This is a genomic window from Eubacterium multiforme, assembly GCF_030813415.1.
Classification (GTDB): domain Bacteria; phylum Bacillota; class Clostridia; order Clostridiales; family Clostridiaceae; genus Clostridium; species Clostridium multiforme.
Genome location: NZ_JAUSUF010000002.1, coordinates 1 through 57,671, shown reverse-complemented (window position 1 = coordinate 57,671; position 57,671 = coordinate 1). Strand labels below are relative to the sequence as shown.

The 57,671-nt window shown below is 28.7% G+C and carries 59 protein-coding genes, 1 pseudogene and 1 riboswitch (1 of these 61 running past the window's edge); of the genes and pseudogenes, 4 read left to right on the top strand and 56 right to left on the bottom strand.

Annotated features, from left to right (window positions below):
• The 3 genes in view from topA to J2S18_RS04250 are tightly spaced (at most 46 nt apart) and all read right to left on the bottom strand, a layout consistent with a single transcriptional unit that may run on beyond the window.
• On the bottom strand, positions 1–103 hold the beginning of the coding sequence (topA, locus tag J2S18_RS04260) for a type I DNA topoisomerase (RefSeq protein WP_307483677.1). Its footprint begins 1,991 nt before the window's first position; only the first 103 of its 2,094 coding nucleotides appear in the window; the start codon lies at positions 101–103; its stop codon lies off the left edge, out of view.
• A 46-nt stretch (positions 104–149) separates the two neighbouring features.
• Complete coding sequence (gene dprA / locus J2S18_RS04255; protein WP_307483674.1) at positions 150–1,211, bottom strand: DNA-processing protein DprA; 1,062 nt, start codon at positions 1,209–1,211, stop codon at positions 150–152.
• A gap of 16 nt (positions 1,212–1,227) precedes the next feature.
• On the bottom strand, positions 1,228–2,757 hold the full coding sequence (locus tag J2S18_RS04250) for a YifB family Mg chelatase-like AAA ATPase (RefSeq protein ID WP_307483671.1): 1,530 nt from the start codon (positions 2,755–2,757) through the stop codon (positions 1,228–1,230).
• A 103-nt stretch (positions 2,758–2,860) separates the two neighbouring features.
• On the opposite strand from J2S18_RS04250, the gene J2S18_RS04245 reads away from it, so the two are divergent.
• Entirely contained in the window at positions 2,861–3,235 is a 375-nt protein-coding gene (locus tag J2S18_RS04245) for a YraN family protein (RefSeq protein WP_307484625.1), read from the top strand.
• A gap of 116 nt (positions 3,236–3,351) precedes the next feature.
• Here the strand turns inward: J2S18_RS04245 and rnhB are convergent, their stop codons facing one another.
• From rnhB to pta, 19 genes and pseudogenes are all read right to left on the bottom strand, one after another.
• A complete protein-coding gene (rnhB, locus tag J2S18_RS04240) occupies positions 3,352–4,164 on the bottom strand; it encodes a ribonuclease HII (RefSeq protein ID WP_307483668.1) in 813 nt (270 codons plus the stop codon).
• A gap of 23 nt (positions 4,165–4,187) precedes the next feature.
• Positions 4,188–5,030 (bottom strand): ribosome biogenesis GTPase YlqF, encoded by an 843-nt coding sequence (gene ylqF, locus J2S18_RS04235; protein WP_307483665.1) that lies wholly within the window; start codon positions 5,028–5,030, stop codon positions 4,188–4,190.
• A 78-nt stretch (positions 5,031–5,108) separates the two neighbouring features.
• Positions 5,109–5,456 (bottom strand): 50S ribosomal protein L19, encoded by a 348-nt coding sequence (rplS, locus tag J2S18_RS04230; protein ID WP_307483662.1) that lies wholly within the window; start codon positions 5,454–5,456, stop codon positions 5,109–5,111.
• Between the two features lie 116 nt (positions 5,457–5,572).
• Positions 5,573–6,289 (bottom strand): tRNA (guanosine(37)-N1)-methyltransferase TrmD, encoded by a 717-nt coding sequence (gene trmD, locus J2S18_RS04225; protein ID WP_307483661.1) that lies wholly within the window; start codon positions 6,287–6,289, stop codon positions 5,573–5,575.
• Positions 6,279–6,776 carry a ribosome maturation factor RimM gene (gene rimM / locus J2S18_RS04220; RefSeq protein WP_307483658.1) on the bottom strand — a complete coding sequence of 166 codons (498 nt, stop codon included), beginning with the start codon at positions 6,774–6,776 and terminating at the stop codon, positions 6,279–6,281. The genes trmD and rimM overlap by 11 nt, the downstream gene beginning before the upstream one ends.
• 164 nt (positions 6,777–6,940) lie before the next feature.
• Positions 6,941–7,168 carry a KH domain-containing protein gene (locus J2S18_RS04215; RefSeq protein ID WP_307483655.1) on the bottom strand — a complete coding sequence of 76 codons (228 nt, stop codon included), beginning with the start codon at positions 7,166–7,168 and terminating at the stop codon, positions 6,941–6,943.
• A gap of 51 nt (positions 7,169–7,219) precedes the next feature.
• Positions 7,220–7,465, bottom strand: coding sequence for a 30S ribosomal protein S16 (gene rpsP / locus J2S18_RS04210; RefSeq protein ID WP_307483653.1), 246 nt, complete (start codon positions 7,463–7,465; stop codon positions 7,220–7,222).
• A 33-nt stretch (positions 7,466–7,498) separates the two neighbouring features.
• Entirely contained in the window at positions 7,499–8,854 is a 1,356-nt protein-coding gene (gene ffh / locus J2S18_RS04205; protein WP_307483649.1) for a signal recognition particle protein, read from the bottom strand.
• A gap of 16 nt (positions 8,855–8,870) precedes the next feature.
• Positions 8,871–9,200: a putative DNA-binding protein gene (locus J2S18_RS04200; RefSeq protein WP_307483644.1), complete on the bottom strand. Its 330-nt coding sequence runs from the start codon at positions 9,198–9,200 to the stop codon at positions 8,871–8,873.
• 84 nt (positions 9,201–9,284) lie between these two features.
• The gene (gene ftsY / locus J2S18_RS04195) at positions 9,285–10,196 is read right to left on the bottom strand and encodes a signal recognition particle-docking protein FtsY (protein WP_307483642.1); all 912 of its coding nucleotides are present in this window, start codon (positions 10,194–10,196) and stop codon (positions 9,285–9,287) included.
• Positions 10,197–10,220: 24 nt separating this feature from the next.
• A pseudogene (gene smc / locus J2S18_RS04190) lies at positions 10,221–13,778 on the bottom strand (chromosome segregation protein SMC).
• A gap of 189 nt (positions 13,779–13,967) precedes the next feature.
• On the bottom strand, positions 13,968–14,993 hold the full coding sequence (locus J2S18_RS04185; protein WP_307483639.1) for an elongator complex protein 3: 1,026 nt from the start codon (positions 14,991–14,993) through the stop codon (positions 13,968–13,970).
• Positions 14,986–15,684 (bottom strand): ribonuclease III, encoded by a 699-nt coding sequence (gene rnc, locus J2S18_RS04180; RefSeq protein WP_307483636.1) that lies wholly within the window; start codon positions 15,682–15,684, stop codon positions 14,986–14,988. The genes J2S18_RS04185 and rnc overlap by 8 nt, the downstream gene beginning before the upstream one ends.
• 109 nt (positions 15,685–15,793) lie before the next feature.
• A complete protein-coding gene (gene acpP, locus J2S18_RS04175; protein WP_209795281.1) occupies positions 15,794–16,024 on the bottom strand; it encodes an acyl carrier protein in 231 nt (76 codons plus the stop codon).
• 76 nt (positions 16,025–16,100) lie between these two features.
• On the bottom strand, positions 16,101–17,099 hold the full coding sequence (plsX, locus tag J2S18_RS04170) for a phosphate acyltransferase PlsX (RefSeq protein ID WP_307483633.1): 999 nt from the start codon (positions 17,097–17,099) through the stop codon (positions 16,101–16,103).
• Positions 17,100–17,154: 55 nt separating this feature from the next.
• Positions 17,155–17,337, bottom strand: coding sequence for a 50S ribosomal protein L32 (gene rpmF, locus J2S18_RS04165; RefSeq protein WP_209795283.1), 183 nt, complete (start codon positions 17,335–17,337; stop codon positions 17,155–17,157).
• Between the two features lie 2 nt (positions 17,338–17,339).
• Entirely contained in the window at positions 17,340–17,855 is a 516-nt protein-coding gene (locus tag J2S18_RS04160) for a YceD family protein (protein ID WP_307483630.1), read from the bottom strand.
• Between the two features lie 166 nt (positions 17,856–18,021).
• Positions 18,022–19,218, bottom strand: a complete 1,197-nt coding sequence (locus tag J2S18_RS04155; protein ID WP_307483628.1) for an acetate kinase — start codon at positions 19,216–19,218, stop codon at positions 18,022–18,024.
• 43 nt (positions 19,219–19,261) lie between these two features.
• Entirely contained in the window at positions 19,262–20,263 is a 1,002-nt protein-coding gene (pta, locus tag J2S18_RS04150; protein ID WP_307483626.1) for a phosphate acetyltransferase, read from the bottom strand.
• Positions 20,264–20,493: 230 nt separating this feature from the next.
• On the opposite strand from pta, the gene J2S18_RS04145 reads away from it, so the two are divergent.
• Together J2S18_RS04145 and spoVV are read left to right on the top strand one after the other, a co-directional pair.
• Positions 20,494–21,696 carry a nucleotidyltransferase gene (locus J2S18_RS04145; RefSeq protein ID WP_307483623.1) on the top strand — a complete coding sequence of 401 codons (1,203 nt, stop codon included), beginning with the start codon at positions 20,494–20,496 and terminating at the stop codon, positions 21,694–21,696.
• 51 nt (positions 21,697–21,747) lie between these two features.
• Positions 21,748–22,920 (top strand): dipicolinic acid transporter SpoVV, encoded by a 1,173-nt coding sequence (gene spoVV / locus J2S18_RS04140; RefSeq protein WP_307483621.1) that lies wholly within the window; start codon positions 21,748–21,750, stop codon positions 22,918–22,920.
• On the opposite strand, the gene J2S18_RS04135 is transcribed toward spoVV, so the two are convergent.
• From J2S18_RS04135 to J2S18_RS04110, 6 genes are all read right to left on the bottom strand, one after another.
• On the bottom strand, positions 22,910–23,449 hold the full coding sequence (locus J2S18_RS04135) for an ATPase (RefSeq protein WP_307483619.1): 540 nt from the start codon (positions 23,447–23,449) through the stop codon (positions 22,910–22,912). The genes spoVV and J2S18_RS04135 overlap by 11 nt on opposite strands.
• A gap of 11 nt (positions 23,450–23,460) precedes the next feature.
• The gene (gene coaD / locus J2S18_RS04130; RefSeq protein ID WP_307483617.1) at positions 23,461–23,946 is read right to left on the bottom strand and encodes a pantetheine-phosphate adenylyltransferase; all 486 of its coding nucleotides are present in this window, start codon (positions 23,944–23,946) and stop codon (positions 23,461–23,463) included.
• Positions 23,946–24,506 (bottom strand): 16S rRNA (guanine(966)-N(2))-methyltransferase RsmD, encoded by a 561-nt coding sequence (rsmD, locus tag J2S18_RS04125; RefSeq protein WP_307483615.1) that lies wholly within the window; start codon positions 24,504–24,506, stop codon positions 23,946–23,948. Before rsmD ends, coaD begins: the two co-directional genes overlap by 1 nt.
• Before the next feature lie 68 nt (positions 24,507–24,574).
• Positions 24,575–26,638, bottom strand: a complete 2,064-nt coding sequence (gene recG / locus J2S18_RS04120) for an ATP-dependent DNA helicase RecG (protein ID WP_307483614.1) — start codon at positions 26,636–26,638, stop codon at positions 24,575–24,577.
• 112 nt (positions 26,639–26,750) lie between these two features.
• A complete protein-coding gene (locus J2S18_RS04115; protein ID WP_307483611.1) occupies positions 26,751–28,397 on the bottom strand; it encodes a DAK2 domain-containing protein in 1,647 nt (548 codons plus the stop codon).
• Between the two features lie 14 nt (positions 28,398–28,411).
• On the bottom strand, positions 28,412–28,762 hold the full coding sequence (locus tag J2S18_RS04110) for an Asp23/Gls24 family envelope stress response protein (protein WP_307483607.1): 351 nt from the start codon (positions 28,760–28,762) through the stop codon (positions 28,412–28,414).
• A 196-nt stretch (positions 28,763–28,958) separates the two neighbouring features.
• Between J2S18_RS04110 and rpmB the strand changes: the two genes are divergently transcribed.
• Positions 28,959–29,150: a 50S ribosomal protein L28 gene (rpmB, locus tag J2S18_RS04105; RefSeq protein WP_024614610.1), complete on the top strand. Its 192-nt coding sequence runs from the start codon at positions 28,959–28,961 to the stop codon at positions 29,148–29,150.
• 218 nt (positions 29,151–29,368) lie between these two features.
• Here rpmB and J2S18_RS04100 read toward each other — a convergent pair whose 3' ends face one another.
• The 28 genes from J2S18_RS04100 to J2S18_RS03965 all read right to left on the bottom strand — a co-directional run.
• Entirely contained in the window at positions 29,369–30,007 is a 639-nt protein-coding gene (locus J2S18_RS04100; RefSeq protein WP_307483605.1) for a thiamine diphosphokinase, read from the bottom strand.
• 1 nt (position 30,008) lies between these two features.
• Positions 30,009–30,659: a ribulose-phosphate 3-epimerase gene (rpe, locus tag J2S18_RS04095; protein ID WP_307483603.1), complete on the bottom strand. Its 651-nt coding sequence runs from the start codon at positions 30,657–30,659 to the stop codon at positions 30,009–30,011.
• Positions 30,659–31,522 (bottom strand): ribosome small subunit-dependent GTPase A, encoded by an 864-nt coding sequence (gene rsgA / locus J2S18_RS04090; RefSeq protein ID WP_307483601.1) that lies wholly within the window; start codon positions 31,520–31,522, stop codon positions 30,659–30,661. Before rsgA ends, rpe begins: the two co-directional genes overlap by 1 nt.
• 206 nt (positions 31,523–31,728) lie before the next feature.
• Complete coding sequence (gene pknB, locus J2S18_RS04085; RefSeq protein WP_307483599.1) at positions 31,729–33,789, bottom strand: Stk1 family PASTA domain-containing Ser/Thr kinase; 2,061 nt, start codon at positions 33,787–33,789, stop codon at positions 31,729–31,731.
• Positions 33,786–34,505, bottom strand: a complete 720-nt coding sequence (locus J2S18_RS04080) for a Stp1/IreP family PP2C-type Ser/Thr phosphatase (RefSeq protein ID WP_307483596.1) — start codon at positions 34,503–34,505, stop codon at positions 33,786–33,788. Before J2S18_RS04080 ends, pknB begins: the two co-directional genes overlap by 4 nt.
• 11 nt (positions 34,506–34,516) lie before the next feature.
• The gene (gene rlmN, locus J2S18_RS04075) at positions 34,517–35,548 is read right to left on the bottom strand and encodes a dual-specificity RNA methyltransferase RlmN (RefSeq protein ID WP_307483593.1); all 1,032 of its coding nucleotides are present in this window, start codon (positions 35,546–35,548) and stop codon (positions 34,517–34,519) included.
• Between the two features lie 15 nt (positions 35,549–35,563).
• Positions 35,564–36,877, bottom strand: a complete 1,314-nt coding sequence (gene rsmB / locus J2S18_RS04070) for a 16S rRNA (cytosine(967)-C(5))-methyltransferase RsmB (RefSeq protein WP_307483590.1) — start codon at positions 36,875–36,877, stop codon at positions 35,564–35,566.
• A gap of 23 nt (positions 36,878–36,900) precedes the next feature.
• Positions 36,901–37,593: a zinc metallopeptidase gene (locus J2S18_RS04065; protein WP_307483587.1), complete on the bottom strand. Its 693-nt coding sequence runs from the start codon at positions 37,591–37,593 to the stop codon at positions 36,901–36,903.
• 14 nt (positions 37,594–37,607) lie between these two features.
• Positions 37,608–38,537: a methionyl-tRNA formyltransferase gene (fmt, locus tag J2S18_RS04060; protein ID WP_307483584.1), complete on the bottom strand. Its 930-nt coding sequence runs from the start codon at positions 38,535–38,537 to the stop codon at positions 37,608–37,610.
• 20 nt (positions 38,538–38,557) lie between these two features.
• The gene (gene def, locus J2S18_RS04055; RefSeq protein WP_307483581.1) at positions 38,558–39,001 is read right to left on the bottom strand and encodes a peptide deformylase; all 444 of its coding nucleotides are present in this window, start codon (positions 38,999–39,001) and stop codon (positions 38,558–38,560) included.
• A gap of 12 nt (positions 39,002–39,013) precedes the next feature.
• A complete protein-coding gene (gene priA, locus J2S18_RS04050) occupies positions 39,014–41,209 on the bottom strand; it encodes a primosomal protein N' (protein ID WP_307484623.1) in 2,196 nt (731 codons plus the stop codon).
• 53 nt (positions 41,210–41,262) lie between these two features.
• Complete coding sequence (gene coaBC, locus J2S18_RS04045) at positions 41,263–42,453, bottom strand: bifunctional phosphopantothenoylcysteine decarboxylase/phosphopantothenate--cysteine ligase CoaBC (protein ID WP_307483579.1); 1,191 nt, start codon at positions 42,451–42,453, stop codon at positions 41,263–41,265.
• Between the two features lie 6 nt (positions 42,454–42,459).
• Positions 42,460–42,681, bottom strand: coding sequence for a DNA-directed RNA polymerase subunit omega (rpoZ, locus tag J2S18_RS04040; protein ID WP_307483577.1), 222 nt, complete (start codon positions 42,679–42,681; stop codon positions 42,460–42,462).
• Positions 42,662–43,291: a guanylate kinase gene (gene gmk, locus J2S18_RS04035; RefSeq protein WP_307483576.1), complete on the bottom strand. Its 630-nt coding sequence runs from the start codon at positions 43,289–43,291 to the stop codon at positions 42,662–42,664. Before gmk ends, rpoZ begins: the two co-directional genes overlap by 20 nt.
• A complete protein-coding gene (gene remA, locus J2S18_RS04030) occupies positions 43,291–43,560 on the bottom strand; it encodes an extracellular matrix/biofilm regulator RemA (protein ID WP_209795308.1) in 270 nt (89 codons plus the stop codon). Before remA ends, gmk begins: the two co-directional genes overlap by 1 nt.
• Positions 43,561–43,573: 13 nt before the next feature.
• Positions 43,574–44,455 (bottom strand): YicC/YloC family endoribonuclease, encoded by an 882-nt coding sequence (locus J2S18_RS04025; RefSeq protein ID WP_307483573.1) that lies wholly within the window; start codon positions 44,453–44,455, stop codon positions 43,574–43,576.
• A gap of 144 nt (positions 44,456–44,599) precedes the next feature.
• Positions 44,600–45,964: an NCS2 family permease gene (locus tag J2S18_RS04020; RefSeq protein ID WP_307483570.1), complete on the bottom strand. Its 1,365-nt coding sequence runs from the start codon at positions 45,962–45,964 to the stop codon at positions 44,600–44,602.
• A gap of 77 nt (positions 45,965–46,041) precedes the next feature.
• Positions 46,042–46,141: riboswitch (purine riboswitch) on the bottom strand.
• A 99-nt stretch (positions 46,142–46,240) separates the two neighbouring features.
• Positions 46,241–47,233, bottom strand: coding sequence for an asparaginase (locus J2S18_RS04015; protein WP_307483567.1), 993 nt, complete (start codon positions 47,231–47,233; stop codon positions 46,241–46,243).
• Between the two features lie 208 nt (positions 47,234–47,441).
• A complete protein-coding gene (locus J2S18_RS04010) occupies positions 47,442–47,834 on the bottom strand; it encodes a PBECR3 domain-containing polyvalent protein (protein WP_307483565.1) in 393 nt (130 codons plus the stop codon).
• Positions 47,835–47,967: 133 nt separating this feature from the next.
• A complete protein-coding gene (gene spoIVA, locus J2S18_RS04005) occupies positions 47,968–49,443 on the bottom strand; it encodes a stage IV sporulation protein A (RefSeq protein ID WP_307483562.1) in 1,476 nt (491 codons plus the stop codon).
• 199 nt (positions 49,444–49,642) lie between these two features.
• Complete coding sequence (locus J2S18_RS04000; RefSeq protein ID WP_307483559.1) at positions 49,643–50,635, bottom strand: NAD(P)H-dependent glycerol-3-phosphate dehydrogenase; 993 nt, start codon at positions 50,633–50,635, stop codon at positions 49,643–49,645.
• Positions 50,636–50,637: 2 nt separating this feature from the next.
• Positions 50,638–51,954 (bottom strand): ribosome biogenesis GTPase Der, encoded by a 1,317-nt coding sequence (der, locus tag J2S18_RS03995; RefSeq protein WP_307483557.1) that lies wholly within the window; start codon positions 51,952–51,954, stop codon positions 50,638–50,640.
• Positions 51,955–52,292: 338 nt separating this feature from the next.
• Positions 52,293–52,949 carry a phosphate signaling complex protein PhoU gene (gene phoU / locus J2S18_RS03990; protein WP_307483555.1) on the bottom strand — a complete coding sequence of 219 codons (657 nt, stop codon included), beginning with the start codon at positions 52,947–52,949 and terminating at the stop codon, positions 52,293–52,295.
• Positions 52,950–52,974: 25 nt separating this feature from the next.
• Positions 52,975–53,724 carry a phosphate ABC transporter ATP-binding protein PstB gene (gene pstB / locus J2S18_RS03985; RefSeq protein WP_307483553.1) on the bottom strand — a complete coding sequence of 250 codons (750 nt, stop codon included), beginning with the start codon at positions 53,722–53,724 and terminating at the stop codon, positions 52,975–52,977.
• Between the two features lie 9 nt (positions 53,725–53,733).
• Positions 53,734–54,618 carry a phosphate ABC transporter permease PstA gene (pstA, locus tag J2S18_RS03980; RefSeq protein ID WP_307483552.1) on the bottom strand — a complete coding sequence of 295 codons (885 nt, stop codon included), beginning with the start codon at positions 54,616–54,618 and terminating at the stop codon, positions 53,734–53,736.
• A 1-nt stretch (position 54,619) separates the two neighbouring features.
• Positions 54,620–55,510, bottom strand: coding sequence for a phosphate ABC transporter permease subunit PstC (pstC, locus tag J2S18_RS03975; protein ID WP_307483549.1), 891 nt, complete (start codon positions 55,508–55,510; stop codon positions 54,620–54,622).
• 28 nt (positions 55,511–55,538) lie between these two features.
• Positions 55,539–56,414, bottom strand: coding sequence for a phosphate ABC transporter substrate-binding protein (locus J2S18_RS03970; RefSeq protein ID WP_307483546.1), 876 nt, complete (start codon positions 56,412–56,414; stop codon positions 55,539–55,541).
• A gap of 333 nt (positions 56,415–56,747) precedes the next feature.
• A partial coding sequence (locus J2S18_RS03965) for an aminotransferase class V-fold PLP-dependent enzyme (protein WP_307483544.1) occupies positions 56,748–57,671 on the bottom strand: 924 nt, incomplete at its 5' end.

Sequence of the window (57,671 nt, the reverse complement as noted above, 5' to 3'; positions counted from 1 at the left end):
TCACATGCCCCATTGAAGCCTCAACAATATAATTTTTTCCTAAATATTTTCCTATTGTTTTTGCCTTTGCTGGTGACTCTACTATTACTAATTTTTGGCCCATAACTAACTCCACTTACCTTTAAATGGAGTTATTCACCCCCTTAAACTTATGTTATTCTGACATAATAATTGCCAGGTAGACTTAATATTTCATTTTTAATTTGCAGTTCAAATAATAAACCATATAAAGTATTTCTGTCAACCTGTGACTTTACGAATATATCATCAATATGAACTGGTTCGTTTTTAATTATTTTTAAAATATTGTTATTAACGATTTCAATACTCTTTTTCTTTACCTTACTCTTATCTATATGTAAAAGCAAATACACATCTTCAATAGAGGTATATATAAAGGCTCCATCTCTTATTAAAAGATTAGCTCCTAATCCTCCTTCTGAAAATATGGATTGTGGAACAACTAACACATCTTTCCCTTGAGCTAAAGCACATGAAACTGTTATTAATGATCCGCTTTTTTCTGTGGCTTCAGTAACTATAATTGATTCTGATAGTCCACTAATTATCCTATTTCTTCTTGGAAAATTATATGCATAAGGCTTAGTACCTGGAAAGAATTCTGAAATTAATAACCCTTCTTTTGATATTTCATTAAACAATCCTCTGTTCCTTTGCGGATAGCATACGTCTATACCTGAACCTAAAACAGCTATTGTATTGCCATGATTTTTTAAAGCTTCATCATGAGCTATTGTATCAATTCCTTTAGCTCCTCCACTTACAATACATATATCATTTTTTACTAATTCCTTAGTAATTATTCTAGTTGCTCTTTCTCCATATAAACTATTTTTTCTAGAACCAACTATTGAAACACTTCTTTTATTTAATAATTTCAAATTACCTTTATAAAATAATACATAAGGAGGCTCCTCAATCCTTTTTAAACTCTCTGGATACATAGGATCTTTAATAGTTATAAAATTTACTTCTTCTTTCCTTCTTAAAATTTCCATGTTAGACAATATTTTATTCATTTCTTTGATTTTATCATAATTTGCAAAATTTTTATAATTTTTAAAATATAATTCTACTATTTCTTCAAAATTATCAAATATTTCTTTTTCATCTGAAAAGATGTTAAGTAATTTTATCTTTTGAAGATTTGTACATTCTAACATTATTAACCATAATATATATTTTTCCATTTGTCTACCTCTCTAATTAAACTATTTCTCCATTAACATCTTTTCTATAACTTATTGCCTCAAGGACATGCTCCTCTTTTATTTCACCTTGAAGTTCAATATCTGCAATAGTTTGAGCAACTTTTATAACCTTTCCATATGCTCTTAATGAAGGTGAATTCATTTTGAAATAATTTTCTAAAAGTTTTCTTGCATTTTCAGAAATTTTACAAAATTCAAATATGTCTTTTCCTTTTATATCTGAATTAAATTTATAAGAGCTTCCCTTTAATCTTTCTTTTTGTAAACTCCTTGCTTTAATTACTCTTTCCTTAATCTTTTTACTATCTTCTCCATTAACTCCTTCTTTTAAATCATCAAATTTTAATGAAGGAACATAATTAAACATATCTATTCTATCCTTAAGTGCCTTTGAAAATCTTTTTTGATACCTTCTTATTTCATAATCACTACACTCACATTTGTCAGAGCCTTTATCTATTATTGACATTTTCCCACAGGGGCATGGATTAAAGGAAATTATAAGCTGGAAGTCGCTTAAAAGTTCTACTTTTTCATTTAATCTATCTATTCTAACTACTCCCTCTTCCAAGGGAAGCCTTAAAACTTCTAATACTTCTTTTTTAAATTCCAATACTTCGTCTAAATATAACACTCCATTATGGGCAAGAGTTATCTCTCCAGGCTTTATATCTTTCCCTCCACCAATTAATGCTATCTTAGTAATAGTACTGTGAGGTTCTCTAAAAGGTATATTTATATTTTTGTATGTATCCATCATCCCACATATTGAATATATTTTAGCAATTTCAATTTTTTCTTTTTTTGAAAGAGGTGGCAATATTGATGGAAAAGATTTTGCAAGCATTGTTTTACCTGCTCCTGGATTTCCAAATAAAGCTATATTATGCCTACCAGCAGCTGCAATTTCTAGTGCTCTTTTTGATGAATATTGACCTATTATAGAATTAAAATCATATTTCATTTGTAAAGATTCATTTTTATGTTCCTCATTAAAATCTAAAGGTAACATATCATTGTAAATTATATAATCTATACCTTCTTTTAATGTAGTTACTAAATACAAATTTCCTTCTTCTATTTCTAAAACTTCAGAAATATTTGCCCTTGGCATAATAAAATTTTCAATTTTATATTCTAATCCTTTAAGTATTATTGGTATTGCTCCTCTAGTTTTTTTAAGTTCTCCAGCTAAAGAAAGCTCACCTATTAATAAATAATCCTCTAAATCTTTCTTAGGAATTTGATTAGATTCCATTAATATTCCTATTGCTATAGGTAAATCTAATAAGCTTCCTATTTTTTTAATATCTGCCGGAGCTAAATTTATAACAATTCTTCCTAAAGGAAACTCAAATCCTGAATTTACAATTGCTGTTCTAACTCTCTCCTTTGCCTCCCTTACAGCAGCATCTGCAAGGCCAACTATAGCAAAGGATGGAATACCACTTGTTATATCAACTTCAACATTTATTATCAAACTATCTATTCCAATATTAGTAGCACTTTTTATATTTACAGCCATTTTTATTCACCTCATAGAGGATTATTACCACATAAAAAATTTTTTAATCAATTATTTATTTTTATAGTTATTAATACAACTTTTGGCAATAATTATTTTAGAGGTGTTTATATTGAAAAAATACAATAAAGATATTGGTTATTATGGAGAAGACATTGCTTCAGACTACTTAATTAGAGAAGGTTATAAAATTATAAAAAGAAATTATTCTAATAGATTTGGAGAAATAGATATAATATGTTCAAAAGAAAATATCTTATCTTTTGTAGAAGTAAAAAGCAGATATTCTAAAAAATTTGGAAGGGGTATTGAATCTATTAATTACTATAAGAAAAATAGCATAAAAAAATTAACAAAATATTTTCTTATTAATAATAATTTTAGTAACTATTTTATTAGATTTGACGTTATAGAAATATATTTTAACTATGAAAACTCAAAAAATCATTTAATCCATACAAAAGATGCTTTTAGATAATTTAATATAAATCTATTAATGTCAAAAGTATTAAATACTATTTATTCCTAAGTTTTACCTAAAAAATAGCTAAAACATAAACATAAAAAAATAGTAATAACTATTTTTAGTTATTACTATTTTTCTAATATGTTTCTTAAAAAACTCATTCTATGAATAGGAGTTGCTCCGTATTTTTTTATTGCATCTATATGTGTTTTAGCTCCATATCCAACATTATGTTCAAAACCATACTCTGGATATTTTTCTGATAATTTCTTCATTAAATTATCTCTATAAACTTTAGCAATAATTGAAGCTGCTGCAATTGATGCACTTTTTGTATCACCTTTTATTACTGATTTATTTTCTATAGTAATTCCCTTAACTGTGTATCCATCAGATAGTACAATACTTGGTTTACTACTAAGTCCATATACCCCTTTAAGGAATACTTCATTATTGCAAAAGCCAACACCTTTTTCATCTATTTCATCATTAGAACATTCACTTATACAGTAGGCTATTGCCTTTTCCTTTATAATTTTTGAAAGTTCTTCTCTCTTTTTTTCAGATAACTTTTTAGAATCATTTAAATAAAATATCATTTCATCATCTATAACATTTAAATCAAGTATAACAGCAGCTGATACTATAGGACCTGCTAAAGGTCCTCTACCAACTTCATCTACTCCAGCTAAAAGTCTTCCCTTTGAAAAACCTCTATCAAAATCATACATTTTTTTAACTCTTTCAACTTCATCTTCTAGCTTTTTCTTTTCCTTTAATATTTTATTTCCTAATCCTTCAACATTTTTTCTCTTATCAGATAATAGCATATTACTTAAAAGCAATGTTTTTTCATCATTAAAATCAAATTCTATTTTATCAAACTCTTCCTTTATTGACTTATAACTCATATTTTCTAAATTCATATTTAGAAGTTCCATAAAACCCCTCCAAATTTGATAAATTAAGGTCTTTCTAAAGATATATTACCTATCTTTCCACCTCTAAATTCATCTAATAAAATTACTGCTATTCTATTATAATCTATTTCTTTTCCCTTCATTATAGCTCCTCTTTTTATAGCTATTGCATCAAGGGTTTCTAATGGATTTTCATATACAGTATCTATTTTATATCTTTCCATTAACTTTTCTGGATAAAATTCTTGAAGTCTTTCAACAAGTTTATAAGCTAGCTCTTCAACATCCATAATTTCATCTTTTATTGCTCCTGTAAAAGCAAGATTTAAAGCTGTTTCATCATCTTTAAATTTTGGCCATAAAACTCCAGGAGTATCTAGCATTTCTATATCCATTGCTGTTTTTATCCATCTTTTAGCTTTAGTTACACCAGGTCTATCCCCTGTTTTAGCTATATTATTCCTTGCCATTTTATTTATAAAGGTAGATTTACCTACATTAGGTATTCCAACAACCATAACTCTAGTCATAATTACCTTTAAACCCTTACCTTTAAGTCTTTCATGCTTTTCCTTTAAAAGTTCATTAAGGGCTGGTTTTATTTTTTGAAGGCCACTTCCTTTTAAACAATTTACCTCCATTGCCATAACATTATCTTTTGTTAATTCTCTCATCCATTCCTTTGTAACTTTAGATTCTGTTAAGTCACTTTTGTTTAATAAAATTAGTCTTGGCTTATCTAAAACTAATTTATCTATATCTGGGTTAGCAGAACTTCTAGGAATTCTAGCATCTCTAATTTCAATAACCGCATCTACAAGTTTTAAATTTTCTTTAATTTCTCTTTGAGTTTTCTTCATATGCCCTGGAAACCAATTAATTGCCATAAAAAACCTCCTTATTATTTAAAAATCTATTTATAGAAAAAAAAGAGACTTAATTCTAAGCCTCTTCTTTATGGTTAATTATCTTAATAATTCTTTAACCTTAGCAGCCTTACCTACTCTGTCTCTTAAGTAGAATAACTTAGCTCTTCTTACTTTACCTCTTCTTGACACTTCGATCTTTTGGATCATTGGTGCATTCATTGGGAAAGTCTTTTCAACACCTGTACCATAAGCTAATCTTCTTACAGTAAAAGTTTCTCTTAAACCACCGTTTTGTTTCTTTATAACAGTTCCTTCAAATACTTGAACTCTTTCTCTGTTACCTTCTTTTATTAATTGGTGAACCTTTACGTTATCTCCAACATTAAAGCTTGGTAAATCAGTTCTGATTTGTTCTTGTTCTATTGCTCTTAAAATTTCGTTCATTGTGCATTCCCTCCTAAACTTAATGTGACGTTCTTTTCGAAGCTATAATCCGAAAGAGGACCGCCCGTACTAGCACAAAGCATATTTTAACACAAAATATTACCTATTGCAACATTTTATTTGTTACTATCTCTTAACAATTTTTTATCTTCTTTATTAAGTTCTATTTTTTTAAATAAATCTTTTCTTTTTTCTCTTGTACTTATTAAAGATTGTTTTCGTCTCCATTTTCTAATATTTTCATGATGACCTGATAATAATACATCAGGAACTCTAGCACCTTCAAATTCCTCAGGTCTTGTATATTGAGGATACTCTAAAAGCCCATTAGAAAATGACTCCTCCATAAAACTTTCTTCTTTTCCTAAAACACCAGGTTTTAATCTAAGTACAGAATCTATTATAGGAATTGCAGCCATCTCTCCACCTGTTAATATAAAATCTCCTAAGGAAATTTCCATATCTATATAATCATATATTCTTTCATCAATTCCTTCATAATGGCCACATAAAAATATTAATTCTTCTTCTCTTGCAAGTTCCTTTGATATTGAATGATTAAATTTTCTTCCTCTTGGTCCTAAAAAAACTACTTTACCTTTATTATTTTTTTTACATTCCCTTATTGTATCAATAACTGGCTGTGGTGCCATAACCATTCCAGCACCACCACCATATGGATAATCATCAACCTTTTTATGCTTATTTTTAGTAAAGTCTCTTATATTTAAACATTCAATATCAACAATTCCTTTTTCCTTTGCTTTTCCTATAATGCTATGATTAAATATAGAAAACATTTCAGGAAATAAAGTTAATATACTAATCTTCATCTTGCCATTCTCCTACAGGTCTTATAACAATTTTTTCATTTTCTAAATCTATATCTAAAACTATTGTTTTAAGTACTGGAATTAATAATTCCTTTGGCTCTCTTATCCAATAAACATCATTATTTTTTGTTTCTATAATATCATATATTGGTCCAAGATCCTTTCCTTCTGTATCAAAAACGTGAATTCCTATAAGATCTGTTGCATAAAAAGTATCCTCTGGAAGTTCTGGTTCTCTCTCCCTTGGCACTTCTAATAATTTATTTTTATATTTTTCTGCATCATCAATAGAATTTATACCTTCAATTTTTAAAATAACTCTATCCTTTTGAAACTTAACTCCTTCAATAGCTCTTTCTACACCATCTATAAAAACAGTTCCATATCTTTTGAAATTATTAACATCTGAAGTGGAAGGCATAACCTTAACTTCTCCCTTTAATCCATGAGTATTTACTATTTTCCCTACTCTAAAAAAATTTTCCAATAAATTCACCTCTTTTTATAATAACTAAAAACATATTATTATTTTATCTCATTTTTAAAATTTCTAATACTACTTTATCCTTTTATAATACATGAAATTTTTTAATTTTCTATATTACAATTTTTAAACTTTATATAAAAAGAGTTAGGACAGGCCTAACTCTTCTAAATAATTTCAACTACTACTCTTTTTTCTTCTTTTATTGCTGCAGCCTTTACTACGGTTCTAATAGCTTTTGCTATTCTTCCCTGTTTTCCAATAACTTTTCCCATATCTTCTGGTGCAACCCTAAGTTCTAGTATAATTGATTGCTCACCTGCAATTTCATTTACTTTAACTTCATCAGGTTTATCCACAAGAGATTTAGCTATTACTTCAACTAATTCTTTCATAAGTGTCCTGCATTTAGTTTATGTACTATTTGCAGTACTCACCTCCTAAAATTACTTGTTTAGGCCTGCCTTTACGAAAAGCTTCTTAACAACTTCTGTTGGTTGAGCACCATTTTGAAGCCATTTGTTAGCTTTTTCTTCGTTGATTTTTATTTCAGCTGGTTCTGAAATTGGATTGTAGAATCCGATTTCTTCGATGAATCTACCATCTCTTGGGCTTCTTGAATCAGCAACAACTACTCTATAGAAAGGTGCTTTTTTAGCTCCCATTCTTCTTAATCTTATCTTTACTGCCATTTTTAATTTCACCTCCTTTAAATAATAATTATATTAACTCATAAAGGGCATTTTTCCAAAGAGACCTTTTTTGCCTCCCTTTTGAAGTGACTTCATTTGTTTCATGTTCTTTTTCATCATTTCATAACCTTTAATAAGTTTATTAACATCTTGGATTGTTGATCCTGAACCCTTAGCAATTCTCTTCTTTCTTGAAGAATTGTTAATTACAAGGGATGGATTCTTTCTTTCTTTTGCTGTCATTGAAAGAATTACTGCCTTAACTTTTTCCATTTGCTTTTGCCCTTGGTCAAAGTCAATTCCTTTTAATTCTTTTGAATTAGCACCTGGAATCATCTCCATTAGCTTATTTAGTGGTCCAAGTTTCTTCATTTGTTCCATTGCTGTTAAGTAATCTTCAAAATTAAGACCTTGACCCATCATTTTTTTAGTAAAATCAGCTGCTTCTTCTTCATTAATTGCAGATTGTGCCTTTTCAATAAGAGACAATACATCTCCCATTCCAAGTATTCTTGATGCCATTCTATCTGGATGGAATACTTCAAAATCGCTCATCTTTTCACCAACACCAATAAACTTTATTGGTTTTTCAGTTATAGATCTAATTGAAAGTGCAGCTCCACCTCTTGTATCACCATCAAGTTTAGTTAAAATAACTCCTGATAAATCAAGGTCACTATTAAAACTTTCTGCAACATTAACTGCATCTTGTCCTGTCATAGAATCTACTACAAGTAAAATCTCTGAAGGATTTACAGCTTCCTTTACATCTTTTAGTTCTTCCATTAAGCCTTCATCTATATGTAGTCTTCCGGCTGTATCTATAATAACTACGTTATTCCCATTATCTTTTGCATATTTTATACCAGCCTTTGCAATATTAACTGCCTTTTCTTTATCTCCCATAGAGAAAACTGGTATATCTATTTGCTTTCCTACAACTTGTAATTGCTTAATAGCTGCAGGTCTATAAATATCACATGCTACAAGAAGCGGTTTTTTATTATTCTTTCTAAGGTTTAGTGCTAGTTTACCACACATTGTAGTTTTACCAGCCCCTTGAAGTCCTACAAGCATTATTACTGTAGTTCCACTGCTTGAATAATTTATTTTACTTTCGCTTCCCCCCATAAGTTCAGTAAGTTCATCGTTAACTATTTTAATAACTTGTTGTCCTGGTGTCAAGCTTTCTAACACATTACTTCCAACGCATTTTTCTCCAACACTTTTAACAAACTTTTTTACTACTTTATAGTTAACATCAGCTTCTAATAAAGCAAGTTTTACTTCCCTCATAGCTTCTTTAATATCTTTTTCATTAAGCTTACCCTTACCTCTTAATTTCTTAAAGGTATTTTGAAGCTTTTCTGATAATCCCTCAAAAGCCATATTAAACCTCCTAATGTTATAAATCTTCTAGTTCTTTCTTTAGCATATCACATTCTTTATCAGAAATAGAATACTTTTTCTTAAAGTTTTTTAGAAGTTTTATAATTTTTTCTTCCCGATTTATACTCTTTTGAAGTAAATTTAATTTACTCTCATAGGTTAAAAGTTGTTTATAACATCTTTTAAGCAAATCATGAATGGCCTGACGACTTGTGTTGTTTAATTCAGCAATTTCAGCTAAGGATAAGTCATCTTCAAAATAAAGCTCCATGATATTCCTTTGTTTTTCAGTTAATAATGGTTTGTAAAAATCCATTAATAATGAAATCTCAACCCTATCTTCCATCATATAATCACCTTACCCACAAAAGAGATAATAACAGATATATTTTAAGGTGTCAAGTATTTTTACTTAACACCTTAAAAATTTTTAAAATAATGCTTCTGCAAAACTTTCTGCATCAAATTTTTGAAGATCATCTATACCTTCACCAACACCAATGTATTTAACTGGTATGTTAAGAGATTGTTTTATTGATATAACAACTCCACCCTTTGCAGTACCATCTAACTTTGTTAATATGATTCCATCAATAGGGCAAGCCTCCATAAATTGTTTAGCTTGAATAACTGCATTTTGTCCTGTTGTTCCATCTAAAACAAGAAGAGTTTGCTTTTTAGCATCCTTATATTCTCTATCTATTATTCTATTTATTTTTGAAAGTTCATTCATTAAATTTTTCTTATTGTGAAGTCTTCCTGCTGTATCACAAATTAAAACATCTACGTTTCTAGCTTGTGCTGCCTTAACTGCATCAAAAACAACTGCTGCTGGATCTGAACCTTCACTTTGTTTTACTATATCAACATGAGCTCTTTCACTCCAAACTTCAAGCTGATCAATAGCTGCTGCTCTAAATGTATCTGCTGCTGCAAGTAAAACTTTCTTGCCTTCTTGTTTATTTTTAGCTGCAAGTTTTCCAATTGATGTTGTTTTACCTACACCATTTACTCCAATTACAAGTAAAACTTCTTTTTTATTATCTTCTTCCTCTTCTTTATCTCCCTCTAAAAGCATATCTCTTATTACTTCTTTAAGAGCTGGTTTTACCATTTGAGGATCATTTATTTTCTCTTTTCTAATTTTAACTTTTAATCTATCTATAATTTCAACAGTTGTATCCATTCCAATATCTGAAATTATTAATATCTCTTCTAATTCTTCATATAAATCATCATCAATAGTTACAGCTAAATTTAAAGCCTCATTAATTTTATCTTGTAAGCCATCTCTAGTCTTACTTAATCCTGTTTTTAATTTTTCAAATAACTTTCCAAACATTTTAAGTCCTCCACTTCTAAACCTTTATTTAGTTAAATCAACAGATACAACCTTAGAAATTCCTTTTTCCTCCATTGTAATTCCATACATTATATCACTTACTTCCATAGTACCTTTTCTATGAGTAATTACTATAAACTGAATATTTTTATCTGAAAACTTCTTTAAGAATTCTGCATATCTATAAACATTTGAATCATCTAATGCAGCTTCAATTTCATCTAATATACAAAATGGAGTTGGTTTCATCTTTAATATTCCAAAAAGTAATGCTATTGCAGATAATACCTTTTCACCACCAGACATTAAATTTATATTTTGAAGCTTCTTTCCAGGGGGCATAACATTTATTTCAATATTACAAGTAAGCTCATCCCCTTCTCCTAGAATAAGTTCAGCACTTCCACCTTTAAATAATTCTCTAAAAGTTTCATTAAAGTTTTTATTTAATATTTTAAAATTATCATTAAATAAAACTTTCATCTTTGATGTCATTTCGGAAATAACAGAAATAAGTTCTTCCTTTGCCTTTTCTAAATCCTCTTCCTGTGAAGTCATAAATTTATATTTTTCACTAACTTCTTCATACTCTGCTATAGAGGCAAGATTTACTGTTCCAAGGGCAGATATTCTTCTCTTAATAGAACTTACATTTTCTTTAAAAGCTACTAAGTTTTCAATAGGTTTTGCTATTTCTAATGCTTCTTGATAAGTTAAATCAAGTTCCTCATTAAGTTTCTTATAATAGTTTTCTATTTCCATTTCACTTTTAGCTTTAAGAATTTCTCTTTTATTAAGTTCTCCCTCTTCCTTATTTATTATTTCTCTCATATCCATAATTAAACTATCAATTTTTCTAAACTCTTCTTTGAAAGTTGCTTTATTTATTTCATCTTCTTTAAATATTTCTTCAAGTACAAGTATTCTTTTAGAATTTTCTTCTATACTTTTGTTTTTTTCTTCTATGCCCTCTTTACTTTTATCTATTCCGTCTAAAGCTTCTTCATTTTCCTTTTTTATTTTTTGAAGTTTTAGATTTCCTTCTTTAAGTTCATTATCTTTTCTTAAAATTTCATTTGTTATATTTTGAATAGATGCATCTGTAGATGCCTTTCTTACTCTTGCATCTGTTAATTTGCCTTTGCACTCTTCAATATATCCCTTTTCTCTTTCAATAATATTTTCAAGTTCAATGGCTCTCTCTTTATTTAATGAATTTTCATCTGTTAATTTATTAAGGTTACCTTCATGTTCCTTTAACTTTTCCTTTAAAGATAATATTTCTTCATCTAAAAGTTTCTTTTCACCCTCTAAAGAATTTAAATTACCTCTTAACTTTCTTATTTCATTTTCTAAATTTGATAATTCATTTTTATTTGTAACTATCTCTATTTTTATTTCATGGACTTTATCTGTATAATTTAGTATCGTTTCATCAATATTTTTTCTTTCATCCTTTATTTTTTCTATTTCTGATGAAAGGTTATTAATTGTTTCTTTTCCAGTTGAAATTCTTTTTTCAAGATCTTCAATTTCTCTTTTTCTACTTAATATATTTGAAGTTTTTCCTTTTATGCTACCTCCAGTTAAGGCACCACCAGCATTTAAAACTTCTCCCTCTAAAGTTACAATTCTATTTCTATAATTAGTTATCTTTGCAATTTTAAAGGCACTATCCATATTAGTACAAATTAAAGTTCTTCCTAAGGAATAGTCCATTATTTTTGTATATTTATTATCAAATTTAACTATTTCAGATGCGATTCCTAAATATCCCTCTATTTCCTTAACTCTATTATCAACAATTATTTTCTTACCATTTATTATGTTAAGAGGAAGAAAGGTAATTCTACCTAATTTATTTTTCTTTAAATAACTAATTAAATCTTTTGCAATATTCTCAGTTTCTGTAATTACATTTGAAATAGCAGATCCTAATGAAGTTTCTATTGCAGTTTCATATCCTTTTGGAACTTCAAATATTTCTCCAAGAACTTCAATTCCTTCTGTGTGAGGAGTTAATTTTTTAGAGACACTATCCATTAAATTTTTTAAAGATCTATTATATCCTTCATATTGATTTTCAAGATCTTCAAGCATTGTCTTATTAGCTTATAATCTACTTAAAGCAATATTTGCAGTCTTTATTTCATTTTCTTTCTTTGAAAATATATTATTAAGTTTTCCTAACTTTTGCTTACTTAAATAAAGCTTTTCTTTTAAAAGTTCAAATTCTTTCTCTTCTGATTCAATTTTTAATGTTAAACCATTAGCACTAGCTCTATTTAATTTTATATTACTATCAATATTTCTAAAAGATACATCTATTCTATCTTTTCTTTCTTCTTTTCCTTTTATAGAACTGTTTATTTCAGTTATTTTATTTTTTATGTTAGAATTTCCTCTTAATAATTCTAATTCACTGTTTTTTAAAGTTTTAAGCTCATATTCTAAAGTATTTATTTTTAGATTTAAAGCTTTGCCCTCTTCTTCTAGTTTAGAAATCTCTTCTTCTCTATTTTTTTCTTCTTCTCTTTTATTTAATAATTCTTTTTGTAATATTTCTTTCTCTTTATGTAAATCTATAACTTTATTATTAATCCCATATTCTTCAAACTTATTTTTTTCTAGAATATTATTTAAATTTTTTATTCTTTCATTAAAAAGTTCAATATCACTATTAGATTTTGTTATATCTTCTTTTTTCTTAAAATACTCAAGCTTCTTATCTGTTGTTTTTCTTTCTAATTCCTCAAGTTTTCCTTCTATGTTTTTTAAAACTTCTCTTTTTAATTTTAATTCTTCTTTTTTAGAATTTATTTCTTTAACTCTTTTATTTAAATCTTCATTAAAAACATTTAAATCTTTTTCTACAGTTTTAATAGTATTTACTATTAAAGAAACTTCCTTTTCCTTTAATTCATTAGATAAATCCTTAAATTTTAATGCTTTTTCCCTTTCAACACTTAAAGGTTCCAATCTTTCCTCGTAAGTTGAAATTATATCTCTTATTCTTACTAGATTGTCATCTGTATTAGATAGCTTTTTTTCTGCTTCATTTTTTCTATATTTATACTTAACAATTCCAGCAGCTTCTTCTAATAAGGCTCTTCTATCTTCCGCTTTACCACTTAATATAGCTTCAATCTTACCTTGTCCAATAAGTGAATAACCTTCCTTACCAATACCTGTATCCATAAAAAGATTTATTATATCTTTAAGTCTGCATTTATTATTATTTAATAAATATTCTGTTTCTCCTGATCTAAATATTCTTCTAGTTACTTTTACCTCGTTATAATCAGTTGATAAAGTTTCATCTGAATTATCTAATGTAATAGATACTTGAGCTAGTCCAACTGGCTTTCTATATTGAGTACCTGAAAAAATTACATCTTCCATTTTTCCACCTCTAAGAGTTTTTACACTCTGTTCGCCAAGAACCCATCTTACAGCATCTGAAATATTACTTTTCCCACTACCATTAGGTCCTACAACTGCTGTAACACCTTTTTTAAATTTAAACTCTGTTTTATCAGCAAAGGATTTAAATCCTCTAAGTTCTAAAGATTTTAAAAACAAGCACTCCACTCCCTACATTATAAAAATATCGGTATTAAGGTTACTAAAAATACTAAAACTAAGAATATAGCAAGGGCAACTTGCACTTTTTCTCTAGTCTTTTTTCTCACATAAATCACCTCTAATTTAAAATTATATTGAATAATTAATAATAATGGCACAAAACGAGAGTTTCCTCTCGCTTTCTTTTTATATCATTATCTCTTTTTCGTATTTCCCTTTAAGAATTATTTTTCCTCTATTCACATTATCTGTTACTTGTACCTTTAAATTATAACCAGCATCTTTAAGTTTATTAAAGTATACTTTTTTGTTAGCATAAAGCTTACTTAAATCTCTGTTATTAATTAAAATAGTACAAATTTCATCTTTATTAATTTCTTTTTTTATTTTATCTGCAATTAAACTACTTTCAACAAGTTCTCTAAAAGCTGGATGGAAAGGTCCATCTACTATATCTTTACCAGTATTTATTGTATCTGTTGGCTGAAGACCTATTCTTATAACATTTACACCAGCCTCATTAAATATATTATATATCTTTTTACTTACCTCTACAGCTGTTTCTAATGTATAAGGATTATAATCTCCCATTAAATACATTTTTTCCATAGGAGTATCCTTTATAACAAGGGATGGATATATTCTTACAATATCAGGTTTCATTTTTAAAGAATCCATTGCACTTTTTATATCCTTTTCTGGATCTGATTTTGGAAGTCCAGGCATTAATTGATGCCCTAAGGTTATTCCATACTCCTTTATAAGTTTTGATGCATTAAGAGCATCTAAAACTGTATGTCCTCTTCCAGCAGCTACTAATACCTCATCATCTAAAGATTGTATACCAAGTTCTATTATATCTACACTATAATCCTTTAAATAACTTAATATATAGTCATTTATATAATCAGGTCTTGTAGACATTCTAATCTTTTTTACTATTCCCATATCTTTATATCTTTTAGCAACTTCTAGTAGCTCTCTTTGCTTCTCTTCTTTTATAGCTGTAAAAGTTCCTCCAAAGAAAGATACTTCTATAACAGCCTCTTTATTTTCTATAGTTTCAAAATATTCTTCAATAATATTTTGAACCTTTCTAGCATCTACCTTATCTTTAACTCCAGTTATTCTGTCTTGATTACAGAATACACAATTATGAGGACACCCCTCATGTGGAACAAATATAGGTATAATGTAATGTTCTTTACTCATCTATTGCCCCCATCCTCTGTAAAGCTTGCTTTGCTGATGCCTGTTCTGCTTCTTTTTTAGAATATCCTTCCCCTTCTCCCATACATTCACCATTTATAATTACTTTAGTGAAGAATTTTCTTCTATGAGGTGGTCCTTCAAACTTTACTAAGTCATATATTATGTTTACTTCTCCATTTTTTTGGAGATGTTCTTGAAGCTTTGTCTTAAAATCTAAAATAATTTTATTTTCTATAGCTCTATCTATTATATCTTTAAATTGATTTAAAATAAATTCTCTAGTAAACTCTAATCCTTTATCTAAATATATAGCAGCTATTACAGCTTCTACTGCATCAGCTTGAATTGAAGTTCTCTTTCTTCCTCCTGTAAGTTCCTCTCCTTTACTCATTCTAATGAAAGTACCTAAGTTTAATCTCTTAGCTATTTCAAATAAAGAATTTTCACATACAATAAGACTCCTAATCTTCGTTAATTCCCCTTCTGCCTTATCCTTATAATTAATAAATAAATACTCAGTTATACATAATTGAAGTACAGAATCCCCTAAAAATTCTAATCTTTCATTATATTCAGTATCTTTATATTGATTTGCAAAAGAACTATGGGTCATTGCGATCTTTAAATAACTTAGATTGGTGAAACTCACTCCAAGTGAGCTTTCAAATTCTTTTAACTTTAATTTACTCATTTTTATACACTCCTCTAAGTTTATTCTTCAGTTTGCTTTAGGTAAACAAATTCAAGAATAAACTATTTAATTTTAAAATATAAAATCCCGCAAATTTAGCGGGATTTTACTACTCTTCAACATGGTTTTTTACGTATTCTACGACATCTCCAACAGTTTTGAATCCCTCAACATCTTCATCTGGAATTTCCATATCTAATTCATCTTCTAATGCCATTATTAATTCTACTATATCTAGTGAATCTGCATTTAAATCATCAATAAAAGATGCATCTGGTGTAACTTCACTAGCATCTATGCTTAATTTCTCTGCTATAATTTCTTGAATTTTTTCAAACATATTATCACCTCCTAAATCCTTCCCTTAGATAATATTATATATTAAATAGACAGTCAATATTCTACAATAATAAATTTTAATTATTTTGTCCTATTTCTGCTTTTATTTTTTCTATTACTTTACCTTTATGGAATATTATAGTTTGTTTTATTGCATTTTTAAAAGCTCTTCCATCTGAACTTCCATGTGCTTTAATACAAATACCATCTACTCCTAAAAATGGTGCTCCACCAACTTCTTTATAATCAAATTTAACCATAAGGGACTTAAATACAGGTTTAAGTAATGCAGCTCCTAATTTAGGTATAAATGCAGCTCCCATTATTTCATCTTTAATTATTCCAAGTAAATTTTTTGCAGCTCCTTCGTAAAGTTTAAGGGCAGTATTTCCTACAAATCCATCACAAACTAATACATTTGTATCTCCAGTTGGAATTTCTCTAGGCTCAATGTTTCCAACAAAATTAAAACTTTCTTCTTTTAAAAGTTTATATGTTGCCTTTGTAAGATCATTTCCTTTTTCTTCTTCAGCACCAATGTTTATTAATCCTACTGATGGATTTTCTTTATTAAATACACTTTCATAGTATATTTTTCCCATTTTAGCAAATTGAACAAGGTAATTAGGCTTACAATCAACATTAGCTCCAGCATCTACTATCATAAAACTTCCTCGTCTTCCAGGCATAATTGGAGCTAAAGCTGGTCTTTCCACTCCTTTAATTCTACCTACAATAAGAGTACAGCCTGCTAAAAATGCTCCTGTACTTCCAGCTGATATAATTCCATCGCATTCTCCAGACTTAACTAAATTTAAAGCTTTTACAATACTTGAATCTTTTTTTCTTCTAAGAGCCATAACTGGATGTTCATTTGTTGTTATTACTTCATTTGCATCAATTACAGTAACTCTTTCCTCTGGATAAGTATATTTTTTTAGTTCTTCTTCTATTTTATCCTTTGGTCCTGTTATATACATTTCAATGTCACTGTATTCTTTTACAGCATCAACTACACCTTGAACTACTGCCATTGGTGCATTATCTCCACCCATTCCATCTATTGCAATTTTCATTTAGTTCACCTCTTTTTCTCTATATATAAAGAAAAGAAAGTCAAATGACTTTCTTTTATTCTTCTGAAGATGTTACTTCTTTACCCTTATAGTATCCACAGTTCTTGCAAACTCTGTGAGCTAGCTTCATTTCGTGACATTGTGGACATTCAACTATTCCTGGTAAGCTCGCCTTAAAAGTTTGAGCTCTTCTTGAATCTCTCTTTGCTCTATATGTTTTTCTCGCTGGATTTCCCATGCTTACACCTCCTTATTTTCAAGCAGTGCCTTAAGACCTGCTAATCTTACATCTACATCTTCACTATCACAAGTGCAAGTTTCAATGTTAAGATTTTTACCACATTTGTGACAAAGGCCTTTGCAATTACTACTACAAAGTCTTTTAATCGGTAAGGTTGAAATTATTTCTCTTTCAACAAAATCTGTGATATCTAATTCATCACTCTTTACAAATATTACATCATCATTATCTGATTCGTCAACATTTGTAAACCATTCTTCTATTTCAAAATCTATTGGATAGATGAAGGTTTCTAAACATCTTGAACAAGCAACCTTAAGCTCTGTTCTAACGTGTAGGCTAATCATAAGCTCTTTTTCTCTTGAAGAAATAGTTCCTTCAACAAAAACCTTTGAAACTGGTTCTATTAATTCGCCTTCAAAGTGAAAATTATCCATATCAAATTGATAGCTAATATTTTTTTCTCTTTCTCTTCTTGAAAGAAAGTCTGAAAATTGTAACTTCATAATTTTCATGCTCTGGATAAAATCCTCATGCTTTAAAAAGCACATTATACCAAATTCATGGCATAGCTCGAGCGAAAGCGCCTTTTTCACCCCTTAGCTTAAAATATTTACTGAACAAACACAATTTATTATATAAAGAGGTGCATAAAAAGTCAAGAAAATTTATCAATAATTACTATTTTATTAAACCTAAAGTCTCTTTAGCAATCATTAATTCTTCATTTGTAGGAATAACAAAAGCTTTTACTTTGCAGCCATCTTTTGATATTTCTGCAACTTTTCCTCTTACATTGTTCTTCTCTTTATCTATTTCTACTCCTAAGAATTCTAATCCTTTAAGAACATTTTCTCTAGTTTCAACTGAATTTTCTCCAACACCTGCTGTAAATACTATAACATCAACTCCACCCATAGCTGCAGCATATGCACCTATTTGTTTTCTAACGCTATATTCAAATACATCTAATGCAAGTTTAGCTCTATGATTATCATGGTTAAATGCAGCATCTTCTATATCTCTAAAGTCTGAACTTACACCTGAAATTCCTAAAACTCCTGATTTTTTATTTAAAATTGTATTTACTTCTTCTGCTGAATAATTAAGTTCTGACATTAAATATGTAGCTATAGAAGGATCTATGCTTCCTGATCTTGTTCCCATAACTACACCTTCAAGAGGAGTGAATCCCATTGAAGTATCAATTGATTTTCCACCCTTAACAGCTGTTAGTGATGCTCCATTTCCTAAATGGCAAGTTATAATCTTTAAATCTTCTATGTTTTTATTCATAACCTCAGCAACTTTAGCTGAAACATATTTATGTGAAGTTCCGTGGAATCCATATCTTCTTACAGCATTATTTTCATAATACTCATAAGGGATAGCATATGTGAAAGCTTCCTCTGGCATTGTTTGATGGAATGCAGTGTCAAAAACAGCTGACATTGGTGTATTTGGCATTAAAGCTTTACAAGCTTCTATTCCTATTATGTTTGCTGGATTGTGAAGTGGTGCAAGTTTTACACACTCTTCTAAGTATTTCATAACTTCATCGTTAACTAAAACTGATTCTGAATATTTTTCTCCACCATGAACAACTCTATGTCCAACTGCTGAAATTTCATCCATTGACTTTATAACTCCGTTATTTTCATCAATTAATGCATCTAAAACTAATTTTATTGCATCTTTATGATCCTTCATTGGTTGTTTTATTATATATTTATCTCTTCCCTCAACTTTTTGAGTTAAGATTGATCCTTCTATTCCTATTCTTTCAACTAATCCTTGAGCTAATGATTCTTCGTTTTTCATATCGATTAATTGATATTTTAAAGATGAACTTCCACAATTTATTACTAAAATTTTCATTTTGAAAACTCCTTCCAAACTTTTTGTAAAATTTTTATTAATATTATTTTATAGATTGAGCTTGAACTGCTGTTAATGCAACAACATTAACTATATCGTCTGAACTACATCCTCTTGATAAATCGTTAATTGGTTTTGCAAATCCTTGGCAAACTGGTCCTATAGCTTCTGCATTTGCAAATCTTTGAACTAATTTGTATCCAATGTTACCTGCTTGTAAGTCTGGGAATACTAATACATTAGCGTTTCCTGCTACCTTACTATTTGGTGCTTTTTGGTCTGCTACTTTTTGTACTATAGCTGCATCTAATTGCATTTCTCCATCTATTTGTAAGTCTGGTCTTAATTCTTTAGCTCTTTCTGTTGCTACTCTAACTTTATCAACTAATTCGTGATCTGCACTTCCCATTGTTGAGAATGAAAGCATAGCCACCTTTGGTTCTATTTTGCAAAGGCTCTTTGCTGTTTCTGCAGTAGCTATTGCAATTGCTGCTAATTGTTCTGATGTTGGATTTGGGTTAACTGCACAATCTGAGAATAAAAGCATTCCCTCTTCACCATATTTTGATCCAGGTACAAGCATTATAAAGAAACTTGATACAACTGAAACTCCTGGTGCAGTTTTTATTATTTGAAGACCTGGTCTTAAAAGATCTCCTGTTGTGTGAACAGCTCCTGAAACCATTCCATCAGCATCATCTAATTTTACCATCATTGTAGCAAAATAAAGAGGATCTCTAACAATTCTCTCAGCCTTTTCTATTGTCATGCCTTTTTTCTTTCTTAATTCATAAAAGGCTTGTATGTAATCATTAAGCTTTGGTGAATCTTCTGGATCTATTATATCTACTCCTTTAAGATCTACCCCTTGCTCTTTACCAGCCTTTAAGACTTCTTCTTTATTACCAATTAATATTGGTGTTGCTATTCCTTCTTCAACTATTTTTTTAGCTGCTACTACTGTTCTTGCTTCATTACCTTCAGGAAGAACTATCTTCTTCTTATCAGATTTTGCAGCCTCCCATATTTTATTCATAAGTTCCATGTTCATTTCTCCTTTCAAAGATCCGTGTTTATCTCCACATACTACTATACTCCTAAACACTAGTCATTTTCAACCTTTGAGGCTCAAAAAATTACTTTTTGGTTGAATTCTTTAGATTTAAAATACTCTTAATTTTCTGAAAAATTACCCTCTCTCTTTTAAAAGTGCCATTTTTTTTTAATTATGCTATACTTATTAATATTCTTTATTTTTTAAGGAGGATTATTTTCATGAATTTAACAGGAATTATTACAGAATATAATCCATTTCATTTAGGTCATAAACACCATCTTCAAAATGCAATAAAAGATACAAAAGCTGATGGTATTATATGTGTAATGAGTGGAAATTTTATGCAAAGAGGAACTCCTGCAATTATAGATAAATTTAATAGAGCAAAAATAGCTGTTTTAAATGGAGTTGATCTTGTTTTAGAACTACCATTAGTATATTCACTATCTTCTGCTGAAAATTTTGCTTATGGTGGTGTAAAACTGCTTAACTCATTAAATTGTATAAATAATATTTACTTTGGAAGTGAAAGTGGAGATATAAATAAATTAATTGATATTGCAAAAATACTAAAAGAAGAAAATAGTTTTTATAAAGATTTATTAAAAGCTGAGTTAAAAAAAGGATTACCTTTTCATACTGCAAGAATGAATGCATTAAACTCATTAAGTCCTAATTTAAATGTTAATGAGATTATAGGAAATTCTAATAATATTTTAGCTATTGAATATATTAAGGCATTATTAAAAATAAACAGTAAAATTACTCCTTACACTCTAAAAAGAGAAGGAAGTAATTATAATGACACCTCTTTAAATAGCGAATTTTCTTCTGCAACTTCTATTCGGGAGACTTTAAAAAATAATTTTAATATATCATCTATAAAAAGTTCTTTACCTGTAGAAACTTATAATGAATTTAAAAGATTATATAATGAAAACTATAATTTTGTATTTGAAGAAAAGCTTTTCCCTTTCATAAAATATAAACTTTTAACTTATGGGGAAAATCTACATCTTATTAATGATATTTCAGAAGGTTTAGATAATAAAATTTTAAGAGAAATTTTAAATTCTAATTCATTAGAAGAATTAATATTAAAATCTAAGAGCAAAAGATATACCTATACTAGAATATGTAGAGTTTTGTCTCAATTTTTTATAGGCTTTGAAAAATATAATATAACTAAAATACAAAATCAGCCTATAAATTATATCAGGCCACTAGCCTTCAATAAAAAAGGAGCTAAAATCCTTAAGGAAATAAAAAATAATAGTAATTTAACTATATTAACTAAGTTTCCTAAAAACATTGAAGATGATATGCTAAAATTAGATTTATTAGGTTCAAAAGCCTATTCATTACTTAACACTTCTGTTTCACCAATGGAAGATTATTTTAAAAGTCCATATATTTTATAAAGAATTTAACTTTATTTTGTGCATATAAATACTATTGATGGGAGTGATTTCATGAATAGTATTTTTATTTTGTCTTTTTTTATATTCATTCTAACTTTTATATTATTAAAATTACTTAAGATTAAAAAAAATTATATTTTCTGTTTTATAATTACAGTATTTATAATACTATTTGTATCTAATATTGAAACATCAATAATTGCTGCAATGGAAGGCTGTAAACTTTGTTTTAAGGCTATTATACCAACTGTGTTTTCCTTTTCTTTAATATGTAATTTACTTATTGCTTATGATGGAATTTCAATTTACTCTAAACTTTTAGGTCCACTTATATGTAAACCACTAAATCTTTCAGAAAATTGTTCCTTTCCTATTGCTGCAAGTATGTTATGTGGATATCCTTTAGGGGCCAAATATACATCTGATATATATGAGCTTGGTTATATAAATAAAGATGAGTATTCAAGACTTATTAATATAGCTTCTAATGCAGGTCCAATATTTTTAATAGGTGCAGTAGGTGCAGCTCTTTTAGGTAGTGCAAAATATGGTTATTTCCTTTTAATTAGTAATTATTTATCTATGTTTTTTATTGCTTTTATAACTAAAAAAAAGTCTTTTCCTTATAAAACTTCAAAGAAAAAGACTTCTAATAATTCTAATATAAATTTTGGACTTGCAATTGATACAGGGATAAAAAAAGCAATAAACACCACTCTATCCGTATGTGGTTATGTAGTTGCATTTTCTGTAGTTATATCTATATTAAAGAATACTTCTTTAATATATACTTTCTTTAATAATGTAGAAAGTTTTTTTAATATACCTAAAAACGTATTATATGGTACATTTCTAGGTAGCATTGAACTAACTAATGGTTGTAACATAATTGCTTCAAGTAATATTACAATACATTTTAAATTAGCTGTAATAAGTTTTTTTGCTTCTTTCTCAGGAATATCCGTTATTGCACAAACTTCATCATTTATAGGTAAAAATAACATATCTATAATTAGATATATAATATTAAAATTTATACAAGGTATTTTTAGCTTCATATTAAGCTTTACTTTGTCAAACTTAATATTTAAAGCTGTAGAAACTTCAAATACTATATCACAAGCTAATTTATTTAATAACATAGCCCTATACTCAATTCCTATAATAATATTTTTATTAGCTTCACTAATTATAAAAATATTATTTAAAAAAATTAATTCATAGTTCTTAACTCTTTAATATTTTCTTTTACAATGGAGCATGCCTTTGTAAGATTCTCATCAATTTCCTTTGCAGTATCCTCAAAGCTTATTTGAAGAGATTTTATAAGCTCCATTTTATTTTTTTCCATTTCTCTATCTAAGTCAGAAAGAATCTCATCTGCATAATCTCTAGCTCCAACTCTAATATTTTTAGAATCTCTCTTAGCTGATGCTAATATTTCTTGAGCTCTTATTTTAGCTTCTTTAACAATGTCATGGTTTTCCACATTTTGTCTCATAAGCTGCATTGTTTCTTCTTTAACTGAATCATATTCTTTTTTTGCTTCAGCTAATATTCTTTCTCTTTCATTCATTACCCATTGAGCTTTTTTAAATTGATCTGGTAGATAATTTATTATTTGGTCTATAACACTTAAAAACTCTTTTTTATCTATCATAGTTTTCCCACTCATAGGCACCTTTGGTGAATTATCTACAAGGTCTTGTAAATATTCTAAAAGTTCAATAATATTAATTTCTTGCTTATCCATTGAAAACACCCCTATTTTTCCCTGTTAATCTTTTTCTCAATATCTTTAATAATATTATTTGGAACTAATCCATCCATATTGCCCCCAAACTTTGCTACTTGTTTAATAGCAGATGAGCTTAAAAATGAATTTTCAGCTGATGTCATCATAAATACAGTTTCAACATTTGAATCTAATTTATTATTCATAAGTGCCATCTGCATTTCATATTCAAAGTCTGACACAGCTCTTAATCCTCTTAATATTATACTAGAATCTTTTTCTTTAAGTAAATCTATAAGCAGTCCTTCAAAACTTATAATTTCTATATTTTCAATATCAGAAGTTGCTTTTTTTATTAGTTCTACACGTTCTTCTATTTCAAATAATCCTTTTTTATCTACATTAATGAGTACAGCAACAATAATCTTATCGAAAACTTCTGCTCCTCTTTTGATAATATCTAAATGCCCATTAGTAATAGGATCAAAACTTCCAGGATATATTGCCGATTTCATTATTCTTCTCCTCTAATCTTGTAGAAACAAACTGTAGTATTTCCATATTTTCTGCTTTTAGTAAGTACTATATCTTCATAGCCTTCATATATTTCTTCTATACTATCTATTTTTGTAACTATTATTCCATTTTCATCTAACATATTATTTTCTTTAATTACTTTTATTGCTTCTGGAATCATCTCTTTGCAATAAGGTGGATCAATAAATATTATATTGAATACCTTTCCTTTTTTTGCAAGCATCTTAAGTCCTTCATATGCATCTATATTTAATGGATGACAAAAATCTTCAAATTTAAGATTATAAACATTTTCCTTTAATAGTGGAAAAGTTACTGAGCTTTTGTCAAATAAGTAGCACTCCTTAGCTCCTCTACTTGCAGCCTCTAACCCTAAACTTCCAGTTCCTGCAAAAACATCAACAACTGTAGCTTCTGGTATATATCCTTGAATCATACTAAACATTGCTTCCTTCACTCTATCTAAAGTTGGTCTAGTTTCGTATGTTGCTGGTGATAATAATTTACGTCCTCTTGCTCTTCCTGCTATTATTCTCACTACTTTATCCTCCTTGGTGCTATATATCTTTTATTCTATCATAATAGACTTTTTTATACAATTTATAATTAATTAAAACATATATATTTACTACTTTTTTCTAAGTTACTCTTTATTTCCCTTATTAAAAGTTTATTTTTTTCAGTTTCATTAATTAAAATATTGTTAGCTTCTTCCCTTGCCTTAATTAAAATTTTCATATCATTATAAAGATCCGCAAGTAAAAATCCCTCATCTCCACTTTGTCTCATTCCAAACATTTCTCCAGAACCTCTAAGCTTTAAATCCTGTTCTGAAATGTAAAATCCATCAGTTGATTCTGTAAGTATTTCCATTCTCTTTTTTGTTGTATTACTCTTTGCCTTTGCAATAAGAATACAATAGGATTCATATTCTCCTCTTCCAACTCTTCCTCTAAGTTGATGTAACTGTGCCAAACCAAATCTTTCAGCATTTTCAACTATCATAACAGAAGCATTTGGTACATTAACTCCAACTTCTATAACAGTTGTTGAAATTAAAACTTTAGTTTCACCATCTTTAAACCTATTTATAATATCATCCTTTTCGCTGCCTTTCATTTTTCCATGAAGATATTCAACCTTAATACCACTAAAAATTCCATTAGTTAACTTTTCATATACACTTTCAACTGAATTTAGTTGTTCCTTTTCATCTTCTTCAATAAGAGGACATACTATATATACCTGTCTTCCCTTTTTAATTTCACTTAGGGCTAAACTATAGGCTTTGTCTCTAGCATCATCACTAAAAAATCTTGTATCTATCTTTTTTCTTCCAGGTGGCAATTCATCTATGGCAGATACATCTAAATCTGAATAAACATAAAGAGCTAAAGTTCTTGGAATTGGTGTTGCAGTCATAACTAACACATCAGCCTTTTTACCTTTGTTTATAAGTTTACTTCTCTGTTCAACTCCAAACCTATGTTGTTCATCAGTTACAACAATCCCTAAATTGTTAAATTCAACATCTTCTTGAATAAGTGCATGGGTACCAATTACAACTAAGGGTTCCTTTTCCTTTATTCTTTCCTTTATTCTTTTCTTCTCCTTCATTGATGTACTTCCAGTTAAAAGTTCTATTTCCACATTAAAGTTTTTAAAAATACTTTTAGCTTCCTTAAAATGTTGATTTGCAAGTATTTCAGTTGGAGCCATAAAAGCTGCCTTATATCCATTTTTATATGCATTAAATATTGCAATTAAAGCAACTATAGTCTTACCTGAACCAACATCACCTTGAACAAGTCTATTCATTGGATAAGATGATCTTTGATCTTTAAGTATTGCCCTTACTACCTTTGCTTGAGCATTTGTTAAACTAAAAGGAAGGGATTCTCTTAAATCATTAAGTTCTTCACTCCAATTAAATCCTATTCCATTTTTAATTCTTGATTTTTGTTTTAATAAAAGTAATTTCATTGAGTAAGTAAATAATTCCTGAAATTTCAATCTTTCTATTGATTTTTCCAACTTACTTTTATCTTTTGGAAAATGAATTTCTCTTATTGCATCATCAAAGGAAATTAAATTATATTTTTTAATAATATCTAAGGGAAGATTCTCCGCTACAACAATATTATCTAAAACCTCTCCAACTATTTTAGCTAAAAAATTATTAGTTAACTCACCCTTTAAAGAATACTTAGGAATTATTTCACTTTTTAAAGCTTCATTAGAACCTATTTGAGGATTAGTTATTTGGAGAGTGTTTGAAACTCTCTTATATTTGCCTAACAGATTATACTTTTCTCCTCTTCTAAACCTTGTTTTTACATAGGGTTGATTAAACCAATTAGCTATAATAGTTACTTCATTATGCTTAAACTCTATTGTAGTTATTACTTTTCCTGTTTTTGTTCTAAAATCTCCTTTAACCTTATTCATATAACAGGTTATTATTTGTTTTTCATTTTCATCTACATCTTTAAGATCACTATTTCCATTTATAAATTCATAATCTCTTGGAAAATATAAAAGCAAATCTAATATACTAAATATTCCAGCTCTATTTAATCTTTCTGTTGCCTTTGGTCCAACACCTTTTATATTATTTACAGGAGTATATATATTCGTTTTTAGCACCTCTTTTCTAAAAATAAAAAGCACCTTTCGGTGCCTTTTATTTATATAATTTGATATTTATCTTATTCTTAACAAGGCTATTATCTTAATAAAGTTAACAGACAAAATATTAAAACTCTAGATAAATGTTAACTTATTATTCTACTGACATTAAGAAGTAGTATAAAGGTTGATCTCCCTTATATAATTGAATATCACAGTCTTCATACTTTTCTTCTAATTTAGCTACAAATGAATTTGCTTCATCCTCTGAAACACCTTCTCCATAGAATATAGTTATAAGTTCACTATCATCATCAATCATATTTTCAAGAACTTTTGAAGCAACCTTAAATTTATCTTCTCCAACCTCTTTGATTTTACCTTCTACTAATCCAAGCATATTACCTTCTTGAATTTGTATTCCATCAATTTCAGTATCTCTTACTGCATATGTTACTGAACCTGTTTTTACACTTTCCATAAGTTCTTTTAATTCTTCTTCATTTTCAGATACATCTGCATCTCTATTAAACATTGATACGCAAGTGATACCTTGTGGAATTGTTGTTGTTGGTATAACAATAACATTTTTTTCTGCTATATCCTTAGCTTGTGTTGCAGCCATTATTATATTTTTATTATTTGGGAAAATAAAAATATTTTCTGCATTAATCTTTTCTACACAATCTAAAATATCTTGAGTTGAAGGGTTCATAGTTTGACCACCTTCAATTACGTAATCAACACCTAAATCTTTAAATATGTTTGTAATTCCTTTTCCCATAGCAACTGTTACAAAACCATATTTTTTCTTTTCATCAGAAACTGCAGTTTCTTCTTGTTTCTTTTGATCTTCTCTCATCTCTTCTGCTAAAAGCTCTCTATGTTCTTCTCTCATATTATCTATCTTTATTTTTGAAAGTTCACCAATCTTTACAGCTTTTGATAAAACAAGACCTGGATCATTTGTATGAATATGAACTTTTATAACATCATCATATCCAACAACTATCATTGAATCTCCTAAAGCTTCAATTTCATCTTGTAATTCCTTTGCATGAGTTGCATCTCCTAATATTATAAACTCAGTACAATATCCAAATTTAATATTTGCATCTCCAGTAGCCTTAGCTCCAGTAACACTTCCGCCACCTTCACCAATTTTTATATCACTAATTTCTGCAACTATGCCTTCTTTTAATGCTTCAAGCATACCTTGAAGTATTATATAAAGCCCCATTCCACCTGAGTCAACAACTTTTGCTTTCTTAAGTGCTGGCAATAAATCTGGAGTCTTATCAAGCATATCCTTTGCAGCTACTGTAACTTCCTCTAAAAGTTCTGTTATATTCTTAGCTCTTGAATGCATTCCAGCCTCTGCTGCCATTCTTACAACTGAAAGAATTGTACCTTCTGTAGGTCTCATAACAGCTTTATATGCTGCATTTGATCCTTCTTGTAATGCATTTGCAAATTCATGAACTGAAGCTTCATCAACCCCATTTAATCCTTTTGAAATCCCTCTTAAAATTTGTGAAAGGATAACTCCTGAATTACCTCTTGCACCCATTAAAGCACCTTTTGCAAGCTTTTTTGATACTTCTCCTATAGAATCAGAATCTATATTTTCTATTTCTTTAACAGCTGCTTTAAATGTCATTGACATGTTAGTTCCTGTATCACCGTCTGGTACAGGGAATACATTTAATGCATTAACAAAATCACTTTTTTCAGCTAGTCTGTTACTTGCATTTACAACCATGTTGTAAAAATCACGGCCGTTTATCTTATTAAATTCCATTAGTTTGTTACCTCCTAGACTCTTACCGCTTGAACATTTACTGATATTGATGCAACACTTAATCCAGTAAAGTTTTCAACATTATAACGTACTTTTTGAATTATATTGTTTGCTATAACGGATATCTTTGTTCCATACTCTACCATAACAAATAATTCTATTCCTAATTTATCATCATCATTAACAGTTATTTTAACACCTTTATTAAAATGCTCTATTCCAATTAACTCCCAAAGACCTTCTGTAGCATTCTTTGAAACCATACCTACTACACCATAGCATTCCATTGTTGATAATCCAACAATTTTAGCTAGCACTTCTTCTGAGTAGTGAACTTTTCCATTTTCTCTTGAAAATCCTACCATCTCTATTCCTCCTCATACATATCATATATATATTTTATATTAGAAAGTTTTAATATTCAAGATTTATATGTAAATATAGAAAATATTATCTATAAATTTTAAATATATACTTGCAAAAAGCTATAACATTGTGATACAATGAATTCTGTCCTATTGAAGAGAAATATATCTTCACTTAACAAGGAGGTGTTTTCAAGTGGCAAGAAGATGCGAAATTTGTAATAAAGGCGTTGTTTCAGGTGTACAATACAGCCATTCACATCGTCAATCAAAGAGAACTTGGGCTCCTAACATAAAGAAAGTAAAGGCTTTAGTTAACGGAACTCCAAAGAAAGTTCATGTTTGTACAAGATGTCTTAGATCTGGTAAGGTTGAAAGAGCAATATAGTTCAAATAAAAAAAATGCATTGCATAAGCACTGCATTTTTTTTATACCTTAAATTCTTATGTATATTATTATTTTTTTCTTCTAAAAAAATTTATTATTTTAGATATACATTTAGGTAATTTTATTGCTACTATTTTCATTTTTTCCTCCAAATATAATTAATAATAAAACCAATATCCCTTTTTACATTATATGTGAAAAAGAAATATTGGTTACAATTAATCTCTAGTATACATAACTAGTATTATACCTTCAGAAAAAGTTATATTAATATCTCCATCTAAAAATTCATTACATATAGCCCTTGGCTCTAAAAGTTTCATATTATAATCAGTTAAATCATATTTTCCACCTCTTATAGTAAAGTTTTTAACAACTTCACTTAAAGCATGAAAAGATACATAACTTCCTTCTTCTTTTTTTATTACAGAACTTTTATCTACAATAAACATTCTATTATGTTCATCAATAATTTGAATACTTATATTATCTTTAAGTCCATTAAATAATAATCCAATGTTACCTAAAGTATGATCAAGTCTTGTTCCTGTAACTCCAAACATAAGAATTTCTGAAACATTATAAATTCCCTTAGCCCTTCTATATGCTAAATGAGTATCTGAATAATCTTTATGAGAACTATACCTTTCTAAATTTACCTCTTTAGATAAAAAGTAATTTAAAACATCCTTATCTATGGAATCAAAATCTCCAAGTATTAAATTTGGCATTATATTAAGTTTATATAATGTATTGCATCCACTATCTACTCCAATTATAATGTCATCTTCTTTTAAATAAGATTTAAGTAACTTCCCTGATGGTGAAGTACCACCACTTACTATAATTGCTCTCATTTTATGCATTCCTTTTTAGTTCGCTAATATTTTTTAATACCTCTCCATTTTTATATACTGCTGAACCTGCTACTGCAACATCAACGCCAGCTTCTCTAACTTTTTTAATATTATTAACGCCAACGCCTCCATCTATTTCTATTATTAAATCTTTATTATATTTCTTTCTCATTTCATCTATTTCTCTTACCTTATCTAAAGAATATTCAATGAAACTTTGTCCTCCAAAACCTGGATTAACACTCATAATTAAAACCATATCTAACTTTGGAATTAAATCCTTAATCATTATTGTTGGAGTTCCAGGATTTAATACTACCCCAGCTTTAACCCCTTTAGATTTAATATATTGAATAGCTCTATCTATATGTTTTTCAGCTTCATAATGAATTGTAATTATATCTGCTCCTGCATCTACAAAATCATCTATGTATCTTGATGGTGATTCTACCATTAAATGAACATCAAATACCTTATCTGTTCTATTTCTAATAGCTTTAACTATAGGTGCTCCAAGAGTTATATTAGGTACAAAGGCTCCATCCATAACGTCTATATGTATATAGTCTGCTCCTCCTTTGTCTAAAAGCTCTATTTCCTCCCCAAGCTTTGAAAAATCTGATGATAAAATTGATGGTGCTATTTTTATCATTAATACTTCCTCCCTTTTAATATTTCTTCTAATGTTCTTATATAAAATTCATATCTATATTTATTTATTTCACCATTTTCTACAGCTTCTTTAACTGCACAACCTGGCTCTTTATAGTGAAGACATCCTCTATATTTACATTTATCATTATACTCCTCAAAATCTGGAAAACAATATTTTAAATCTTCTTTTTCAATAAAGTTTACATCAAGTGTTGAAAATCCTGGAGTATCAACTATATATCCATTTAAAACATCAATAAGTTCACTATGCCTTGTAGTATGCTTTCCTCTACCAATCTTTTCACTAACCTCTCCAGTCTCCATATGACTTCTTTCAGTAAGAGTATTTATAAGAGTTGACTTACCAGCTCCTGAAGGCCCACAAAGAACTGTTACATTACCTTCTAATCTATTTTTTAATTCTTCTATTCCTATTCCTTTTTTAGCATTTATAAATAAAACTTCATAACCTATAGAATTAATTTTTTTCTTTAATTCTTCTCTTTCTTCATCATTTACTAAGTCAATTTTATTTAAAGCTACTACAACTTTTATATTATTACTTTCACATAAAACTAAAAATCTATTTAACAAATCAAAATTTAAATCTGGATTTTTTATTGCAAAAACAACAAAAGCTTGAGTTACGTTTGCAACAGTTGGTCTTATAAGTTCTGAACTTCTCTCTTCTATATCTTCAATTGTTCCTTTTCCATTTTCTATTTTAATTTCTACATTATCTCCAACTATTGGCTTAAGTGATTTATGTCTGAATTTTCCTCTAGCTTTGCATTCTATTATTCCTTCATCTGTTTTTATATAATAGAATCCACCTATTCCTTTAATTATTTTTCCCTTCATAATTCCTCCAAAAAATTATTTCTTACCTTTTTATATAAACACTTTTCTTTTATTTTTGCAACCTTTTACTTTTAAATTAAATTTTAAATAAAGTATTAGTGTATTTTATAATATATAATTTATTAATATATACTGAAATAAAAAAAGTGCACCTAAAATATTATTATAGTCTAACATTTAAGATACACTTAATTTTTGTTTATTTTTTATTTATTCTTTTTAGATTTATTATTTGAAGATGTATCATTGTTATTGTTTCCACTACCACTATTTTGATTTCCATCAACTTCATTATCATTTGTCTTATCTGGTTCAGTCTTAATTGTTACTGTTGTATTCTTTGAATTAACCTTATTAGGAGTCCAATATTTAACCTTATCATCACCTTTCCCTGTAATTGAAACACTAGTTATCCCTGCATTTTTCAATACTTTTACAGCTTCATTTCCTGTCATATTGGTATCTATAAGATTTCCAACATCAACATTAAATTCTTCTTCATAATTTCCAACTTTAATAGTAATACTTGATCCCTTATTAACTTTTGATCCAGCTGAAACTGTTTGTTCTAATACTTTACCATTTGAACCCTTATCAGTTGTTTTCTTACTCTCAACAGTAACACTTAATCCAGCATTTGAAAGTTTTGCTTTTGCATCATTTTCTGACATTCCTATTACTGAAGGAACTTCAATAGTTGTAACTTTTTGACCTTTACTTACAACTAATGTAACAGATGTATCTTTTGATACTTCTTCTCCACTCTTTGGTGATTGTGATATTACTTGACCCTTTTGGATACTATCACTATATTCTTCATCTACATTTATGTTTGTTATTCCTACAGCTTCTAATTTTGCCTTTGCATCGCTTAAAGAATCTTCAACTACATTTGGAAGTTTTACTTTTTCTCCCCCACTTATTGTAACTTCAACTGTTGTTCCTTTATCAACGGATTCACCAGCTTTAGGGTTTGATTCAATAATTGTTCCCTTCTTTTCATCACTTTTTACTTCCTTTGCCTTAACTACATTAAGACCTACACTACTTGCTTCCTTTTGTGCTTCATCCATTGTCATTCCAACAAAGTTAGGAACAGTTACTTTTTTAGAACCTTTATTGTTTCCAAAAATAGAATATGCTCCAAATCCTAAAAGAGCTATAACAGCAACTGCAATAATTCCTATTATTATACCCTTAAGATTTTTTTTGCCTTTTTTAGGTTTCTTTTTCTTATCTAAATCCTCTTCGTCCTCATCATAATAATCATCATCGTCATAATAATCGTCATCATCATAATATTCATCATCCGCTAGACCATCATCTAAATCATCATTATCATTTTTTGTAACAATTGGTTCTTTTACAGGACTCATTATGATTGTATGCTCTGCAGTAACATCATTCTCATTTGTTTCTTTATTTTTTGCTTCACCTATTTTAGCATTAGGATTTTCTTTTATCTTTTCAAGATCTGAAATTAAATCTTTAACATCTTGATATCTCTTATCAGCATCTTTTTCCATACATTTTAAAACTACTTCATTTAAACTATCTGGAATTTTGCTATTTATATTTTTTGGTGGGACAACTGCTTCTTGAAGATGCTTTAAAGCTATGGTTACAGGAGAATCTGCTTCAAAAGGCACTTTTCCTGTTAGCATTTCATAAATTACAACTCCTAAAGAGTATATGTCTGTTCTATTATTAATAAAGCTTCCTCTTGCTTGTTCAGGTGAAAAATAATGTGCTGAGCCTAAAATAGTACTTGTATTTGTTAAAGTTGCAGAGTCAGAAGATTTTGCAATACCAAAATCAGTTACCTTCACTAATCCATCTTCAGTAACTAATATGTTTTGAGGTTTTATGTCTCTATGAATTATATTATTTCTATGGGCACAATCTAAAGCTTTTGCTACTTGAAGTGCAATTGCTATAGTCGTTTCATAATTCACTTTACCAAATTCACCAATAACTTCCTTAAGAGTTTTTCCATTTACAAATTCCATTACAATGTAATTTGTTTCTCCTTGAGTTCCTACATCAAGAACATTAACTATATTGTTATCAGATAGTTTTGCAATAGCTGTAGCTTCTTTTTTGAATTTATTTACTATTTCTTCGTTATCTGCATATTCATCTTTTAATATTTTAACTGCAACATATCTATTTAGCTTATTATCTCTAGCTTTATAGACGATAGCCATTCCGCCTTCGCCAACTTTTTCAATTAGCTCATATCTATCCCCTAATATTTCCCCATTCATATTATCTCTCCTCCAAACAACATTACTGTAATATTATCTCTGCCTCCATTTTCATTAGCTTCATTTACTAATTTTTCACAGGCAAGTTTATTATCTTTTTCTATGTTTAATACATTAATTATTTCATCTACTGATACTTCATTTGTAAGTCCATCTGAACATATTAAATATCTATCATACTCGCCTTTTGTAAACTTAAATATGTCAACATCCACTTCTTCACCTGTTCCAACAGCCCTTGTTATAATATTTTTGTTTGGATGATTCATAGCCTCTGTTTCAGATATGCTTCCTGCATCCAAAAGTTGTTGAACTAAAGAGTGGTCTTTTGTTAGTTTGTATATTTTATTATTTTTTATTCCAAAGCAGGAACTATCTCCTACATTTGCTACTATCACTTTATTATTATAACATAAACAAGCAGTTATTGTTGTTCCCATTCCACTTAACTTATCATCATCCTTTGAATGATTATAAATTTCTAAATTAACATATTTTATTGCTTCTTCAAGAACATCATCATCAAATTTATTTATATTCTCATTTATAAATCTTATGACATTATCTACTGCCATTTTACTTGCCACTTCTCCTGCATTATGTCCACCCATGCCATCTGCAACTATATATATACTATATAATTCACACTCAAAATAGCCTAAATTATCTTCATTAAATTTTCTTTTTATTCCAACATCGCTTTTATATCCTACCATATAATTTCCCCCTAACCTTGGGATTTAATATAACTTCTTCTCAATTGACCACATGCCGCATTAATATCACTACCCATTTCTCTTCTAACTGTAGCTTCAATTCCTCTATCTTTTAATATTTCAGCAAAAGCCTCTATTGCTTTATTAGAAGATCTTTTAAATGAATTTTCTTTAACTTCATTAACAGGTATTAAATTAACATGACAAAGCATTCCTTTTAATAATTGACCTAATGCTTTAGCATCTTCTTTACCATCATTAATATCTTTAACTAAGGCATATTCAAAAGTTACTCTTCTGTTTGTCTTATTAATATAATAATCACAGGCCTCTAAAATTTCTTTTATTGAATATTTATTAGCTATAGGCATTATCTGTCTTCTCTTTTCATCACTAAATGCATGTAATGAAATTGCAAGAGTTATAGTCATTCCTTCATCTGCTAATTCATAAATTTTAGGTACTAATCCACAAGTTGATAATGTTATATGTCTTTGACCTATATTAAAACCATATTCGGCATTAACTTCTTTTAAGAATTTTAAAACATTATCATAATTATCAAGTGGTTCTCCACTACCCATTAAAACAATATTTGATATTCTCTCTCCTAAAACTTTTTGAGCTATCATTATTTGAGAAAGTATTTCTCCTGAAGATAAATCTCTAACCCTACCATCTATTGTTGATGCACAGAATTTACATCCCATTCTGCATCCAACTTGAGTTGAAATACATATTGTATTTCCATGTTTATATTTCATAATTACACACTCTATTAAATTTCCATCTTTAAGTGCTAAAAGTAACTTTCTTGTATCATCATCTGATGATTTGAATTCATGAACTACTTTAGGAATAATAATTTCAAAGTTTTCACTTAACTTCTCCTTTAAATTCTTAGGTAGATTTTTCATATCATCAAAATTCCATACATTTTTATAAATCCAAGAAAATACTTGTTTTGATCTAAATGCACTTTCTCCATTTTCTTTTAGCCACAATGAAAATTCTTCTAAAGTATAATCTAATAAGTTTTTCATATTTTTTTCTCCTACTTAGATTTTCTTAAGTTTAGCTATAAAGAAACCATCCATATATTCATTTGGTAATACTGTAAGCATTCCATTTTCATATATTAAATTTTCACCTTTACCTATAAATATTTTTTCTAATTTACAGTTTTTATGCTTATTTAAGAACCATTCTATATTCTTTTCATTTTCTTCTTTATTTAAAGTACATGTTGAATACACTATAGTTCCACCATCTCTTAAATATTGCCAAGCATTTTCCATAATTTTTCTTTGAACATCAATTATTTCTTTAAGATCTTCACGACTTTTATTCCATTTTATTTCTGGCTTTCTCTTTATTATTCCAAGTCCTGAACAAGGAACGTCTAATAATATTTTATCGCTAATTCCTACAAGGTCTACATTTATCTTTGTAGCATCCATCTCTTTAAGAGTTACATTTTCTATTCCTAATCTATCACAGTTTTCTTTAATTAAACTTAGTTTGTTTTCATGTAAATCAAAGGCTAATATTTTCCCAGTGTTTTCAAGAAGCTCTGCTATATGAGTTGTCTTTCCTCCAGGTGCACTACATAAATCTAATACTGTATCTTCTTTTTTTACTTCTAAAATAGGAGCAACTAACATTGCACTTTCATCTTGGACAGTAATTTTACCTTCATTAAATACATTATTATTCTCTACATTTTTTCCACCTTTTATAGAGATAGCTTCAGGACATATATATCCTTCTTCTACATTATAACCATTTTTTTCTAACTCTTCAAACACTTCATCAAAGTCACCTTTTAAAGAATTAACTCTAACTGTAACCTTAGGTGTCATATTTAATCCATTTAAAATCTTTATAGTTTCTTCTTCTCCATATTGTTTTATAAACAATCTTATAAGCCATGGTTCAAAGGAATAAATATATGATAATTCATATATTCTATTTTTAAATTTTAAATTACTTTCTCCTTTTTTACCATAGGTTCTTAAAATACCATTAACTAGTTTACCTGATTTTTCAGATATTTTCTTAGCTTCTTCTACAGCTTCATTACATGCAGCATAGCTTGGAACCTTATCTAAGAATTTTAATTGATATAGAGCCATTCTTAATATATTTAATATTCTTTTATCCATTATTTTTATATCTCTAACGAAGGATTCTATAAGAATATCTAAACTTCTCTTTCTTCTTATAGTTCCATAAACTATTTCTGTTACTAAAGCCTTGTCTTTATCACTTAAATCTGAACCATTAAGTTCATTTGATAAGACTAAATTTGAGTAGGCACCTTCATTAAAAACTCTATTTAGTACCTTTAAAGCTATGCTTCTACTATTCATAAAATACCTCTTCTTTCAGTTTTTTAATCTCTATTATTATTACTGATTGCTAATAATCTTAATAATTGTGCAATTGCCATTAATGCTGATGCAATATATGTCATGGCAGCTGCTCCTAATACTTTTTTTGCTCCGTTAACTTCATCTCCATATAATATACCTCTTCCTTCTAGTACATTAATGGCTCTTTTAGATGCATTAAATTCTACTGGAAGTGTTACTAATTGAAATACTACTACTCCTGAAAATAATAGTATTCCTAAATTAAGAAATAAACTACTTCCCATAAAAATTCCTACAATAAATAAAATCCAAGAAATACTTGATCCAAAATTTACAATTGGAACAATTGAATTTCTTAATCTAAGTGGTTTGTATGCTTCTTTATCCTGTATTGCATGCCCTACTTCATGAGCTGCAATTCCAGCAGATGCAATTGATGTCCCGCTATAAACTTCTGGAGATAATCTTAAAACTTTTTGACTTGGATCATAATGATCTCCAAGTTTTGTATTAACTACCTCAATATTTACAAAGGAAAGTCCAGCTTCATTTAACATCATCCTTGCAACCTGCTCTCCTGTATATCCATTTCTTGTCCTTACATTTTTATATTTATTGTATGTTGAACTAATTTTTGCTTGAGCCCATATACTAATTAAAAGGGCAGGTAATAATATAAGCATCGTCTTATCAAAATAAAATGGATAGTACATAAAACATCTCTCCTTTATTTACCTAAAATAAATTCTTTGTTAACTTCATGACCATTTATATATTCTTTAACTGTTAATGGTTTAGAATTTGGAAATTGCATCTTCTTAATTAAAAGAACACCTTCTCCTGTTGACACTTCTATTCCATCTTTTGAAACATTTATTATCTTTCCACACTCTTCTTTGCTATCTTTATTTAATACCTTGCTTTCAAAAATCTTCATAGTGCTTCCATCATATAAAGTATGGGCAATTGGCCAAGGATTTAATCCTCTAATCATATTATTAATTTCTTTAGCACTTTTATTCCAATTTATTTCAGCCATTTTTTTATTAAGCATTTTTGCGTAAAAAGTTTCTTCTGTTTGCTTTTCTGGAGTTATAGTTCCATTAATTACACCTTCAATAGTATCTACTAATAACTTTCCGCCTCTTTCTTTAAGAATGTCATAAAGTTCTCCTGCTGTCATATCTTCTGTAATTTCTACTTCATCTTTTAAAAGCATGTCTCCAGTATCTAATCCAACATCCATAAGCATAGTTGTATTTCCTGATACTTTTTCTCCATTCATTATTGCCCAATTTATAGGAGCTGCACCTCTATACATTGGAAGAATTGAACCATGTAAATTTATACATCCATACTTTGGAATATCCAAAACTTCCTTTGTAAGAATTTGACCAAAGGCTACAACTATAATAAAGTCTGGTTTCATTTCTTTAAGAATTTCAATCATTTCTTTGTCATCTTTAAGTTTTTCTGGTTGATAAATTTTAATATCATGCTTTAAAGCTTCTTCTTTAACTTCTGAAAAAGCTAATTTTTTTCCTCTTCCCTTAGGTCTATCAGGTTGAGTAAATACTGCTTCTACTCCATATTTATTTATTAATTCCTTTAATGATGGAACTGCAAAATCTGGAGTTCCCATAAATACTATCTTCAAAAGTATTCCTCCTTTTTATGTTATATTGCTCTGTCTATAAATAAAACACCATCTAAGTGGTCATTTTCATGTAAAACAGCTCTTGCAAGTAATTCTTCTGCTTCTAAAATGAATTCTTCTCCCTTTTCATTTAAAGCTTTTACTTTAACATAATTAGCTCTATCTACATCCTTGCATTCTCCTGGTATGCTAAGACATCCTTCTTCTCCAATTTGACTTCCACTTGTTTCAAGTATTTCTGGATTTATAAATACTCTTATTCCTTCACCATCATAAACATCTATAACAAAAATTCTTTTAAGTATTCCAACTTGAGGAGCTGCAAGTCCAACGCCATCAGCTTCGTACATAGTTTCTATCATATCATTTATTAATGTTATTGTTCTATTATCTATTTTATCAATAGCCCTACTTTTCTTTCTTAAAATTTCGTCGCCTTCAATTCTTATATTTCTAATTGCCATAATAAATTCCTCCTATAATAAATTGTTTGGATTAATATCAATATTTATTCTTATTTCATTATATACACTCTTGTTCATTTCATAAAGTCTATCTTTAATTTTTTTGGCTAATTCATCTGTTATTTTACCTTTAATTAAAATTTGCCATCTATATTTATCCTTTATTTTTCCTACTATACATTGAGTAGGTCCTAAAATATTTATTTCATCATTTAATATTTTTTTTATTTCTTCCCCTAAAGAGTTCATAAATTTTTTTAATTTTTCTTCCTCTTTTGAAATTCCTCTTATTAATAATATTTTTCCAAAGGGTGGATATCCCATATTCTTTCTTATTCCAATTTCTTCTTTAAACATATCTTTATAATCATTGTTAACTACATATTTTAAACTAGGATGATCTGGATTATAAGTTTGAATAATAACCTTACCTTCCTTATCTCCTCTACCAGCTCTTCCTGCAACTTGAGTAATTAATTGAAATGTTCTCTCTCCTGCTCTATAATCTGGTATATTAAGGGACATATCAGCAGCTAATACTCCAACTAAAGTAATTCCTTTAAAATCTAAACCTTTAGTTATCATTTGAGTTCCTATTAAAATATCTGCTTCCCCATTTTTAAAGGAATTATATATTCTTTCATAAGAATCCTTACTTCTTGTAGTATCTGCATCCATCCTAAGAATTCTTGCATCTTTAAAATATTTTTTAACTTCATTTTCTACCTTTTCAGTTCCAGCACCAAAAAACTTAACATATTTACTTTTACATTTTGGGCATACTTTAACTTGCTTTTCTGTTCTTCCACAATAGTGGCAAACTAAATATCCGTTTTTATGATATGTCATTGCAATATCACATTTATCACATTTAAAGACATATCCACAGCTTCTACAAGATATAAAGGTAGAAAAACCTCTTCTATTTAAGAATAATATAATTTGTTCTTTTTTGTCTAAAGCTTCCTTCATTTCTTTATAAAGTTTTCTTGAAAACATAGAAAGATTTTTAACCTTTAATTCTTCTCTCATATCCACTATTTCCATAGTTGGGAGAGGCTTATTATCTATTCTATTATTAAGTTCTATTAGTTCAAGCTTTGAAACCATAGCATCTGCAAAACTTTCAACAGATGGAGTTGCAGATCCTAATATATATTTACATCCCTTTATAACACTTAAAAATTCTGCTACATCTTTCGTATTATATTTAGGGTTATGTTCTGATTTATATGTTCCTTCATGTTCTTCATCAATAATTATTAATCCTAAATTGTTTACTGGTAAAAATATTGCACTTCTAGCTCCAACTACCAATCTACAATTTCCTTCTTTAACTCTATACCATTCATCAAATCTTTCACCTTCTGAAAGCTTACTATGAAATAGAGCTACATCCTCTCCAAACCTACCTTTAAATCTTTCAATCATCTGCGGTGTTAGAGATATTTCAGGAACTAAAACAATAGCTCCTTCTCCTTTATTTAAGGCTTTTTGTACTAGATTCATATATATTTCTGTTTTTCCTGAACCTGTTACTCCCTTTAAAAGTATTCCTTTTTTATCTGTATTTTCAATTTTTATTATTGCTTTTCTTTGTTCTTCTGTTAATTCCTTTAAATTATCTTCTTCATAAACTCTTTTATTAAATCTATGAACTACCTTTTCTTCTACCTCTAAAAATTCTTTTTCTATAGATTTATTTATCACATATGTAGAGAATCCATATTCCTTTGAAAGTTCTGCCTTTGAAAATATGCTATCATTTTCTTTAATAAATTCTATTAATTTATTATATTTATCTTTATTTTTAAAATCCTCATCTAATTCCTTTAAAAACTTAATAACATTTTTCTTTTTACTTTTAAGACCTTTAGTAAGTCCTGTAGGTATTAATACCCTTATTGCATCTATATACTTACAAAGGGTCTTTGTCCTTAGAAATTCTATTAATAGTAAATCTTCCTTTGTTAAAATAGGTTCTTCATCACATAAATTAAGTATATTTTTTAATTTATAATTATCATTAAATTCAGTTGAAAGAGAGATAACAAATCCTTCTGTAGGTTTACTTTTAATGCCAAAAGGAACCTTAACTCTATGTCCTACACTTATTGAAGGAATAAGTTCATCTTTAACTTTATAAGTAAATGGTTTATCTATATCTACAGCATCACTATTTACAATTACTTCAGCATACAGTTCCATTTTCATAAGTTCACCCTTTCATAAATTTTCTAAATAATAGAAGAAAGCGCATATTAGCGCTTTCCACAAATAATATCAAACAAATTACTAGCTACTTCTCTTTTGCTCATTATATCAAGTTCCTTTACAGAACCCTCTTTTGAAATTACAAAAACTTTATTTTGATCACTTCCAAAACCAGTTTCTTTTGATGTAATATCATTTGCTATAATATAATCAAGATTTTTTCTACTTAATTTGCCTTTTGCATTTTCTATCAAATTGCTACTTTCGGCTGCAAATCCAACTAATACTTGTTTTTCCTTTTTTTCTCCAAGTTCCTTTAATATATCTACATCTCTTGTAAGTTCTATATTTAAATTTCCTTCACCTTTTTTAATCTTTTCACTGCTGTATTCCTTTGGTTTATAATCTGCAACAGCAGCAGATTTAACAACAATATCAGATGAAGAATAATTTTCAAGGACAGCTTTCCTCATTTCTGAGTTAGTTTCTACTTCAATAACCTTTATTCCATGAGGTTTATCTATATTTTTAGCTCCAGTTACAAGTACAACTTCAGCTCCTCTATCTCTAGCTTCTTTTGCAATTGCATATCCCATCTTTCCAGTAGATCTATTTGTAATAAATCTAACAGGGTCTATATTAGCTCTAGTTGGTCCTGCTGTTACAAGAACCTTTTTAGATACTAAGTCTTTAACAGGATGAAGGGCTGTTAATACATTTTGGAATATAACCTCTGGTTTTGGTAATTTACCTTTTCCTATATCACCACAAGCAAGCCTTCCAGAATCTGGTTCAATAAATTCATATCCATATTCTTTTAACTTTTTAATATTTTCTTGAACTATTTTGTTTTCATACATATTTGTGTTCATTGCAGGTGCAAATATGACCTTTGCTTTAGTTGCCATAATAGTTGTTGAAAGCATATCATCTGCAATTCCATTTGCAACTTTGCCAATTATATTTGCAGTAGCTGGTGCAATAAGCATTACATCAGCCTTTTGAGCAAGGCTTATATGCTGAATCTCAAAAGCCTTAGGCTCTGCAAACATATCTGTTATAACCATATTTTGACTCATTGATTGAAATGTTAAAGGAGTAACAAATTCAGTAGCTGATTTTGTCATTATAACTCTAACTTCAATACCTTTTTTACGAAGGGAACTTACAACATCTAAAGCCTTATAAACTGCAATTCCTCCGCAAACTCCTAATACAACACATTTATCCTTATACATTATATATTATTTTCCTTCTTCACATTCAGGTATTTCATAACCTACTTTACCTTCATTTACTTCATTTATTGCTATTGTTAAAGGCTTTTGTGAATCTATTTTTATAAGTGGTTCACTTCCTCCAATTATTTGTCTAGCTCTTTTTGAAGTTACAATGACTAATGAATATCTGTCTTCTACCTTTTTTAATAATTCCACTACTGATGGATTAATCATAGAGTTGTTCATGTATAAAGCCCTCCTTAGAATCTATAATTTTATTTTTCATTCTATCTACTCTACATTTTTCTGCTGTTATTATTGCTTCAAGCTTTGAAACAGCAATGTCGATTTCGTCATTTACTACAGCATAATTATATTTTGAAATATAATTTATTTCTTTATATGCTGACTTAAATCTTCTCATTAATGATTCTGGCGTTTCGCTTCCTCTTTTAATGATTCTTTGTTTTAATTCTTCCATTGATGGTGGAAGTATAAAAATAAATATACCTTCTTCACAGTTTTCTTTAACTTTTAATGCTCCTTGTATATCTATTTCAAGTATTACATCCCTTCCCTCATTTAGCATCTTTTGAACGCTAGATTTTGGTGTTCCATAATAATTTCCATAAACTTCTGCATGTTCTAAGAAATCTCCCTCTTCAACTTTTTGAAGAAATTGTTCCTTAGTTGTAAAGAAATAATTTACTCCCTCTACTTCACCAACTCTTGGATCTCTAGTTGTTGCTGAAACTGATAAATATATGTCTTTATGTTTTTCTAATAATGCCTTACATATTGTTCCCTTACCAGCTCCTGATGGACCTGATATAACTAATAAAACGCCTTTTTTCATTATTCCTCTACCTCATCTTCATGATCATCTTTACTTGATAATCTATGAGCTACTGTTTCAGGTTGAACTGCTGATAAAATTACATGGTCACTATCTGTTATAATAACTGCCCTTGTTCTTCTTCCATAAGTTGCATCGATAAGCATTCCTCTGTCTCTTGCTTCTTGTATTATTCTTTTTATTGGTGCAGATTCAGGACTTACAATAGCAACTAATCTATTAGCTGATACGATATTTCCAAAGCCAATGTTTATTAATTTAATACCCATGTTTCTCCTCCTACTATTCTATATTTTGAACTTGTTCTCTAATCTTTTCGATTATATTTTTTATGTCAATGACTATATTAGTCATTTTCATATCATTTGATTTAGAAGCTATAGTATTTGCTTCCCTATTCATTTCTTGAACAATAAAGTCAAGTTTTCTACCTATTGGTTCATTTAAATCTAAAGTACTTCTCATTTGAGATATATGACTTCTAAGTCTTATGATTTCTTCATCAACAGTAGCTTTATCAGCAAAAATTGCAATTTCAGTTGCAATCCTGTTTTCATCTATTTCAATTCCTTTAGTTAGCTCTTTTAATCTTTCTTCTAACTTTAATTTATATTGTTTTGGAATTACATCTGCAATTTCTTCTATATTAAAAACAAGTTCCTCAATTACTTGAAGCTTTCCTAATATATCTTCTTTAAGTTTTTCACCTTCTCGAGCTCTCATCTCAACCATTTTATCAAGAGAATCCTCTATTAATGTTTTTATTTCTTCAAAAACTTCATCAATATTTTCTTCTTTTTCTTCTATAGAGATAACATCAGGAAATCTTGCTATTTTAGTTGCTGTAGCATCATTTTCAATTGAAAGTTCTTCTGCTATTTTATTTAAACATTCAAAATAGCTTTTAGCTAATTCTTCATTAACCTTTGCAACTTCTCCTCCATTTGAAAAGTTTTTTAAATTTATATAAACATCAACTTTTCCTCTATTTAATCTTGCACTTATTAATTTACGAATCTTTTCTTCTAAAGGAAAAATTGACTTTGGCATTCTAATGTTCATATCTAAATATCTATGATTTACACTTTTCATTTCAACAGAAAAAAGTCTTTCTCTTCCTTCTTCACTTCTAGCTCTTCCAAAACTAGTCATACTTTTAACCATTATTTTCCCTCCTTACCATAAAGCTTAAATTTATTATTAAATACATATTATTTTAGTAACAAAATAAAGTCAATGGTTTGTTAACATATTGTTTACAATTAAACATAAAAAAAGACTGCCTTTTTGGCAGCCTTAATAATTTTATTATAAGAAAAATAATTTAAATAAAAATATACAAGTAAGAACTATCATTACTATAGATATTTTTTTCTTCTCTTCTTTATTTCTTACAAAGAAAATATTATATAAAACATTTATAAATACATAAGATAATACACCTAAAGTTAATCCATCACCTATACTATAAGTTAAAGGCATTGCAACTATTGTTATAAATGCAGGAAATCCTTCTGTTATTTCATGAAAATCAATATTTTTAACAGCTCCAAGCATTAAATAACCAACATATATAAGTGCTGGTGCAGTTGCACAGGCTGGAATTGCTACAAAAATAGGTGAAAAGAACATTGCAATTAAAAATAACATTCCTGTTGTTATTGATGTCCACCCAGTTCTTCCTCCTGCGGCAACACCTGTTGAACTTTCAACAAAAGTTGTTACAGTAGATACTCCAATGCAAGCTCCCACAGTTGTTCCAACTGCATCAACTAATAATGCTTTACCTACATTTGGTATATTTCCATCTTTATCTAACATTCCAGCCCTTGATGATACTCCAACTAATGTTCCAATAGTATCAAAGAAATCAACAAATAAAAATGTACAAACTATTGTTATAAAACTCCATATTGTACTTGGGTGTAACATATAATGAAAATCAATTTTCCCTGCAATTGGTGCTATACTTTCAAATTTTATAATTCCATTTGGTAAAAATATTCCAAGAGCCTTTGCATATTCAGGATCAAACATTGCATAACCCCATGCCATTAAAGTTGAAACAACAATTCCAAATAATATTGAAGCTTTAACTCCTTTTTTATCTAATATTGCAATTACTATAACTCCAACAGAAGCTATAAGAACTGTTGGTGTAGAAAAATGTCCTAATGATAAATATGTATCTGGATTTGCAACAACTATCTTACTTCCTGTAAGTCCTATAAATGCTATAAATAATCCTATACCTGCTGTAACTGCATATTTCATATTCATTGGTATAGCTTTAACTACAACTTGACGAACTTTAAATAGTGACATAAGTATAAATATAATTCCTTCAACGAATACAGCAGTCAGTGCAATTTCCCATGATATTCCTTGTCCTATAACTACTGAAAAAGCAAAATAAGCATTAAGCCCCATACCTGATGCTAAAGCAAAAGGTAAATTTGCAAATACGCCCATTAAGATTGTTGCAATAGCTGCCGATAAACAAGTTGCTGTAACTAATGCACCTTGATCCATTCCAGTAGCTCCTAATATACTTGGATTTACAGCTATTATGTAAGCCATCGTTAAAAATGTAGTTATACCTGCAATAATTTCTTTCTTGAAATTAACATTCTTATTTTCAAGAATTTCAAAAAATCTTTTTTCTTCTCTCATCTCTTTCCCCCCACAGAATAAAAAAAGTCATTATGAGCACCTTAATAGATAACTCATAATGACTTTTTTTGAATTTATTATTCAAATAGTCTTCTCATAGTCAGATATTTACGGTATCTGGTAGAAACTAGTGGTCCATATTCCCACTATTATATGAGTTACGCTCTTTCAATTACTATTTTAGTAATAAATCCGAATATTGTCAACACATTATTGTATTATTATTTTAACCTGTATGAATGTTTTTTATTTTATGAATTAAGTTCATTCATATTATTAATTGTGTTCATATAATCCTTCTTCAAATAAACCTCTTATTTCATCTATTGTTTTACCTGAATTTATTGCAACTAAAAGTTCTATTCTAGCTTTTTGTCCTGGCATAGTATCACCAAATATTACTCCAAGATTCATAAGGTGCTTTCCACCACCTTCATAGCCATAGCTTTCAAAAACTCTTCCTTCAAAACATCTAGATACAAGAACAACAGGTATATTTTTTTCTATAGCTCTTTTAATACCTGGAACTACTGTAGGAGGAACATTGCCTCTTCCCATACCTTCTATTACAATTCCTTTAAATCCTTTTTCTAGTGCAAAATCTATAAAGGATGAATCCATTCCTGAAACACATTTTATAAGTGCTACATCTTTATCCATATTTTTTGGAGATAATTTTTCTCCCTTTTTACCTTTTCTATAAAATATAACTTGATTATTATCAACTATTCCAACAGGTCCAAAATTAGGAGTTCTAAAAGCATTTAAAGCCATTGAATTTGCCTTTGTAACTTCTCTTGCATCATTTAATTCTCCATTAAAGCAAACGATTACTCCTCTTTCTCTTGATTGGTCTGCTATTGCAGTACAAATTGATGTAGCCAAATTAAATGGTCCATCATATCCAAGTTCTGAGCTACTTCTCATTGCTCCTGTTATAACTATAGGTTTTTTAGTCTTAACAGTTAAATCTAAAAAGTACGCTGTTTCTTCCAAACTGTCTGTTCCATGAGTTACAACTATTCCTGAAATATCTTCCCTGTCTGCCAGTTCTTGTACAAATTTTGATAATTCAAGCATAATTTGTGGAGTAACATGTGGAGATGGAAGAGATGAAAAATTATAATTTATAATTTCGGCATAATCTTCTATACCAGTTACCATAGCCATAATTTCTTCTCCACTAAGACTTGGAACTGCTGCCTTTATTCTTTCATCCACCTTCATTGATATTGTTCCACCATTAAATACAACTGCAACTTTCTTCATAATATCTTCCTCCTAGTTATCTTTTGTAATAAAAAGAACTTTTGGGATCTTCCCAAAAGTCTTTAAATAATTTTTGGTAGGTCGGCGTATCCTACATCTCTGTTTACTAATTTTATTAGCGCGTGAGGAGCCCTTGCTCACCTCAAAAACTTTCATACACTGTTATTATACATACATAATCAAATATTTTTCAAGGAAATATTAGTATTTATACTGCTTCTTTTAAGCTTCCACTATATAATTTATTTTTCATTTTGCTTTTAGTTACTGGATACATACTAGAAACATAAATATATTTTTTATCTATATCCACTTCTAAAATAAGCATTATATAAGCATCTATTTTCTTTACAAGTTCTAATGCCCCATCTTTATTTTTTCTTTTATTCATTCCTATAAAATCTGGTTTTATTATTATTCTCTCCATCATTACCTTTAAATTATCCTTTATATTTCTTGTAAGCTGCTTTCCGTGTTTCTTTTTTATATGCTTTAATACCCCTGGTGAAGCATAGACATTACCATAAAAATCAAATCCTACCTTGTCCGCTATCTCTTTATCTATTGCCCCAACTTTCTTATAAGTTTTGTATTTATTCATCATAATACCTCACCATGCCTTTTTGTATTATATTTTTAAAGTATATATTATTATTATATGTTCTTTATTTTGAATATAACCCAATAATAAATAAAAGGCTAGTATAATGATAAACAAAATACTAGCCTACTATTTATAGGATTATACAGATTAATCCTCCATTACCCTCATTTATTATTTTTTGAAGTGTTTTTTGTATTTTTACTTGAACATCCTCTGGCATTTTATAAAGTTTATTTTGAAGCCCTTCTTTAACTAAAACTTCTAATGATTTTCCAAACATATTACTTTGCCAAAGCATTGTTGGATCATTTTCAAATTGTTCTAGTAAAGATTTAACTAAGTCTTCTGACTCTTTTTCTGATCCCATTATAGGGCTTATTTCTGTTTGAATATTAGCTTTAATAAAATGTAGTGATGGTGCACTGGCTTTTAATTTAACTCCATATTGAGAACCATGCTTAACTATTTCAGGTTCCTCAAATTTCATTTCTTTAAGTTGAGGTGCAACTAATCCGTATCCTGTCTCATTAACATCATTTAAAGCATCTTTAACTTTATCATATTCTTTTTTTGCACAATTTAATTCTTTAATTATGGAAAGAAGATCATTGTCTGATCCAACTTCTAATTCACATATTTCACTTAATACCTTATAAAATATTCCATCTTTAGGCTTCATTATAACATTAGCAGTTCCAATACCTAGGTCTATTTCTTTTATAAATGTATCACCTAAAAATTCTTCCTCTAAATTATCAAGAGAAATTTTTATATCTCTTACTTTTGATATGTTTTTGCTCATCCCTTTTATTATGTTAAAGAAATCTTTTTTAAGCCAATGTTCAACTTCTAGTTTTTCAAGCCACTCTGGCATATCAATATTAACTTCTTTTACTGGAAATTCTCTAAGAACGTTTTTAAATAAATTCTCTATATCATCCTCATTCATATTGGCTATGTCCATTATTTGAACTTCAACATTATACTTTTCTTCCATTTCTTTTTTTACTTCTTGTGTTTCCTTAGAATTTGCTCTTGCGCTATTAAGTACTACTACAAATGGCTTATTTATTGACTGTAATTCAGATATTACCCTCTCTTCTGCCTCAATATAATCTTCTCTCTTAAGTCCAGTTATACTTCCATCTGTAGTTATAACTAAACCAATTGTTGAATGGTCTGTTATAACCTTTCTAGTTCCTATTTCAGCTGCATCTTCAAATGGAATTTCATAATCATACCATGGAGTATTAACCATCTTAGGATTTTCTCCCTCAATATAGCCTAAAGCCTCCTTTACTATATATCCTACACAATCAACCATTCTAACTTTAAATTTTATTTCATCTTCAATGTTTATTTCAATAGCTTCATTTGGAACAAACTTTGGTTCTGTAGTATGAATCATCTTTCCTGAGCCACTTTGTGGTAATTCATCCTTAGCTCTCTCTTTTTTAAACTCATTTTCTATCTTTGGTATTACCATAAGGTCCATAAATTTTTTAATAAATGTTGATTTTCCTGTTCTTACAGGGCCAACAACTCCTACATATATGTCACCTTGGGTTCTTTCTGATATATCTTTATAGATTTTAAAATTGTCCAAGAAATTACCTCCTAACTATTTATAACAATATATATATATTCGGAAGTTCAAAATTATATACTATTTTATATAATTATTTTGCACTTAGAAAAATTTTTAGTATCTATAAATTTTTAAATAATTGTATTTTTTATTATGATTAATAAAAAAATAAAAAAAAAGATGACATAACTAAAAATTATATCACCTTTATATGTTATTAATGAGTTTCATTTTTCTTTTCTCTAAGCATAAGTTCATTAACTACTTCTCTTGGATTTTTACCTTCAAATAATACATCATATAATGCATCAGTAATTGGCATACTAACTCCAATTTCTTTATTTAATTCATGGAAAGCCTTACAAGCTTTAACGCCTTCAACTACCATTCCTACTTCTTCTAATGCTTCATCTAATGATGCACCTTTTCCTATAAGAATACCTGCTCTTCTATTTCTTGAATGCATTGAGGTACAAGTAACTATTAAATCACCCATTCCTGTAAGTCCAAAAAATGTTTCAGCTTTTCCACCAAGTGCCATTCCAACTCTTGATATTTCCTTCATTCCTCTAGTCATAAGGGCTGCTTTTGAATTATCTCCATAGCCAACACCGTCACCAATACCTGCAGCTAATGCAATAATATTTTTAACAGCTCCTCCTATTTCAACTCCAACTATATCTTCATTTGTATACACTCTAAGGGTTGGTGTCATAAATAATTCTTGAACCTTTTCTGCATACTTCATATTGTTTGAAGTTGAAACTAAAGTAGTTGGAAGTTTAATTGCAACTTCCTCTGCATGACTTGGACCTGAAAGTATTACTACAGGGTTTGGAAGTTCATCTTCTATAACCTTTGATAATCTTTTATTAGTTGTAGGTTCAATTCCTTTAGCTATTGATATTATAACTACATCTTCTTTAATTTTTCCTTTTAAGGATTTAGTAACATCTCTTATTACATGAGAAGGAACTGCTAAAACTAAATAGTCCACTCCTTCTATTGCCTCATCTATATTATTAAAGGCTGTAATATTTTCTGGAATATGTAAGTCTTTAATATATTTATCATTTTTTCTGTTTTCATTAATGTCTCTGCAAACATTAATATCTCTATCAAATATATTTACTTTATTACCTTTTTGGCTAAGCTGCACTGCTAATGCTGTACCAAAACTTCCTCCTCCAATAAATGCTACTTTACTCATAATTACATTTTCCTTTCTCTATACTCTATTTGTATACCTGTTCCTTCAAAATCAAAACTTTGTCTTAATTGGTTTTCTAAATATCTTTGATATGAAAAATGTGTTGCATTTGCGTCATTTACAAAGAAAATGAACTTAGGTGGTCTTGCTGCAACTTGAGTTGCATAATAAATTTTCATTCTCTTTAATCCTACAATTGGTGGCTCCTTCATAAGTACAGCTCTATTTATTACATCATTTAAAACACCAGTTGATATTCTCTTTGAATAATTGTCATAACACATCTTTGCAGTTGTTAAGATTTTATTAGTTCTTTGTCCTGTAAGGGCTGATATAAACACATAAGGTGCATAGCTTAAGAACTTAAGTTCACCTTGAAGTTCCTTCTTTAACTTATCTAAAGTTTTATCATCTTTTTCTATAAGATCCCACTTATTAACAACAACCATAATAGCCTTATTAAGTTCATGTGCATATCCTATTATCTTTTCATCCTGCTCTGTTACACCTTCTTGTGCATCTATCATTAAGATACAAACATCTGCTCTTTCAATAGCTGTATAAGTTCTTATAACGCTATATCTTTCAATTTCTTCTTTTACTTTACTCTTTCTTCTAAGACCTGCTGTATCTATTAGAATAAATTTACCTTCTTCTGTTTCTAAATAAGAGTCAATAGCATCCCTTGTTGTTCCTGGAACATTTGAAACTATTACTCTATCTTCTCCTAGAAGTTTATTTATAAGGGATGATTTACCTACATTTGGCTTTCCAACCATAGCTATTCTTATATATTCATCCTCTACTTCTTCTAAACATGCAGGGTCAAAATTCTTAACAACTTCATCTAGCATATCTCCAAGACCTAAACCTTGAGCTGCTGATATTGTAATAGGGTCTCCTATTCCTAAGTTATAAAATTCCCAAGCATTTTCTTCTTCTTTTAGTGAATCAACCTTGTTAACTACAAGAACTACTGGCTTTTTGCTTTTTCTAAGCATTGTAGCTACTTCTTTATCAGCTGGTGTTAATCCTTCTTTACCATCAACTATAAATACTATAACATCTGCTGTTTCTATTGCTATATTTGCTTGTCTTCTCATTTGTTTAACTATGATATCATCTCTTTCAGGTTCTATACCACCTGTATCTATCATTGTAAAATTATAATTAAGCCAATCTGCTTCTGCATATACTCTGTCTCTTGTAACTCCTGGTGTATCTTCAACTATAGAAATTCTCTTTCCTGCTAATCTATTAAATAATGTAGATTTACCAACATTTGGTCTTCCTACCATTGCGACAATCGGTTTTCCCATTATTGTTCCTCCTTATTGTAATTATTTTTAATTTTTTATTATTTTATACCTATAAGTCTATCTATATCCTTTTATTTCATATTTGTCAACGTAACAAAGTTACATTTTAAAAATAATAGAATTCTTTTGCAATACTTATTATAAAATATATTTTTTATTGAATTTTTGATGTTTCCATTTTTCTGCACTATAACTAGTGTATCTTTTGTTATATTACATTAATATACTTTGTTAGTCAATAAAACTCATTAAAAACAAAGTATTTCTCTATTGTAAAATAATATAATTAAAATATTCAATAACAAAAACCACACTACCTTTATAGCGTGGTTTTTAAATTATTCATTTAAATCTACATACTTGCCTTTTTTACTAAATATTATCCATTCACAAATATTTGTTACATGATCCCCAATCCTTTCTAAATATTTACTTACAAATAATAATTTAGTTCCTACATCAATTTTGCTTTCATCATTTTTTATATACGTTAAAGTTTCTTTAAATACTTCCTTATATATAGAATCTATTTCATCATCTAATTTACATATATTATAGGCTCCATCTACATCCCTATTATCATATGCCTTTAAAGCTAATGTTATCATATTTTGAATTTTTTCTTCCATAAGCCAAAGTTTTTTTGCTTCAGATATATAAGTTTTCACTTCAACATCCCTTGCAATTTTACATATATCAACTGCATGGTCTGCCATTCTTTCTAAGTCTGTAACTATTTTAGATGCGGTAAATACTCTCCTTAAATCTTTTGCAACTGGCTGTTCTGTTGCAATAAACTTAATACATTCCTCTTCAATTAATTTTTGAAGGAGATCTACCTTATCATCATTTTTTATAATTTTATCTGCTAATGTAGTATCTCTATCCTTTAAAGCTAACATACTATCATTTAACTGTTCTTTAACTAAATTTGCCATCTTGTTTAAATTGCTATTTATACTATTTATTCTAAATTTTTGAGATTCCCTTATCAAAAAAATCACCTCTTAATTATTTTTATTAACCAAATCTTCCTGTAATATAATCCTCTGTCCTTTTATCTTTTGGTCTATAAAATATATCTTCTGTCTTTCCATACTCTATAATTTCACCATTTAAGAAAAATGCTGTTTTATCAGCTATTCTTCCTGCTTGCTGCATATTATGAGTAACTATTATAACAGTATAATCCCTTTTTAATTCATGAATTAATTCCTCTACCTTATTAGTTGAAATTGGATCAAGGGCTGATGTTGGTTCATCCATAAGTATTACTTCTGGTGAAACTGCAAGAGTTCTTGCAATGCAAAGTCTTTGCTGCTGCCCTCCTGATAATCCCATTGCACTTTTTTTAAGTCTATCCTTAGTTTCCTCAAAAAGTGCTGCTCCTTTTAAACTTTTTTCTACTATCTCATCTAATTTTTTCTTATCTTTAACCCCATGTATCCTTGGTCCATAAGCAACATTATCATATATAGACATTGGAAATGGATTTGGCTTTTGAAAAACCATACCTATTCTTTTTCTAAGATTAATCTCATCATAATCATCAAAAATATTATTTCCTTCAAATAATACTTCTCCCTCTATTTTTACTGACTCTATAAGATCATTCATTCTATTTATTGTCCTTAAAAAAGTTGATTTACCACAGCCTGATGGACCTATAAGGGCTATAACTTCATTTTTATTAAACTTTATATTTATATCTTTAAGAGCTTTATTTGTTCCATAGTAAAGATTTAAATTTCTAGTTTCTATTATACTCATAGTTTCTTCCTACTCCCCACTATATGATTTTAGCATTCTATTTCCTATTAATTTTGCTAATAAGTTAAATAATAAAACCATTATTATTAAAACTGCTGCTGTTCCATTTGCAATATTTGCAGCATCTGGCACAACACCTTCTGAATTTAATTTCCATATATGAACTGCCAAAGTTTCTGCTGGTCTAAAAAGTGAAAAAGCTGAATTACTTCCTGTTAAACTTATATTATTAAAATTTAAACTTCCAGAACTTAACCCTGCTGTATATAAAAATGCTGCAGCTTCACCAAATATTCTTCCAGATGATAGTATTATTCCAGTTAAAATATCCTTCATAGCCACTTTAAGGGTTACTTTCATTATAGTCTGCCATTTCGTAGCACCAATACCTAATGAAGCTTCCTTAACCATTTTAGAGGCATTTCTTATTGCATTTTCTGATATTCTTGTCATTGATGGTATATTTAAAATACTTACTGATAAAGCACCTGCAATTATTGAATATCCAAAACCTAAGAAATTAACAAATATTAAAAGTCCAAACATTCCAATTACTATAGAAGGTAAAGAGGACATAGTTTCAAGAGATAATCTTATTATATTTAATATGATACCTTCCTTAGCATATTCAGCTAAATATATTCCAGCCCCTATTCCTATTGGTACTGTTATTAATAATGAAATAACTAGCATATAAAGTGAATTAAAAATTTGTGGACCAATTCCTCCACCTGCTCTTGTTAAAGTAGGCTTTCCAAAAATAAATGAAGGAGTTAACATTCCAAAACCTTTATATAAAATATAAATAAGAAATGTACCAAGTATAATAACTACAAAGGCAGCTATTAAATAAAATACTCCAGTTGCTATCTTATCTATTTTTTTTGCATCCATTTTAATTAACTCCTCCTTTTTCAATTCTTCTAACTACTAATATAAAAATAAATGATATTACTAATAATATTAAAGCTAATGTCCATAAAGCATCATTCCAAGCTGATCCACTTACTGTGTTTGCCATATCCATTGTTAGGATACTAGTTAAAGTGGCAGCAGATGATGTTAAACTAGTTGGAATTTTAATAGCATTTCCAATTACCATTTGAACTGCAAGGGCTTCTCCAAAAGCTCTTGCTATTCCAAGTACAACTCCTGTAAGTATTCCAGATTTTGCTCCCTTTACTATAACATTTTTAATTGTTTGCCACCTTGTTGCTCCAAGTCCATAAGAAGCCTCTATATGCTCCCTTGGTATTCCTTTAATTGCATCTATAGAAAGAGTTGCTATAGTTGGAAGAATCATAAGAGATAAAACTAATATTCCTGCCAAAAGTGAAAATCCCATTCCACCAAAATTATCTTTTAAAAATGGAACTAAAACTGAAACTCCAATCCATCCATATACTACAGATGGTATTCCAACTAATATTTCAAGGGATGGTTTAATTATATTTTCTCCAAAGCCTTTAGAAATAACATTAACAAATACACCTAAAGCAATTGCAACTGGAGCACTTAAAAGGACTGCTCCTAAAGATACAAAGGTTGAACCTAATATAAATGCAAAAGCACCAAAGCCTTTAGGATTCCCTGCTGGGTTCCAATTATTCGTAAATAAAAATTGTGTTAACCCATACTCCCCTTTAGTAAATATTTTTATACCCTTTGAACCTATAAATAATATTATAAGTATTGTAATTAATATTATTAATATCCCACAAAAACTTGAAAACCCTTTTCCTAAATGTTCATTAAAAAACCTTTCCTTAAAACTTCTTTTTTTCACATTTATCATTCCTATCTATATTTCATAGTTATTTTTTAATTTCATTTCCAGGAATTAATCCAAGGTTATTAATACTATCCATATTTTCTTTACTTCCTACAAAATCAATAAATTCTTTTGAAAGGCCTGTTGCTTCTCCTTTAGTATACATATGTCCCCATGACCAAAAATCATATTTACCATTTTTTATATTTTCTGAATCAGGGGTAACTCCATTTATTTTTACTAAATCTAATGCATTCTTAGCCTCATTATTATTCATATAAGAAAGAGCTATATAGCTTATTGCACCTTTATTTTGTTTCATGGCATTTATAACTGCTCCATTACTATCTTGAAGAGCACCTATTGAATCATTTTCTAACTTTTTGTTACCATCTAAAACTTTTTCTATAAATGTTGCTCTTGTTCCTGAAGAAGCTGGTCTATGAATAACTAATATTTCCATATCCTTTCCTCCAACCTCTTTCCAATTTTTAATTTTTCCTGAAAATATATTTTGAATTTGTTTTTTAGTTAAACTTTTTACTTCTGTTTCTTTATTGACAACAACTCCAAAACCTTGTGCTACAACTTTATGATCTACTAATTTTTTTGCATCATCTTTTGATAATTTTTCTTCTGCAAATACATCTGAATTCCCGATATTTACTGATCCCTCTAATACTTGAGTTAATCCTGTACCAGAACCACCTGCTTGTGCATTAATTGTATTTCCTGGCTTTACTTCATTAAATTTTTCTATTGATTGTTCCATTAATGGTAAAAGAGCTGAAGAGCCACTTATTGTAATTGTTTCTCCACTTTGTTTAGAAGCTTCTTTACCTCCACAACCTACTAATAATCCTCCCATTGCACTTATTAATAATGTAGTTACAAGAATTTTAAGATTTTTATTTTTCATATTCAATCTCCTCCACAAAATAATTTAATGAATTTGTTATCTACACCTTTATATTATCTTTTGAAAGTTAAGGGATTATTATTCAAAGGTTAAATCAAAGAGCAAATTAGTTAAATAAATTTAACATTTTTATTTAAATTCACAGTTTAATAGGAATATTTTAATAATTTTAAATTAGCACTTACCTAAAGTACAGCAAAAAAAGAAGACTACTTTTAAAGATAAATTTATCTATTAAAAATAGTCTTCTATAAATCACTAATCCATGTTCATTTTATTTTATAATTTATATTTTTAGGGATATTTACTTTTTTTAGCTTTTTATAAAAAATTTTATTCTTCTATTAAATCTAAAGCTTGTTTTAAGTCAGCAATTATATCTTCAGCAGTTTCAAGACCAACTGATAATCTAATTAATCCATCACTAATTCCAGCTGCTTCTCTTTCTTCTTTTGTATATGGTGAGTGAGTCATTGATGCTGGATGTTGAATTAATGTTTCAGTATCTCCTAAACTTACAGCTAATGTTGCAAGTTTAACATTATTCATTACTGTCTTTCCTCCATCTACTCCGCCCTTTACTTCAAAGGATATCATAGCACCTGGTAAATCCATTTGTTTCTTAGCTAAATCGTGATATTCAAAACTCTTAAGTCCTGGATAGTAAACCTTTTCAACCATTGGATGATCTTCTAAGAATTCAGCTACTTGCATTGCATTTTCACAATGTTTCTTCATTCTAATTTCTAATGTCTTCATTCCTCTTATAATTAAGAAGGCATCAAAAGCACTCATAACTGAACCTGTCATATCTTTTATTCCTTGTAATTTAACGTTTGTTATAAATTCTTTATTACCTACTACAAATCCAGCAACAACATCTCCATGTCCATTTATATATTTAGTTGCTGAATGAACTACTACATCTGCTCCATGTTCTAAAGGTCTTTGAATATATGGAGTACAGAATGTATTATCTACAAAAACCAAACAGTCTTTTACTTCGTGAGCAATCTTTGATATTTTTTCAATATCTGTTACTTTTAAAGTTGGGTTTGCAGGTGTTTCTAGATAAACCACTCTAGTATTTGGTCTCATAGCTTTTTTAACTTCTTCTTCATTACTAATATCTACAAAAGTTACGTCTATTCCAAACTTTGTTATTCCATGATTTAATAATGCAAATGTACAACCATAAAGTGTATCTGATGCAATTACATGATCTCCTGCCTTTAAAGCTGTCCATAGTGCTGATGA

Excerpts from the sequence above, each read along its gene's own strand:
- dprA (WP_307483674.1), bottom strand. The coding sequence starts at position 1,211 with ATGGAAAAATATATATTATGGTTAATAATGTTAGAATGTACAAATCTT.
- J2S18_RS04250 (WP_307483671.1), bottom strand. The coding sequence starts at position 2,757 with ATGGCTGTAAATATAAAAAGTGCTACTAATATTGGAATAGATAGTTTG.
- rnhB (WP_307483668.1), bottom strand. The coding sequence starts at position 4,164 with ATGGAACTTCTAAATATGAATTTAGAAAATATGAGTTATAAGTCAATA.
- ylqF (WP_307483665.1), bottom strand. The coding sequence starts at position 5,030 with ATGGCAATTAATTGGTTTCCAGGGCATATGAAGAAAACTCAAAGAGAA.
- rplS (WP_307483662.1), bottom strand. The coding sequence starts at position 5,456 with ATGAACGAAATTTTAAGAGCAATAGAACAAGAACAAATCAGAACTGAT.
- trmD (WP_307483661.1), bottom strand. The coding sequence starts at position 6,289 with ATGAAGATTAGTATATTAACTTTATTTCCTGAAATGTTTTCTATATTT.
- J2S18_RS04215 (WP_307483655.1), bottom strand. The coding sequence starts at position 7,168 with ATGAAAGAATTAGTTGAAGTAATAGCTAAATCTCTTGTGGATAAACCT.
- rpsP (WP_307483653.1), bottom strand. The coding sequence starts at position 7,465 with ATGGCAGTAAAGATAAGATTAAGAAGAATGGGAGCTAAAAAAGCACCT.
- ffh (WP_307483649.1), bottom strand. The coding sequence starts at position 8,854 with ATGGCTTTTGAGGGATTATCAGAAAAGCTTCAAAATACCTTTAAGAAA.
- J2S18_RS04200 (WP_307483644.1), bottom strand. The coding sequence starts at position 9,200 with ATGGAAGATAGGGTTGAGATTTCATTATTAATGGATTTTTACAAACCA.
- ftsY (WP_307483642.1), bottom strand. The coding sequence starts at position 10,196 with ATGTTTGGAAAGTTATTTGAAAAATTAAAAACAGGATTAAGTAAGACT.
- J2S18_RS04185 (WP_307483639.1), bottom strand. The coding sequence starts at position 14,993 with ATGAGTAAAGAACATTACATTATACCTATATTTGTTCCACATGAGGGG.
- rnc (WP_307483636.1), bottom strand. The coding sequence starts at position 15,684 with ATGAGTAAATTAAAGTTAAAAGAATTTGAAAGCTCACTTGGAGTGAGT.
- acpP (WP_209795281.1), bottom strand. The coding sequence starts at position 16,024 with ATGTTTGAAAAAATTCAAGAAATTATAGCAGAGAAATTAAGCATAGAT.
- plsX (WP_307483633.1), bottom strand. The coding sequence starts at position 17,099 with ATGAAAATTGCAATAGATGGAATGGGTGGAGATAATGCACCAATGGCA.
- rpmF (WP_209795283.1), bottom strand. The coding sequence starts at position 17,337 with ATGGGAAATCCAGCGAGAAAAACATATAGAGCAAAGAGAGATTCAAGA.
- J2S18_RS04160 (WP_307483630.1), bottom strand. The coding sequence starts at position 17,855 with ATGAAAATTATGAAGTTACAATTTTCAGACTTTCTTTCAAGAAGAGAA.
- J2S18_RS04155 (WP_307483628.1), bottom strand. The coding sequence starts at position 19,218 with ATGAAAATTTTAGTAATAAATTGTGGAAGTTCATCTTTAAAATATCAA.
- pta (WP_307483626.1), bottom strand. The coding sequence starts at position 20,263 with ATGGAACTTATGAATAAAATATGGGAGGCTGCAAAATCTGATAAGAAG.
- J2S18_RS04145 (WP_307483623.1), top strand. The coding sequence starts at position 20,494 with ATGAATTTAACAGGAATTATTACAGAATATAATCCATTTCATTTAGGT.
- spoVV (WP_307483621.1), top strand. The coding sequence starts at position 21,748 with ATGAATAGTATTTTTATTTTGTCTTTTTTTATATTCATTCTAACTTTT.
- J2S18_RS04135 (WP_307483619.1), bottom strand. The coding sequence starts at position 23,449 with ATGGATAAGCAAGAAATTAATATTATTGAACTTTTAGAATATTTACAA.
- coaD (WP_307483617.1), bottom strand. The coding sequence starts at position 23,946 with ATGAAATCGGCAATATATCCTGGAAGTTTTGATCCTATTACTAATGGG.
- J2S18_RS04115 (WP_307483611.1), bottom strand. The coding sequence starts at position 28,397 with ATGGAATTTAATAAGATAAACGGCCGTGATTTTTACAACATGGTTGTA.
- J2S18_RS04110 (WP_307483607.1), bottom strand. The coding sequence starts at position 28,762 with ATGGTAGGATTTTCAAGAGAAAATGGAAAAGTTCACTACTCAGAAGAA.
- J2S18_RS04100 (WP_307483605.1), bottom strand. The coding sequence starts at position 30,007 with ATGAGAGCAATTATAGTAAGTGGTGGTACTTCACCATCAGGGAAGTTA.
- rpe (WP_307483603.1), bottom strand. The coding sequence starts at position 30,659 with ATGATAAAAATAGCACCATCAATTTTATCATCAGATTTTTCAAAGCTT.
- rsgA (WP_307483601.1), bottom strand. The coding sequence starts at position 31,522 with ATGAAGGGAAAAATAATTAAAGGAATAGGTGGATTCTATTATATAAAA.
- pknB (WP_307483599.1), bottom strand. The coding sequence starts at position 33,789 with ATGAATGGGGAAATATTAGGGGATAGATATGAGCTAATTGAAAAAGTT.
- J2S18_RS04080 (WP_307483596.1), bottom strand. The coding sequence starts at position 34,505 with ATGGTAGGATATAAAAGCGATGTTGGAATAAAAAGAAAATTTAATGAA.
- rlmN (WP_307483593.1), bottom strand. The coding sequence starts at position 35,548 with ATGAAAAACTTATTAGATTATACTTTAGAAGAATTTTCATTGTGGCTA.
- rsmB (WP_307483590.1), bottom strand. The coding sequence starts at position 36,877 with ATGAATAGTAGAAGCATAGCTTTAAAGGTACTAAATAGAGTTTTTAAT.
- J2S18_RS04065 (WP_307483587.1), bottom strand. The coding sequence starts at position 37,593 with ATGTACTATCCATTTTATTTTGATAAGACGATGCTTATATTATTACCT.
- def (WP_307483581.1), bottom strand. The coding sequence starts at position 39,001 with ATGGCAATTAGAAATATAAGAATTGAAGGCGACGAAATTTTAAGAAAG.
- priA (WP_307484623.1), bottom strand. The coding sequence starts at position 41,209 with ATGGAACTGTATGCTGAAGTAATTGTAAATAGTGATGCTGTAGATATA.
- coaBC (WP_307483579.1), bottom strand. The coding sequence starts at position 42,453 with ATGTATAAGGATAAATGTGTTGTATTAGGAGTTTGCGGAGGAATTGCA.
- rpoZ (WP_307483577.1), bottom strand. The coding sequence starts at position 42,681 with ATGAACAACTCTATGATTAATCCATCAGTAGTGGAATTATTAAAAAAG.
- gmk (WP_307483576.1), bottom strand. The coding sequence starts at position 43,291 with ATGAAAAAAGGCGTTTTATTAGTTATATCAGGTCCATCAGGAGCTGGT.
- remA (WP_209795308.1), bottom strand. The coding sequence starts at position 43,560 with ATGGGTATTAAATTAATAAACATTGGCTTTGGAAATATCGTATCAGCT.
- J2S18_RS04025 (WP_307483573.1), bottom strand. The coding sequence starts at position 44,455 with ATGGTTAAAAGTATGACTAGTTTTGGAAGAGCTAGAAGTGAAGAAGGA.
- J2S18_RS04020 (WP_307483570.1), bottom strand. The coding sequence starts at position 45,964 with ATGAGAGAAGAAAAAAGATTTTTTGAAATTCTTGAAAATAAGAATGTT.
- J2S18_RS04015 (WP_307483567.1), bottom strand. The coding sequence starts at position 47,233 with ATGAAGAAAGTTGCAGTTGTATTTAATGGTGGAACAATATCAATGAAG.
- J2S18_RS04010 (WP_307483565.1), bottom strand. The coding sequence starts at position 47,834 with ATGAATAAATACAAAACTTATAAGAAAGTTGGGGCAATAGATAAAGAG.
- J2S18_RS04000 (WP_307483559.1), bottom strand. The coding sequence starts at position 50,635 with ATGAGTAAAGTAGCATTTATTGGAGGAGGAAGTTTTGGTACAGCATTA.
- der (WP_307483557.1), bottom strand. The coding sequence starts at position 51,954 with ATGGGAAAACCGATTGTCGCAATGGTAGGAAGACCAAATGTTGGTAAA.
- pstB (WP_307483553.1), bottom strand. The coding sequence starts at position 53,724 with ATGAGTATAATAGAAACTAGAAATTTAAATCTTTACTATGGAACAAAT.
- pstA (WP_307483552.1), bottom strand. The coding sequence starts at position 54,618 with ATGGATGCAAAAAAAATAGATAAGATAGCAACTGGAGTATTTTATTTA.
- J2S18_RS03970 (WP_307483546.1), bottom strand. The coding sequence starts at position 56,414 with ATGAAAAATAAAAATCTTAAAATTCTTGTAACTACATTATTAATAAGT.